Raw genomic sequence first — 56,795 nt, forward strand, 5'->3', positions numbered from 1 at the left:
CCTGCCTCAAAATAGCTGCGGTTCAGCGCGATGATCTCATCCGGATGCGACAGGTTCCACGTTTCGGGCAGCTCGCCGGCCTTCAGTCCGTGCGCCTGCAGGATCGTGCCCATGCCGCCGTCAAAAAACACCCATTCTTTTCCTAAACGTTCGGTCAGTTTCATTTCTCTTTATCTCCTGAAGTTGCAATCTGTTTTGCCGCATTCCTCGCAGCCCTTGCGATGGCAGTCCTGTTTTTCGGGCGAAAGACCGATGACCGCCGTCACCGATTTGATCGGCGCGAGCAGACAGCTTTCGGTCACGGTGAGACCGATCTTGCGCGGTGTATCGAGCAGACGGGAAAAATCACGCTGATGCTCGATGGAAAAATCGCCGTAGCCGGGACTGAAGCGCGGACGGCAGTACAGCCCCTCCTGCTCCGCCGTGCGCCGCAGCGCATCGTTCACCTCATCACAGCAGGTCTCGATCATGGCCGCCGCCACCGCCTGCAGGATAACAGCATCGCTCATGCGGACTGCCGAAGCGCGCGCGATCAGCCGATCTGCGCCGATGCCGAGTGTCGCCGCCATCAGGTATACTTCCGTGCAGCCCCTGAGGTTGCGCGCGAGATTCGCACTTGTGACGGTGAGATCGCCGATCTGCATCGTATTCTCCCCGGTGAAGGACAGCGGGAAGCGGGCGGAGATGCTTTTCGGCTGCACAGCCGCCTGAAGCTCGGCGGCACAGCGTTCCAGGCTCTCCGCTACTGCTGCGTCCGGCACCGCACCGTGATACCCCATATAGCGCAGCGCTTCTCCACGGTCAAAGGAGATCATCCGAGGATCTCCGACAGGCTGGCCTGAATACCGGCGGCAATCTCCGGCTTGTTCATCGAATAAACGTGGATGTGGTTTACGCCGTTCGCGATCAGGTCGATGATCTGCTCGGTCGCGTAGATCACGCCCGCCTGCTTCATCGCCGCCGGGTTGTCGCCAAAGCGGTCAACGATCGCCTTGAAGCGCTCGGGCAGGTAAGTACCGGACATTGAGGTGATGCGCTTGATCTGGTTGACGTTGGTTACCGGCATGATGCCTGCGATGACCGGGACCGTGATTCCCTTCTCGCGAATGCGGTACAGGAAATTATACATGATATTGTTATCAAAGAACATCTGCGTGGTCAGAAATTCGCAGCCTGCCTCGACCTTTTCCTTCAGATGCAGAATGTCCTCGGTCTTGTTCGCCGCCTCTACATGACCCTCCGGATAGCATGCGCCGCCGATGCAGAAGTCGCCCTGCGACTTGATGTCGCGCACGAGCTCGGCTGCATAATGGTAATCGCTGTGCGGAGCGCCGCCCTCCGGGATGTCGCCGCGGAGCGCAAGAATGTTTTCGATACCGTTTTCCTTGTATTTCTGAACCATCTTTGCAACATGCTCACGGGTCGAGGACACGCAGGTCAGATGAGTCAGCACGGTGACGTCATACTTCTTCCTGAGGTCAGCCGCAATATTGACCGTGTGCTCGCTCGTGCCGCCGCCTGCGCCGTAGGTTACGCTCATGAAATCCGGTCTCAGCGCCGCAATCTCCTGCGTTGCTCTGGCTACCGACTCATAGCTGCTGCTCGTCTTGGGCGGAAACACCTCAAAGGAGAGGGTGACCTTGTCCTGCTTCAAAAGTTCAGAAATTTTCATATCCTGTATCTCCTACATAATCACTCTGTTATCACCGTATAATTTTTCGGCATTATGATTTATTATAACACGCCGCCCCCTTTATTTCCATACAAAAATGCGCTATAATATATCTTAATGGAGGGAACGAATTTTGATGAGTCTGCTGGAAAACTGCAAGCTCTGTCCGCGCGCCTGCGGTGCGGACAGAACAAAAACGCGCGGCGTCTGCGGTGCAGGCGCTTCCGTCGAAGCAGCGCGCGCATCGCTGCATCTGTGGGAGGAGCCGGTCATTTCGGGAGCAAACGGCTCCGGAACGGTATTTTTCTCGCACTGCTCGCTTGGCTGCGTATTCTGTCAGAACCGTGCCATCAGCCGCCGAGAGGCCGCAGGCCGAATGATTACAGAGGAAAGTCTCGCCGCCACCTTTCTCTCGCTTCAGCGCAAAGGCGCCGCCAACATCAATCTCGTTACAGGTGCACACTATGTGCCGCAGATCATCCGCGCGCTCACGCTTGCCCGGAACGAAGGCCTTACCCTCCCTGTCGTTTACAACTCGAGCGGCTACGAATGTATCGAGACGCTGCACCTGCTCGACGGACAGATCGACATTTATCTGCCCGACTACAAGTATTACAGCAGCTACTACGCCGGCCTCTACTCACATGCACAGGATTACCGCGATTTCGCGGTTCCTGCCATCGACGAAATGGTGCGTCAGACCGGTGCGCCGCAATTTGATGAAAACGGCATGCTGACGCGCGGCACGGTCATCCGTCATCTCATGCTGCCCGGTCTCGGCGGCGACACCTCGCAGATACTGCGTGATATTGCTGTGCGCTGGGGAAACTGCGTGCTCGTCAGCCTCATGCGGCAGTACACTCCCTTTGATATGGACGAATATCCTGAGCTAGACCGGACGATCACCGCCGAAGAGTATGAAACAGCCTGCGGAGAGTTCCGTGAGCTCGGTCTTGGCGGCTTCTTTCAGCAGGACGAGTCGATCAGCGAGAGCTTTATTCCTGCCTTTGATGGCAGCGGACTGGAGGAAACAGAACAATGAAAAATGTACTCAGCATTGCAGGTACCGACCCGACGGGCGGTGCGGGCATTCAGACCGACCTCAAGACCTTCGAGGCTCACGGGGTATACGGCATGGCGGTTATTTCTGCTGTCGTCGCACAGAACACCTTTCATGTGACCGGCATGCAGGCTGTGCCGGCCGATCTCGTCGGCAGGCAGATCGACTGCGTTTTTGAGGACATCCGCCCGGATGCTGTCAAGATCGGCATGCTGTACGATAAGGAGATCATACATAAGACCGCAGAGTGTCTGCGTGCGCATCACGCGAAAAATATCGTGCTCGATCCGGTCATGATGTCATCGAGCGGTCAGGTTCTGCTGCAAAGGGACGCAGCCGACGCGCTCATAGGCGATCTGTTCCCCCTGTGCACGCTCGTCACGCCTAATCTGCACGAGGCCGCCGCCATCTGCGGCCACGAGATCACCGACCGAGACGGCATGGAGCAGGCAGCAAAGGAAATCGCTGCGAAAACCGGCGGCGCTGTGCTCGTCAAGGGCGGGCATCTTGCCGACTGTGCAGATGACCTGCTGTTTGACGGTGAAACCTGTCACTGGTTTCCCTCGCCGCGCATCGACAACCCCAACACACACGGCACCGGCTGCACGCTGTCCTCCGCGATCGCCTGCAACCTCGCCGAGGGACATTCTCTTGCGACGAGCGTCCGCCGCGCCAAGCAGTATCTCACCGCCTGCATCGCCTATGGTCTCGACCTCGGCCGCGGCTCCGGTCCGCTCCAGCACAAGGTCGACTGGGAATAATTTCAGAAAAACAGCAGTCCTCCGTTCCGGCAGCCAAACCGGCGGAGGACTGTTTTCTGTTATTCTTCAAGCTGTTCCAGCAGCAGCTTTCGAAAGCTGTCACAGACGTGCTGCGGTGTAACGATGCGCACTGCGCCATTCAGGCCGACGACCCACGCATAAAACTGCGGACTGACCGCAACGGTCACGCTCGCAAAGAAATGTGTGCTGTCGTCCGGCTGCACCATAAGCTCGGAGCCGAACCGGTCGCGCAGGATGTTGATGGCATCCTTGCGGCAGCGCAGGCGCACGATCTCCTCATGCCCGGAAAACATGCCGAACATCTTGCGCGAATACGCTGCCGGACTGAAACTGCCGCGGAAATGCTGCGCACCCTCACGTTTTTCTTCAGTCAGCTGGATGTTTTCCATCTTGTCAACGCGGTAGTTGCGGATGCGCGAGCCTTCCGGCGCAGACGGGTCGTAAGCGATGAGGTAATAGTTTTCATTGTCCCATGTCAGCGCCCACGGGCTGACGCAGTAATATGCGCCGTCATGACGGTAATTCCGGTAGATTTTATCCCGGCGTGTGAAATCGAGTGCCCAGTTGAAATACAGAAATCGAATTTTCACGCCACTCGACACCGCGCGGTGCAGGGCGTCGATATTGTAGTAGATCTTCTCATCAATGTTTTTCAGGCGGTCGCTGACATAGACCTGGCGCTGAAGCTGCCGCGCTTCTTCCCTGCTTGCAAGAGACTCAATCTTGCCGATCAACTCGCGGCTTTTCTTTTCCGTGATAAACCGTGAGCACTGGATCGCGTCTACGAGCAGCTTGAGCTCGGGGAGTTCGAACTCGCGTGAGGAAACGCTGTAGCCGCCGCCCGGACCGCGCTGGAGAAAAATATCCATGCCATAGTCCTGCAGGGCCGCCACATCTGCATAGATCGTCTTTCGGTCGGCATTAATGCCCAGCTGTTCCAGTTTGGAGACCAGCTGTTCTGCATTCAGGTGATGATTATCGTCGGTCTCTTCGAGCAGGATTCGCCGCAGGTAAAGGAGCTTCAGCTTCTGGTTCGAGCTTTTCGGCATGAAAACGCGCCTTCTTTCCGGGTGTTTTATTGGACTTATTATACCGCTGCGCGCGTGAAAAATCAATAAGTTCTCGAAATCCCGCAGGCTTTGTGCTATACTTATTTTGAAATGATATGCCCCATACAAAGGAGGTTTTCCGCATGGAGCGACCGATGTCCGAATACGCCGCCGATGCGCCGCGCATCCTGCGCGATTTTCTGACCTATATTTCGACCATCCAGGGCAAGTCCGCCAGGACCGCCCACGAATATTATCTTGATCTGCGGCTGTTCCTGCGTGTGCTCAAGCACAACAAGGGTCTCGTGCCGCGCGAGCTGCCGATCGACCGCATTGCCATCGATGATGTCGACATTGACTTTCTCAAAACCGTGACGCTGAGCGATGCCTATGATTATCTGGAATACATGTCCGGCGAGCGCCCCACGCAGCAGAACAGTCCGGATACCGAGTTCGGCCTGAGCGTAAATTCGCGCGCACGCAAGGTCTCCGCGATCCGCGCATTTTTTCGCTATCTGACCGACAAAAAGCATTTGCTCGAGACCAATCCGATGGCAAGCCTCGAGTCCCCGACTATCCGCAAAACGCTTCCGGTGTATCTGACCGCCGATGACAGCGTAAAACTGCTCGAAGCCGTGCAGGGCGAATACGCCGAGCGCGATTACTGTATTCTGACGCTGTTTCTCAACTGCGGTCTGCGCGTATCCGAGCTCGTCGGTCTCAATCTTACCGACTTTCAGCGTGATACCGTGCGCGTCACCGGCAAGGGCGGCAAGGAGCGCACGGTCTATCTGAACGAGGCCTGCGCCGACGCGATCAACCAGTATCTGCCGCACCGTCTCCGCCCGCACGACAGGGATAAAAACGCGCTGTTCATCAGCCGCAACCGCAACCGCATCAGTGTCCAGACGGTGAAATGGCTCGTCAAGAAATACGTCGGTCAGGCCGGTCTTAACACGCATAAATATTCCGCACACAAGCTGCGCCACACCGCCGCAACACTCATGTATCAGAACGGCGTTGACATCCGCACGCTCCAAACTATTCTGGGGCACACAAGCGTCAGCACGACCATGATCTATACTCATATCGAGGACAGCAGTCTGCGCGAGGCTGCGCAGAAAAATCCGCTCGCATCCGTTCGCCCTCACCGTCAGAGCGGCGGGAAGGCTGCTTCAGAACAGGAGGAAAACCATGAAGATACTTAATTTCGGTTCGCTGAACATTGATAACGTTTACACTGTCGAGGAATTTGTCCATCCGGGAGAGACCGTTACCGCAAAGAGCCACACGGTCTTTGCAGGCGGAAAGGGCCTCAACCAGTCGATCGCCGCAGCGCGTGCCGGCGCGGAGGTCATCCACGGCGGCGCGATCGGTCCTGACGGCGGCTTTCTTGCCTCTCTACTCGAAGAAGCCGGAGCGGATGCCGGTCATCTGCTCCGGCTCGACATCCCCACCGGTCACACTGTCATTGAGGTCGACGCCGGCGGACAGAACCGCATTCTCGTCTGGGGCGGCGCAAACCGCGGGCTGACGCACACGTATCTTGAGGATGTGTTCGCCTGCGGCAGCGACGGAGATATCGTCCTGCTTCAGAACGAGACCAGCCTCACCGACAGCATCATCCGCCGTGCGCACGGTCTCGGCTTCCGCGTAGTATTCAACCCCTCACCCTTCCCGGTGAATCCCGATGCGCTGCCGCTTGACGATGTGGATATGTTTATCGTCAATGAGAGCGAGGCAGCGCTTCTCGCAAACGCCGCCCCTGGCACTGCACCGGCAACCCTGCTCGAGCACCTGCATCTCCGGTTCCCCTCGGCAGATCTTGTCGTGACAGCAGGCGAACGCGGCACGATCGCCCTTCTCGGCGGCGCAGAATACGTGCAGGAGGCCTTCCCGGTCAAGACCGTGGACACGACCGGTGCAGGCGATACCTTCTGCGGCTATTTCCTCGCGGCCGCCTGCGCACACAAATCGCCGCAGGCAGCACTCTGCGAGGCCTCTGCCGCTGCCGCCCTCGCGGTTTCCCGTGCCGGCGCAGCGCCTTCCATCCCGCAGGCCGACGAAGTGCGCACCTTCCTCAAGAAGCGCATGTTCCTCCAGCAGATCGAGTGACAGCGGTGCAATAAGTCCGCTTTATTTCCCTTATTCTTCGGTATAATAAAACCATCGAAAACGAGGGGAGGCGCGCAACATGAACTGCACGCTGGAATATGTAAACGGACACATCGAGGTATATGACGCAGACGGCGCGTTCCTGTTTTCCGCCGACACCAGACAGGAAGCGGTCGAGGAACTCCAGGATGCCGCATAAATACAGAAAAAAAGGCTCCCGATTACGCTTTCGGGAGCTTTTTTATTACAGTCTGCGTTTATTTTGTACGCATTTTGTCGAATTTTTCCTTGATATGCGCTGCCGCGGCGGCAGGGTCCGCCGCCTTCATTACAGCGGAGACAACCGCAATGCCTGCGATCGGACTTTCCGACAGCACATCCATGTTGTCCGCATTCAGGCCGCCGATCGCGACGACCGGGATCGGCACAGCGCGGCAGACATCGTTCAGCACGGAAACCGGCGTTACCTTGGTGGTGACATGCGTGGTGGTCGGGAAGATCGCGCCCGTACCGAGGTAGTCAGCACCATCCTCATAGGCCGCCTTTGCCGCCTCAACCGATTTTGCCGTCGCGCCGACGATCTTGTCCGGGCCGAGCAGTTTTCGGCAAACCGCGACCGGCAGATCGCTCGCACCGACGTGAACGCCTGCGGCATCGCACGCAATCGCAACGTCTACACGGTCGTCAATGATGAGCGGGACCTGAAAGCGGTCTGTGACCGCTTTGACCTGCTGCGCGAGCTCCAGATACGCGCGGCCGCCCGTCTCCTTCTCGCGAAGCTGAATGAGCGTCGCGCCGCCCCTGCAGGCCTCCTCGACCGCGTGCAGCAGCGTTTCGGTCGTGTGATAGGTGCTGTCCGTAATGACATATAACGTGGGATCGAATTTCATTCTTCTTCTCCTTCTTCCTCTTGTTCTGTTCCTGCGATTTCCGTGACGAGCAGGCCTTCTCCGGCGCCGAGCGAAGCGAGCGTCGTGCCATCCGGGGCAAAGACTGCACTGTGGCCGATAAAATGATCCGCGCGATACTGATCCGCGCCGATGACCGTCACGCTGTTTTCAATGGCGCGCGCGCAGAGCAGCGTATTCCAGTGAAGCGGCTTGTTTTCGCCGCAGACCCAGCCTGCCGGTACAAAAAGCACTTCTGCACCGCGCTTTTTCTGCTCGGCTGCAAGCTCCGGGAAACGCAGCTCATAGCAGGTGATGATGCCGAGCCTGCCGGCCGGGGTCTCGACAGGCTCAAAGGGCTGCTCCCCTGCCCGGCACTCCTCCGACTCGCGATAGCCGAAAGCATCATAAAGGCGGTTTTTGCGGTGCGTGCCGCGCAGCCGCCCCTCATCATCAATGACGACGACCGTGTTGTACGGCAGGCCGTCGGTCTGCTCGTACATGCCGGCGCAGATCCAGAGACCCTGACCTGCTGCAAGCTCGCTGAGCGCGGTGACGAACGGGCCGTCGAGCGGCTCCGCAGCCTCCATGTTGCGCGCTGCGCGGTCGCTTCCTGCACAGAACATCGCATATTCCGGCAGGAACAGCATATCTGCGCCGGCCTCCGACGCGCTCCATGCAAGCCGTTCGATCATATACCGGTTCATCTCCTTGTTTTCGCCGGAACCGATCTGAGCAACTGCAATCCTCATTCTTCTCTCCATCCTTTGCATATATCTACCCATGCCTTGAAGCCGGAATATTTTTCAAGCTCCGGGATGGTCAGTTCAATAGCGGAATTGGACGAGCCGCAGGCCGGGAAAACCGTCTCGAAGCGTCTCAGCGATTCGTCGAGGAATACGGTCACGCCCTCGTTGACGCCGAACGGACATACGCCGCCGACCGCATGTCCGATTTCCGGCTCGACCTCCTCAAAGGCGAGCATACGCGCCTTGCAGCCGAAGCGAGCCTTGTATTTCGGGTTGTTGATCTTGGCATCGCCTGCCGCGACGATCAGGATCACGCCGTCGTTCGTGCGGAAAGACAGCGTTTTGGCAATACGCGCCGGTTCGCAGCCGACTGCCTCCGCAGCCAGCTCCACAGTCGCAGACGATACGGGAAATTCCACGATGCGGCTGTCCGCATCATATTTTTTCAGCCATGCACGGGCTTTTTCAATCGACATTAGGTCTCAGTCTCCTTTTTCCTCCGAGGGTATCGCGTCGATCATGCTCTCGCACAGGCGGCGCAGGTAATTAGCGACCTCGCTGAGCGCAAGGCACAGACGCAGGCGGTCATTCGGGTCGCTCGCGTCGTTTGTGAGCTGGCTTCGCAGCAGCTCGGGGATAAATGTGCGCATTTGTTCCTTGTCCTCGAGCAACGCAGCATAACAGGCTTCGAAATCCACATCCGTCCGGCCCGTCAGTGCCTTGACGTCGCTCAGACGCAGCGTCTGCTTGAGATGATACACGCACAGCAGCTGCATGATCTGCTCCCGGGTATACTTTTTACCCCGGACCGGTGTCATCAGTCCTTCTTTGACATAATTATTGACCATCGTCTTAGTCAGCAGCTTGTCACCCGGCGCACGCTTGCTCTCGGAGAGCGTGCGGTCGAACAGCGTGAGCACCTGATCCATATACAGATCGAGCTGCGGGACGTCAGACGGTGTGATGTCGCGGTCGGAAAATACCGCGTCTATGGTCTGTTCCAGCCGTGGCATAGGTTCCACCTCTTTACCATATAGTTTACTGTACTATTATATCCCCTTCGTACGCCGTGTGCAAGAGCCGCGGCGTACGAAAGTAGACAGATGAAGAAATTTGTGCTATACTTGTTTCGGCTCCGACAGAGTAAGGATTTTCCTCTCCGCCGGACAGAAAGGCAGGAAAGAAACGATGAATCAGTTTTTTCAGCGGAGCATAGCCGCTGCGGCTGCGGTACTCGCGCTGACGGCAGGGCTTGCCGCCGGTGCGGCAGAGACGCAGAGCAGCTCGATGCCCATTCTGATGTACCACGATCTGACTCAGGACCCGAACAAAATCTCCAGCATGACGATCACGGATGAGCGTTTCCGTCTGGACATGGAGTTTCTGGAGTCGTTTGGCTATACGCCGCTGTTCCCGAGCGAAGTCGAGGAGATCGGCGAGGGAAAGCGCAGCCTCCCCGCCCGTCCCGTGATGATCACCTTTGACGACGGCTACCTCTCCAATTATACGATCGCAGCGCCCATTCTTCAGCAGACCGGCATGAAGGCGACCGTTGCACTCATAGCAAGCCACATCAAAGACGCGGACGATACCGACACCAGCCGTCACTCGCTGAACTGGGACGAGGTAAAATCCATGTATGACAGCGGTCTGTTCCGGTTCGGCTCCCATACCTATGATCTCCACAACCCGAAGTACGGCGGTGCAAATGCGCCGGACGGCATCAACGGCATCATGCGCGAAAAGGGCGAAAGCCAGTCACAGTACACTGAGCGCGTCGGGAACGATCTCGCGCAGAGCATTTCTCTGATCAAGCAGCACACCGGTCAGACGACCGTCAATTACTTTTCCTATCCTTACGGCGCGTATGACCGCTGGATGCAGCCCATCCTGGAGAAAAACGGCATCAAAATCTCAACGCTGACCAATGCCGGCATGGCGCGTCCGACCTACGGTCTTTACAATCTGCCGCGCTACGGCATCCGCATGGACCGCACGGTTCCGATGGTGCTGCGTCAGAGGGCGACCGCCGCTCCGACGACCGTCACGGTCTCGCTGAACGGGAAAAAGACCACGCTTCAGGCTTACAGCATCGGTGATGAAAACTACGTTCGCGTGCGCGATGCGGCGCTGCTGCTGAGCGGCTGCGAATGGGATTACGCAGTTGGCTGGAGCGAGGAAAAGCAGCAGGTCACGCTTTCTCCGCGCGAGCAGTACACCCCCATCGGCACGGAAAACAAGGTGCTTTCTCCTCAAAAGCGCACTGTACAGTCGGTCACAGAGCCGACCATCGTAGAGGGACAGAGTCACATGATCGCAGCGTTCTGCATCGACAACTACAACTATTATCGTCTGCGCAGCCTCGCCTCGGTGTGCGGTTTTGACGTGGACTGGGACGAAGCAAACCAGACGGTTAAAATTGTTGCATAACGTAAAATCCCATATTTTTCGCAAAACGAGAGCATAGAATTAAGTTCTGTGCTCTTTTTTGTTCCCGGTGCATACTGTTCGAAAAAACGGCAAAAATTACATACAGACTTTCTCTTGCAATCTCTCAGAAATATGGTATCATAATAAGTGTTATATAGTATTTATCTCTACATCATTTCAAGGAGGAGTCCATATGCCTCGTGCATTTCTCAAGGCCAGAGATCCGTTTTCCTGTTATTCACACTTTGTCGGCGCCGTTCTCAGTGTATCCGGTCTGCTGATCCTGCTGCTGCGGCTGCTGTTTGATCCTGATATTTCCGGACAGCTTGCAGGAGCAGCCGTGGTGTTCTGTCTCTCGCTCATCGCGCTCTATTCCGCAAGCAGCGTATACCATTTCTCGCTGCGCGGAGAGGCTGTGCTTCGCCGCCTGAAAAAGCTCGATCACAGCATGATCTACGTTCTGATTGCCGGCAGCTACACGCCGATCATCCTGAAATTCATGCCTGCACCGCGCAGTTTTCTCTTCCTCGGTGTCATCTGGCTGATCGCACTGACCGGTATCGCGGTCAAGCTGCTCTGGATCGACGCGCCCCGCCTGATCGGTACAGCACTTTATCTGGCACTCGGCTGGGCCATCGCTTTCGATTTCGGTGTCGTACTTTCCATGCCCTCCCCCGCCATTGCGCTGCTCGCAGCTGGCGGTCTTGCCTACACGGTCGGCGGCATCATTTACATCTCGAAGCGGCCGAATTTCAGCACCCTTCTCGGCTTTCACGAGCTGTTTCACCTGTTCGTTATCGTCGGCAGCATCTGCCATTATCTGATGGTCATGCTGTATGTACTGTAATCTTTCCCCAATTTGCTGCCTACTATTGACAGACCTGCTAATAGGATATATAATCTAATTAAGATTAAATATCAATTAGAAAGTGAGGTCATATTCATGCAGACAAGAAACACCGTTCAGCGACAGATTGTTTTACAGGCGGTGCGCTCGCTGCACGACCACCCCACAGCGGACAGCGTTTATGCTGTCGTTGCAGCCGAGCATCCTTCCATCAGTAAGGCGACTGTGTACCGCAACCTCAACCAGCTCGCCCTTCAGGGCGAAATCCTGCGCGTTCCGGTGCCGACGGGCGCTGACCGCTTCGATTTCAACACGCAGGAGCATTATCATGTGCGCTGCACCGAATGCGGCAATGTCTACGATGTATTCATGCCGCCCATCACCGACCTGCTTGACCGCGTGACCGACTCCTCGGATGTCGAGCTTACCCATTATGACATTCTTTTTGAGGGCGTGTGCGCGGCCTGCCGGAATAAATAAACGTCAGAAGTCGAAAGGAGCAAACCATTATGGCTGATCTGAAAGGCACAAAAACCGAGGCGAATCTCCAGACGGCGTTCGCCGGTGAGTCCATGGCGCGCAATAAGTACACCTATTTCGCCTCCAAGGCGAAGAAGGACGGTTATGTCCAGATCGCAAAGATCTTTGAGGAGACGGCGGCAAACGAAAAGGAGCACGCAAAAATCTGGTTCAAGCTGCTCAACGGCGGTATCGATGATACGATCACGAACCTCAAGGCCGCAGCAGCCGGCGAAAACTACGAATGGACCGATATGTATGCAGCCTTTGCAAGGGAAGCGCGCGAGGAAGGCTTCGACCATATCGCAGACCTGTTCGAGATGGTCGGCGCGATCGAAAAGGAGCACGAGGCACGCTACCTCAAGCTGCTCGACAATGTAGAAAACGGTCTGGTGTTCTCGCGTGACGGCGACTGCATCTGGCAGTGCTCGAACTGCGGCCACATTGTCGTCGGCAGACAGGCGCCCGACATCTGTCCGGTCTGCGCCCATCCGCAGGCATATTTTGAGCTCAAGGCTGATAATTACTGATATCCGTTGTTACGATAAACAAAGGGGAGAAGCTTTCGCTTCTCCCCTTTTCCATTCAGTCTGCCGCGCGAACGGCGTTCTTCATGCTCTCAACGTATTCCTTTACATACGGCACACAATCCTTGCCGTACTTCGCGCACAGCTTGACGATGGCCGAGCCGACGATCGCACCGTCCGACTGAGCCGCCATTTTCGCGGCCTGCTCAGGCGTGGAAATACCGAAGCCGACTACGCACGGAATGTCCTGTGTTTCCTTAACGAGCTTTACCATCGCGCCGATGTCGGTCGTGATGCTGGAGCGCACGCCGGTAACGCCGAGCGAGGATACGCAGTACACGAAGCCGGAGGCTTCGTTCGCGATCATGCGAATGCGGTCATGCGAGGTCGGCGCGATGAGCGACACGAGATCCAGACCGTACTGACGGCAGAGCGGATCGAACTCTGCCTTTTCTTCGAACGGTACATCCGGCAGGATAAGACCGTCCATTCCGATCTCTGCTGCGGTGTTGATGAAGCGCTCCGAGCCGTAGGAATAAACCACGTTCGCATAGGTCATGAACACCATCGGAATGTCAATCTTCTGACGGATGCGGCGCACCATGTCGAAAATCTTATCCGTTGTGGTTCCGGCAGACAATGCGCGCACATTTGCCTCCTGAATGACCGGGCCCTCCGCGGTCGGATCGGAGAACGGAATACCCAGCTCGATGAGGTCTGCGCCGGCGTCCGCCATCGCGTATACGATCTGCTCGGTGACCTCGAGCGACGGGTCGCCGCAGGTCACGAACGGGATAAACGCCTTGCCGTTTGCAAAAGCAGTCTGAATCTTACTCATGGATGTTCTCTCCTCTGTAACGCGCAATCGCAGCGCAGTCCTTGTCGCCGCGGCCGGAAATGTTGATAACGATGATCTTGTCCCTTCCCATCGTCGGCGCGAGCTTCATCGCGTGCGCAACAGCGTGTGCGGACTCGATCGCCGGGATAATGCCCTCAATGCGGCTGAGATATTCGAAGGCCTCTACCGCCTCGTCATCGGTCACCGGGACGTACTCCGCTCTGCCGATGTCGTGCAGATAAGCGTGCTCCGGGCCGATGCCGGGGTAATCCAGACCGGCCGAGATGGAGTATACGGGCGCGATCTGGCCGTATTCGTCCTGGCAGAAGTAGGACTTCATGCCGTGGAAGATACCCAGACGGCCGGTCGCGATGGTCGCAGCGGTCTCCGCCGTATCAACGCCGCGTCCTGCGGCCTCACAGCCGATCAGACGAACGCCTTCATCCTCGATGAAATTATAGAATGCACCGATGGCGTTCGAGCCGCCGCCTACGCACGCGAGCACTGCGTCCGGCAGACGGCCTTCCTTCTCGAGCATCTGCTCCTTGATTTCCTTGGAAATGACCGACTGGAAGTCACGGACAATGGTCGGGAACGGATGCGGACCCATGCAGGAACCGAGGCAGTAATGCGTATCGTCGATGCGGCTCGTCCACTCGCGGAACGCTGCCGAGCAGGCATCCTTGAGCGTGCCGGTACCGGTCGTGACCGGAATGACCTCCGCACCGAGCAGGCGCATGCGGTACACGTTGAGCGCCTGACGCTCGGTGTCCTCGACGCCCATGAATACGACGCACTCCATGCCCATCAGCGCAGCGGCGGTCGCGGTCGCAACGCCGTGCTGACCGGCGCCGGTCTCCGCGATGAGACGGGTCTTGCCCATCTTCTTAGCCAGAAGCGCCTGACCGAGCACGTTGTTGATCTTATGAGCGCCGGTGTGGTTGAGATCCTCGCGCTTGAGGTAGATCTTCGCGCCGCCGAGATCGTTTGTCATATGCTCCGCGAAATACAGGCGCGAGGGACGGCCGGCATAGCTGTTCAGCAGCTCGGTCAGCTCCGCATTGAATTCCGGATCGTCCTTATAGTGGTTGTAGGCCTTTTCCAGTTCGATGACTGCGTTCATCAGCGTCTCCGGCATATACTGACCGCCGTGTACGCCAAAACGTCCCTTGCTCATTGGTGTGCTCCTTTCACAAGCGCCGCAACACGGCGCATCTTGTCGGTGTCCTTGGTGTCGTCTGTCTCTATCCCGCTCGAAAGATCGAGCGCATACGCGCCGGTCTGCGCCGCGCGCGTGATATTTTCTTCGTTAAGCCCTCCTGCGAGGAAATACGGGTGGCTGGTCTCCCCGATCAGCGACCAGTCAAAGGTCTTTCCGCTGCCGCCGTAAGCATGCTTTACATAGGTATCGAGCAGCAGATAGTCGACCGGCAGCCGGTCCGCCTCCTCAATGTCGCGATGCGTCTCGACGCGTACCGCATAAATGATGGGAGCGTTCGTCAGACGGCGCAGCTTTTTGATGTAGTGTTCATTTTCGTCGCCGTGCAGCTGAATGAGGTCGATGACCTCGTCCCTCACCAGCGCCGCGATATGCTCAGGCTCGTCGTTTACAAATACACCGACCGCTTTAATCTCCGGATCGAGATGCTCCTTCAGCCGCGCCGCGTCCAGATCGGATACATGGCGGCGGCTGTCCGCAAACACAAAGCCGATATAGTCCGGGCGGGTCTCATTTGCTGCCTCAATATCCTCGATACGAGTCAGTCCACAGAATTTCAGTTTCATTTTGCTGCCTCCCTAAGCGCATGAAGCGCCTGTTTTTTGTCTGCTGCGCGCATCAGGTACTCACCAACGAGAATCGCGTCCGCGCCCGTTCTGCGCAGCGCCGCAGCGTCCTCCGGCGAGGAAACGCCGCTCTCCGCCACAAAAACCGTGCCTTTCGGCGTGCCGTTCCGCAGCTTTGCCGCGTTTCCGAGGTCGACTGTAAAGTCCTTGAGATTTCGGTTGTTGACGCCGATGAGCCGCGCGCCTGCCTGTACCGCGGACTGCATCTCCTGCGCGTCGTGCGTTTCCACCAAAGCGCTCATGCCGAGTTTGTCACAAATGCCGATGTAATCGCGTATCGTTTCGGTGTCCAGCAGCGTGCAGATGAGCAGGACTGCATCCGCACCGAGCACCTTTGCCTGATAGATCTGGTACTCGTCCACTGTAAAATCCTTGCGGATCATCGGACGGGTGACGATCTTTCGAACCTTTTTAAAAATCTCGTCCGAGCCGAGGAACCAGTTCGGCTCGGTCAGACAGGAAACGCAGTTCGCACCGGCGTCCTCATAGCTGCGCGCGATGGCTTCAAAGTCAAATACCGGGTCGATGACGCCCTTGGACGGGCTCGCCTTTTTCACCTCACAGATAAACGCGCAGTCCTTCCCTGCCAGCGCCTTCTCGAAGCGGAAATCGCCCTTCGGCATGGCTTCCGCCTGCGCTTTTATATCCGCGAGCGGTGTTTTCGCCTGATCTGCCGCGACCCGTTTCCGGGCGAAAGCGGCCAGTTCGTCGAGAATCATGCCTTCGCCGCCTCCTGCGTTGCGGCTGCGAACTGATCGAGCTTGGCGAGTGCCGCACCGCTGTCGATAAGCTCTGCGGCCTTTTTGATGCCGTCTTCGAGCGTCAGACCGTCTAGACCAAGATACAGCGCGATGCCCGCGTTCAGCAGGATCTCTTCACGCTTTGCGCCCTGCTCTCTGCCGGAGAGAATGTCTCTGGTGATCTGTGCATTCACCCTGGGCGAGCCGCCGCGCAGATCATCCACCGTGCACAGCGACAGTCCGTATTTTTCGGGGTCGAGCTGGTACGGAGTCAGCTTGCCGTCACGGATCTCGCAGACCTTGTTATCTCCGATGAGGCTCGCCTCATCCATGCCGCCGCCGCATACGACCATGCCGCGCGTTACGCCGAGGTTGGAGAGCACCTGTGCCATCGGCATGACCAGGTTTTCGTCATATACGCCGAGCAGCTGCATGGTGGCGCGCGCCGGGTTGGACAGCGGGCCGAGAACGTTGAAGATCGTGCGCTCGCCCATGCCCTTGCGGACCGGAGCGACGTTCTTCATGGATTTGTGGTAGCCCTGTGCGAACAGGAAGCAGATTCCGGTCTCGCTCAGCACCTTTTCGTTCTGCTCCGGCGTGAGGCTGAGCACGACGCCAAGCTCCTCCAGAACGTCTGCTGCACCCGACTTGGAGGATACCGAACGGTTGCCATGCTTGGCTACCGGCACGCCGCCTGCCGCTGCAACGAATGCCGCCGTAGTCGAGATATTGAACGAGCCGACCTCGTCTCCGCCCGTGCCGACAATATCCATGACCGCGCCCTTCGGCTCGATGTGCGCACCTTTCTCACGCATGACCTCGGCGCATGCCGTGATCTCGGTGATGGTCTCGCCCTTCATGCGCAGCGCGGTCAGCAGAGTCGCCATTTCAATATCGGTCGCCGTGCCGTCCATCATTTCCTCCATCGTTGCACGGGCGATGGCGTAGTCCAGATCGCGCCCGTTGATTGCTTCGTGGATTGCAAGCTGTATCATGATATATCAACCTTTCTGCTTCAGATGTTATACATTCAGGAAATTCTTCATAATGACCGTTCCCTGCGGCGTCAGAATGGACTCCGGATGGAACTGCACGCCGTAGATCGGCATGGTTCTGTGCCGCACGGCCATAATTTCACCGCGCTCGTCGCGCGAGATGACCTTGAGGCAGTCGGGCAGGACGTCCGGTGCGGCAACGAGCGAGTGATAGCGTGCGACCTTTACCTTTTCCGGCAGGCCCGTGAACAGCGGCTCCGCCGGATCGACCGTGACCTCGCTCTGCTTGCCGTGCATGAGCTGCTGCGCGTGCTCGATACGGCCGCCGAATGCCTCGCAGATGGCCTGATGGCCGAGGCACACGCCGAGGATCGGAATACGTCCGCCGAGCTTTGTCACGACCTCCTCGCAGATGCCGGCGTCCTTCGGATAGCCGGGACCCGGCGAGAGGATGATGTGCGAAGGATTCAGATGCTCGATTTCGCTGACGGTCAGCGCGTCGTTTCGCACAACACGCATATCCGGTTCGATGGCTGCCGCCTGCTGATAGAGATTATAGGAAAAAGAGTCGTAGTTATCGATCAGGAGTATCATTATCCGTCTACCTCCGAAGCGCTTTCCAGTGCATTGATGACCGCGCGGGCCTTGTTCGCGCTTTCCATGTATTCATTATGCGGCACCGAGTCCGCCACGATGCCGCCGCCGGCCTGTACGGTGACGATACCGTTCTTTTTCGCCGCCATGCGGATGGCGATGCAGGTGTCCATGTTGCCGGCAAAATCCAGATAGCCGAGCGCACCGCCGTATACGCCGCGCGGCTCGCTCTCCTGCTCCTCAATGATCTCGCACGCGCGGATCTTGGGCGCGCCGGACAGGGTCCCTGCCGGGAGCACCGCCTCGATGGCGTCGCAGGCGTCGTACTGCTCTGCAATATCGCCCTCGACCTGCGAGCAGATGTGCATGATCCTGGAGTAGCGGTGGATCATCATATAATCCGTAACCTCGACCGTGCCGACCCTGGACACGCGGCCGAGATCGTTTCGTCCGAGGTCGACCAGCATGTTATGCTCGGAAAGCTCCTTCTCGTCGGCGAGCAGCTCCCGCTCGAGCGCCTTGTCCTCTTCCTCTGTCTTTCCGCGCGGGCGGGAACCGGCGACCGGAAAGGTAGTCAGGCGGCCGTCCTGAAGGCGTACAAGCGTTTCCGGCGAGGAGCACATGATCTCGTCCCCGTCAACGGAAAGGAACACCATGTACGGCGAGGGATTGGTGGTGCGGAGCACGCGATACGCGGAAAGCAGGCTGTCTGCATAAGGGCTCGTGAACTGCCGCGACTGAACCGCCTGAAAGATATCGCCGTTGAAGATATATTCGCGCGTCTTTTCCACGATGTCCGTGTACTGCTCTTCCGTTACGTTGCAGGTGAACTGCGGCTTTGCCGTGACCCTGAGCGGCGGCAGCGGCGTCTGATCTCCGATGAGCGCCGCCATTGCTTCAAGTGAAGCGCAGGCCTTTCCGTAGTTCTCCAGAACGTTGTCGGTCTGCATATTGACGATGAGCACGATTTTCTGCTTGAGGTGGTCGTATGCGATGACCTTGTCAAACAGCATCAGATCGAAGTCGTCCCATTCGCCGCGCTTGATCCTGAGCGTCGGTTCGGCATAGCCGAGCATCGCATACGCGAAGTAGCCGACGAAGCCGCCCGTAAACGGGGGCAGGCCTTCGATGTGCGGCGCGCGGTACCTGCTGAGCACCTCACGCAGTACGGAAAGCGGCTTGTCTGTCTCGACCGTGCGGTTCTCCGCGCCCTCGAGCGTTACCGTGCCGTTTTTGCAGGTCGCACGGAGGATGGGGTCGTAGCCGAGGAAGGAATAGCGTGCCCACTTTTCTCCGCCCTCTACGCTTTCCAGAAGAAAGAAGCGGTCAGAGCGCGTCTGAAGCCGGCGCAGAAGCGCGATTGGCGTAATCATATCAGCGTAAATCTCGCGGCAGACCGGAATAGTCGTGTATTTTTCTGCGAGCTTTACGATTTCATCACTGCTTGGAGTAATCATGGTGTCCAACCTCCACATCGAATTTTAGTCAAACAAAAAAGGCTTTCATCCTCATGATACATGACTGTATCATGGGACAAAAGCCTTGAAAACTTCTGCGGTACCACCCAGATTGACGCATAGCGTCCGCTCACCAGTGTGCCATCACACACCTTCCCCTCTAACGGCGGGATACCGTCAGCCATACTCTCCCTTCGGATTTCAGACCGCCCTCACAAGTCCATTCAGAATCGTCCTGCGATACTGTCCTTTCACCACCGGACAGCTCTCTGGGAACGCGGTTTCGTTCTTACTTACTCTTGCTCTTCGGTTTTCGTGTTTAACTGTGACCAAGTATAATACTCGGACTTTATTTTGTCAAGCGCCTTTTCGGATTTTCTTTCTCTGACGGACGGCATCCCATTTTGTCCGTGTCAGCGGAACATCGGCGGCAGACAGAGCTCGTGTCTGGGAATACGCGACCAGTCGAAGTCCTGCACGAGCTCCCGAACACTTGCCGGCTCTGCACGGTCGGTGAGATGCGCGGCGAAAGCAAGCGCTCCGATGACCTGCTCGGGCGTAAAACGTTCGCGCAGCAGGCCGAGATCGAGATCCTCGTCCCGCTTGGACAAGCGGCGTCCGTCCACGTCGCACAGCAGCGGAATGTGTACGAAGTGCGGCGGTTCAAAGCCGAACAGGCGGTACAGCCAGATCTGGCGCGGCGTGCTGGAGATGAGGTCGCTTCCGCGAACGACCTCGGTCACGCCCGACAGGCCGTCATCGACCGTCACGGCGAGCTGGTAGGCGAAAACGCCGTCCGAGCGCCGGATAATGAAATCACCGCATTCCTCCGCCAGGTTCTCGCTGTACGCGCCGAATACGCCGTCGGTAAACGAGATGATCTCGTCGGGCACGCGCACGCGCGTTGCAGGTGCACGTTTTTTCCGCTTTTCTTCGATCTCCGCAGGCGTGAGCTCCCGGCAGGTTCCGGCATACAGCACGCGGCCGTCCGAAAGATGCGGCGCACTCGCGGCGTGCAGCGCGGCCCGGGAGCAGAAGCACGGATAAAGCAGTCCCTTTTCACGCAGGATCTGCTCGTATTTTTCATAAATCGGCGCCCGCTCGGACTGATACGGCACCTCGCCGTCCCAGTCGAGACCGAGCCAGCGCAGATCGTCCATAATGAGATCCGCGTAGCTGCGCGGGCAGCGCATCGCGTCAAGATCCTCGATCCGCAGCAGGAACGCGCCGTTCTGATGCCGTGCGCTCAGCCACGCAAGCAGCGCGCACAGCACGTTTCCAAGGTGCATGCGCCCGCTCGGACTGGGCGCGAAACGTCCGACTGTCTGCATCGGCAGTCTCTCCCTTCTGTCTTTTCACTCCGACTATTCTACCACATCGCGCATATACATTGCAACAGTCCGGTATTTCTGCTATAATAGTGCGCACAAGGATTTGTCACGGGGAGGAACGGTCATGACTGTACGGAAACACCTTGCTCTTGCGCTGCTGCTGACACTCGGCCTTTCCGCGTGTGCATCGAGCGAGCCGCCGCAGGCGGAAACGCCGCCCACCCAGCAAACACAGCCCGAAGCACCCGAGCCGACGCTCGAGGAGCAGCAGCAGGCCGCCGCTGAGGAATACACCGAAAAGCTTACCCTTGAGCAGCAGACTGCGCAGCTGTTCTTTGCACGCTGTCCGGACACGGACGCCGCCGCTGAGGCCGCCGAATACAGTCCCGGCGGATACATCCTGTTTGGCCGCGATTTCGACGGCAAAACGGCGGACGAGGTGAAAAGCGACATTGCGTCCTACCAGTCGGCGGCGGCCACACCCATGCTCATCGGAGCGGACGAGGAGGGCGGCACGGTCGTGCGCGTGAGCGCGAACCCCTATCTGCGTGATACGCGCTTTTCCTCGCCGCAGAAGCTGTATGCCGAGGGCGGTCTCGACCGCATCCGCAGCGACACGGAGGAAAAGGACGCGCTCCTGCTCTCGCTCGGCATCAACGTCAATCTCGCGCCGGTGTGCGATATTTCATCCGATCCGTCGAGCTTTATCTACCCCCGCACGCTCGGTCAGGATGCCGAAACGACGAGCGATTATATCCGCACCGTTGTCGGGCAGATGAAAAGCGACGGCATCGGCATGGTGCTCAAGCATTTCCCCGGCTACGGCGGCTCTGCCGACACGCACACCGGACAGGCGCTCGATCCGCGCCCGCTGAGTGACTTTGAGAAGAACGATCTGCTGCCCTTCGAGGCCGGCATCGATGCCGGTGCGCAGGCCGTGCTCGTCAGCCACAATATCGTCGCCTGCCTTGACGCAGATTATCCGGCATCGCTCTCCCCTGCCGTACACGCTCTGCTGCGCGGCAGGCTCGGCTTTGACGGCGTGATCATGACCGATGACCTCGCCATGCAGGCGGTGACCGATTTTACAGGCGACGAAAACGCCGCCGTGCTCGCTGTCCAGGCCGGGAACGACCTGATCATCTCGTCCGATTTCGTCACGCAGTACCATGCGGTGCTCGACGCCGTAAAGAACGGCACGCTGCGCAAAAATGACATCGAACAGGCAGCACAGCGCGTTATCCTCTGGAAGATACAGCTCGGCCTGATCTCTTTCTGAAATCACCTTTTCTTCGATATGGAGGCAATATATGAACATAACCGTATATCTCGGCGCAAGCAGGGGCAATTCCCCCGCTCTTGAACAGGCGGTGCGTGCGCTTGGCGCATGGATCGGCGAGAGCGGCAACTCGCTCGTCTACGGCGGCTCAAAATCCGGTCTGATGGGCGTGCTCGCGGAGAGCACACTGCATGCAGGCGGCCGCGTCACCGGCGTCGAACCGCAGTTTTTCATCGACGCAGAGCTTCAGTACGACGCGATCGACGAGCTGATTGTCACCGAAACCATGGCGGAGCGCCGCACGAAAATGATCGAACTCGGCGATGCGTTCATCGCGATGCCCGGCGGTACGGGTACGCTCGAGGAGATTTCCGAGGTGATGAGCATGCGTGCGCTGGGTCATCTCGACGCCCCCTGCATTCTGTACAATCTGAATGGTTATTACGATGACCTCCGCTCGCTGCTGTGCCGCATGATCGACGCCGGACTTTCGACCGAAGAGCGCCAGCGCGGTATTTTCTTTGCGTCGACGCTCGACGAAATTCGCGAGCTGCTGAAATAAGATTTCGCTGTCTGTAAACTGCGTTATCCGCAGTCTAATCTCCCCTTTCTGTGCATATGCTGAAGCAAACGCATGGAAAGGGGTCTTTTATTTGCTGTTTCCTGCTCTGGCGGCGCTCGGCGGCGCATTTTTCCTCTTCGTTCTGCGCGTGCAGGGGGCGGACGGCTGCTTTCCCAGGCCGCTCTCCGCCGAGGAAGAAGCGAAGCTGCTGAAGAAAATGCGCGAGGAAGGCGATACATCCGCGCGGAATCTCCTGATCGAGCATAATCTCCGGCTTGTTTCGCATATCATCAAAAAATACTACTCCCCGGAGGCAGAACGCGACGATCTTGTTTCCATCGGAACGATCGGTCTGATCAAGGCGGTCGACACCTTTCAGGCAGAGCGCGGCATCCGTCTGACTACCTATGCCTCCAAGTGTATCCAGAACGAGCTGCTGATGCACTTCCGCCGCAAGCGCAGAACGGCCGGTGAGGTCTCTCTTTCGGATACGCTCGAGACCGACGGCGACGGCAATGCGCTTTCGCTTCAGGATACGATCAGCTGCGAGGACGAGGGTCTGAACGCTGTGGACGATCATGACCGCTACTATTCGATGTACCGTGCGCTCTTCTCCTCGCTCAGCCCGCGTGAGCGCGAGGTCATCCGGCTGCGGTACGGTCTCGGCGCTGCCGCTCCACTGCCGCAGCACGAGATCGCCCGCCGTATGAACCTGTCTCGCAGCTATATCTCCCGTATCGAAAAGCGAGCGCTCGAGAAGCTGCGCGGCGCCATCGGAGAGATGCCTCCATAAAAAGTCATGCTGTTCGGAGAAAAAGCACTTGACACCCGGCTGCGGATGCGCTATAATAATTAAGTCGCAGAGAGCGGCAAGCATTCAGCCGAATTGTGTAAAGGTAGCACGACAGACTCTGACTCTGTTTGTGAGGGTTCGAATCCTTCTTCGGCTGCCACATGGACCACTTGAAACCACAGGGTTTCGAGTGGTTTTTTATTTATCTTTGAAAAAGGACGTGAACGCCATGCGCATATCCTCGGTCATCGGACTGTATTTCAGTCCGACCGGAACCACACGCACACTCGTCACCGCTGCCGCAGAGCAGGCCGCTCAAACGCTCGGTGTCCCCTTCCGTCTCATCTCGCTGAATACCCCGGCAGAGCGTGAAACAATATTTCACTTTTCCGCTGATACGCTTGTCATCGTCGGCGCACCGACCTATGCGGGCAGGCTCCCGAACAAGATTTCGCCCGACCTGCGCCGCATCCTGCATGGCAGCGGCTCTCCTGCGGTCGCGCTCGTGACCTACGGCAACCGTGCCTATGAAAACGCTCTTGCAGAGCTGTTCCGCGTGCTGACCGACGGCGGCATGAAGCCGGCCGCCGGTGCAGTCTGTGTCTGCCAGCACTCCATCGCCCGTGCGCTTGCGGCCGGCCGCCCGAATGCAGAGGACTGCGCCGAGGTGCGCCGCTTTGCTGCCAAGGCCGCAGAACGCATTCAGAAGGACGAGATCGTTCTCTCCCCTGCCGTGCCGGGCGACGCAGACAGCAGCTATTATATCCCGACCGGCACGAGCGGGAAGCCCGCGAAATTTCTCAAGTCTGCACCGCAGACCGATTCTGAAAAATGCGACCGCTGCGGCCGCTGCGCGGCACTTTGTCCGATGGGCTCGATCAGCAGCGAAGATCCGTCTGTTGTTTCCGGTATCTGCATCAAGTGCCAGGCCTGCATCCTCGGCTGCCCGAGGGGGGCAAAATTTTTCGACGACGAACAGTTTCTGTCCCATGCGCGCATGCTTGAACAGAAGTTTGCCGGGATACATAAGGAAAACGAGTTTTATCTGTAAAAAAAGAGCGAAACCTGCTTCCGCATGGTTTCGCTCTTCCTTTATTTTCGGCCCTTGACGCGATCCCAGTACGTCTTTGCTGTCTGCTCAGTCTTATTCGGGCCGAATTCGTAATATTTCGCGCCGGAAAGCTCCGCCGGGAGATAGTCCTGTTCGACCCAGTGATTCGGATAGCTGTGCGGATACTGATAGGTCAGTCCGCGTCCGAGCTTCGCCGCGCCGCCGTAATGCGCGTCCTTGATATGCGCCGGGATGTCGCCGCTTTTGCCTGCGCGAATGTCTGCGAGCGCCGCGTCGATCGCCATGCAGGCACTGTTAGACTTGGGCGCGGTCGCCATGACGATCGCCGCCTGTGCGAGCGGAATGCGTGCCTCGGGCAGACCGAGCTGAAAGGCGCTGTCTACGCACGCCTTGACGATCGCCGCGCACTGCGGATAAGCGAGGCCGATGTCCTCGCTCGCGATGACCAGCATACGCCGCGCCGCCGAGATCATGTCTCCAGCCTCGAGCAGACGCGCGAGATAATGCACCGCTGCATCCGGGTCCGAGCCTCGAATGGATTTTTGCAGCGCGGACAGAATGTCATAATGGCTGTCGCCGTCGCGGTCGTAGCGCATGTTCGAACGCTGCGCCGCCTGCCGCGCATCCGCGAGCGTGATGCCGTTCTCCCCTGCTCCGGAGACAAGCAGCTCGACCGCGCCGAGCGCCTTGCGCACATCTCCGCCGACCGCCTGCGCGATATGTGACGCAACACCGGATTCGACCGGAATATCGCGCCCGTCAAGCGCGAGCATGAACGCCCGGTCGACCGCGCGCTGCATATCCGATGCTTCGACCGGCTTGAACTCAAACACCGTGCAGCGGCTTAAAATCGCGTTGTAAATATAGAAATACGGATTTTCCGTCGTAGATGCGATGAGCGTGATCTTGCCGGTCTCGATAAACTCCAGCAGGCTCTGCTGCTGCTTTTTATTGAAATACTGGATCTCGTCCAGATAAACGAGCGCGCCGTTCGGCGTTAGAAAGGTATCGAGCTCATCAATGATGGCCTTGATGTCTGCGATACCTGCGGTCGTCGCATTGAGATGATACAGCTTGCGGTCGGTCTGCTTCGCGATAATAGACGCGACCGTTGTCTTGCCTACGCCGGACGGGCCGTAAAAGATGAGGTTGGGAATGCTGCCGCTCTCGATGACGCGGCGCAGAAGTCCGTTTTTCCCGAGAAGATGCTGCTGTCCCACAACATCATCCAGCGTTTTCGGACGGATTTTATCGGCTAAAGGCTGATACATGGCAAATTCCCTTCAAATCATAGAATGTATATCAATTATAGCACACTCTCCTTGATTTCACAAACTTCTCTTGACTTTCTCACTTTATCATGATAAACTAATGACATCGACAAAACCGACAGCAAAGGAGCCTTCTCATGAACAAGCCTTTTCTCGATAAGCTGCGCAAGATCGACCCGTATGTGCCGGGCGAGCAGCCTAAAACCGCGAACGTCATCAAGCTCAACGCCAACGAAAACCCGTATCCGCCTGCGCCGGGCGTGACCGAGGTGCTGCGCACTTTTGATGCGGCGAAGCTCGCTGTCTATCCGGACGCAAATGCCAAAGCGCTCAAGACCGCGCTCGCGGAGCGGGAAGGCCTCAAGCCTTCGCAGATTTTCCTTGGCAACGGCTCGGACGATGTGCTCGCGCTCGCGTTCCAGTCGTTCTTCTGCTCGGGTGAGCCCATCCTCTACCCCGACATTACCTATTCGTTCTACCCGGTCTGGTGTGATCTGCTCCGCATCCCTTATGAGACCGTGCCGCTCGACGAGAACTTCTGCATCAATCTGCGCGATTATGACAAGCCGAACGGCGGCGTTATCCTGCCCAATCCGAACGCACCGACCGGCCGTGCGCTCTCGCTCGCGGAGATCGAGGATCTGCTTCAGCATAACGCCGACTGCGTAGTTATCATTGATGAAGCCTATGTCGATTTCGGCGCGGAAAGCGCGATTTCGTTGATCGAAAAGTACGAAAATCTGCTGGTTGTACAGACATCGAGCAAATCCCGTTCGCTCGCCGGCATGCGTATCGGCTATGCCTTCGGCTCGGAAACGCTCATCTCTACCCTCGAAGCGGTCAAAAATTCGTACAATTCCTATACGATGGACTCGCTTGCGCTCGCAGTCGGCGAGGCATCCATTCGCGATGAAGTGTATTTCCGTGAGACCTGCCGCAAGGTTGCTGCGACGCGCGACAGAGCCGCAGACGAGCTTCGCGCGCTCGGTTTCGAGGTCACGCCATCGCTGACCAACTTCCTGTTCGCGACCCATCCGAAAAAGGCGGCGCCCGAAATTTTCTCCGCCCTGCGCGAAAAGGGTATCTTCATCCGGTATTTCAAACTGCCGCGCATCGACAATCACCTGCGCATCACGGTCGGCACGGACGAGCAGATGGACGCGCTCATTGCTGCGCTGAAGCAAATCCTGTAATACCGTATCGACATGAAAAAGCTGAACCCGCGGAACAAAACGGGTTCAGCTTTTTGCTTTTTATTTGTCGATGAGCTTGATGATCTCGTCAATTTTCTGTTCGCGTGCCTGTTCGTCGCCGTTTTCAAAGGCGTCTCGGACGCAGCCGTTCAGATGTGCGCGAAGCACCTCCCGCTGCGCCTTGTGCACGAGCGATTCGACCGCCTGAAGCTGGGTCACGATGTCCATGCAGTAGCGGTTTTCGTCGATCATGCGCAGCACGCCCTCGAGCTGTCCGCGTGCGGTGCGCAGCAGCGGCTCGACACGCTTGCGGTCTGCCATCATTCGATGCCGACCACCTTATAGCCTGCCTCGGTGACAGCGCTCGTCAGCGCTGCATCGTCCGGAAGCTGCTCCGCTCTGACGACTGCCCTGCCGCCGTCGAGATCGACCTCGGCGGTCACGCCCGGCAGCTCCTCAAGCGCCTTTTTAACATGTGCGACGCAGTGCATGCACATCATGCCTTCCACCCTGATTGTCTTTTCCATAACATTTTCCTCCTTATTTTTCGCCGTTTCCGACGGATTAGGCTGTTCACTGTGCGGCAGAACGATCGGGTCGCCTGCCTGCTTGACGCGCTCGCCTGCCTTGAAAAAGCGCAGGCGCAGCGCATTGGATACCACGCACACCGACGAAAGGCTCATCGCGGCCGCGCCGATCATCGGGCTGAGCTTGATGCCGAACGGCACCCACAGCGCACCCGCTGCGATCGGAATGCCGATGCAGTTATAGAAGAAAGCCCAGAACAGGTTCTGACGGATGTTGCGGATGGTCTGCCGCGACAGACGGATCGCGTCCACTGCGTCCATGAGGTCGCTCTTCATCAGCACGACATCCGCAGACGAGATCGCGACATCCGTGCCCGCGCCGATGGCAATGCCGACATCGGCACGCGCGAGCGCCGGCGCATCGTTGATGCCGTCGCCGATCATTGCGACCCTGCGGCCTGCGGCCTGCTTCTCGCGCACGATGCGCTCCTTGTCCTGCGGCAGGACCTCTGCGATGACCTCGCGAACGCCAAGTTCAGAGGCGATGGTCTGCGCGGTCTTTTTATTGTCGCCGGTCAGCAGCGTGACCTCGATGCCCATGCTCTCGAGCGCCCTGACCGCCGCGCGGCTCGTCGGCTTGAGCACATCCGCTACGGCGAACGTGCCGACGACCTGACGGTTCGCCGCAAAGAACAGCGGCGTCTTGCCTGCGTCTGCCAGCTTTTCGCCCAGCTCCTGCATGGAGCGCGAGAGCGCGAGACCGTTTGCGAGCAGCATGCGCTGATTGCCGGCCATGCACGGCACGCCGTCGACTGCTGCACGGATGCCCTGTCCCTCGACCATTTCAAAATCAGTCACACGGCGCTCCTTCGCGCCCTTTTCGAGAGCGTAGCGCACGATCGCGTCCGCAAGCGGATGATCCGAGCGCTTTTCGAGCGACAGCGCGAGCGACAGCAGCTCCTCCGTTTCCACGCCCCAGGTCTGCACATCGGTCACGACCGGACGGCCTTCCGTGACCGTGCCGGTCTTGTCCATGATGGCGCTCGTGACGTTATGCAGGTTCTCAAGTGCTTCGGCAGACTGGAACAGCACGCCGTTTTTCGCGCCGACACCCGTGCCGACCATGATCGCGACCGGAGTTGCGAGGCCGAGCGCGCATGGGCAGGAAATCACGAGAACGGAGATCGCGCGGGTCAGCGCGAACGAGGGGGTCTCCCCTGCCAGCAGCCAGATGACCGCCGTCACAAGCGCGATACACATGACGACCGGCACGAAAACACCGGCGACCTTGTCCGCGAGCTTGGCGATCGGCGCCTTGGATGCACCAGCCTCCTCGACCAGACGGATGATCTGGCTGAGCGTGGTGTCGTCGCCGACGCGCGACGCGCGCATCACGAAATAGCCGCTCTTGGAAACCGTCGCGCCGATGACTGTACCGCCGACATGGCGCTCAACCGGCATGCTCTCTCCGGTGATCGCGCTCTCGTCGAGAAACGCGCTGCCTTCGGTGATCACGCCGTCCACCGGTACCGACTGACCGCCGCGAACGACCACCAGATCTCCCGTCTGCACCTGCTCGATCGGCAGCTGAATGGCCCGGCCGCCGCGGATGACTTCTGCGGTCTGCGGACGCAGATCCATCAGCGCCGCAATGGCCTCGCCGGTCTTGCGCTTGGCTCGCGCTTCGAAGAACTTGCCAAGCGTAACGAGCGTCAGGATCATGCCGGCCGACTCAAAGTAAAGGTCATGCATGAAGCTGTGCGCCGCCTCGGGCGTCGGTGCGGTGCCGATACGGACGAGCGCATAAATACCGTAGACGAGCGCCGCGCCCGAGCCGACTGCGATCAGTGCGTCCATCGTTGGTGCGCGATGCAGCAGAGTCTTAAAGCCGTTGATATAGTATTTACGGTTGATGAGGACGATGGGGATCGTCAGGACAAGCTCGGTCAGCGCGAGCGCAAACATGCCGTCCATGCCGGCGGCATACGACGGCAGCGGCAGTCCGATCATCTCTCCCATGGAAAAATACATGAGAACGATCATAAATACAGCAGAAACGATGATACGCTTTTTCATCTCGCCCAGCGCCTCATCTGCCTGTGCGCTCTGCGCCGGCGCTGACTGCTGTTTTCCATCGTCAACAGCGGCGGTATAGCCGCCGGACACAACGGCCGCAATGATTTTCCCTGCATCACAGACGGCTTCATCATATTCCACGGTCATGCTGCCCGCGAGCAGATTGACCTGGACCGTGCTGACGCCCGGAACGGCGGACACGCTTTTCTCGACATGCGCCGAGCAGGCCGCGCAGCTCATGCCGCCGACCCGGAAACGTTGCTTCATATCGGTTATCTCCTTTTTATTTCCCCGGGAAAGCAGCACAGGCAAGGCTTCGCCCTCTCACCCCTCCCCCGGGAGGGGGTATTCGTTATCTTGAGTATACGGCACGGAACGCGCGTTGTCAAGAGAAAGTTTACTCTTGCTAACTTATTTTACTCTTGACATGGACGGGCTGATTATGATATACTTCAAACAATTAATGGTAGTTAATCTGTCCGAACGGGCGAGGTAAGCGAAAGTTTATCTCGCTCTTTTTTTATGTCAATCAAAAATTTTTATACATATAAAGGAGAGCAATCAATAATGCCCAAGAACAAATTTCAAGACGTCGTTTTCACCATCATCATGGCTTCCGTCATGGTCTACGGAATGGTCGCGTACAACATCGTACTGAACACCGGTTCGCTTGAGAACTGGGTATTCGGCGCTGTTTTTCACGAGTGGCCCATCATGGTGCTCATTGCTATCGCACTCGAGCTCGTTTTCGTCGGCAGACTCGCCATGAAAGTCGCATTCCGTCTGGTCAATCCGCGTGAGGCCGGCCAGACCCAGATCATGCTCGCGATCTCTGCTGCATCCGTCTGGATCATGTGCCCCTGCATGAGCTTTTTTGCGACCCTGCTGTTCAAGGACAGCCACAATGCGCAGTTCTTCGCCATCTGGATACAGACTACCGTCATGAATTTCCCGATGGCGCTCCTGTTCCAGTTTTTCTTTGCAGGCCCGATTACGCGCCGCATCTTCGGCGCGCTGTTCCGCGAGAAAAACGCCGCTCCGGCTCCGCAGACAGAGCGCGGTTAAACCGATCTATCAAAAGGCACCCTTTCGGGTGCCTTTTCTCGTTTGCAGCGCCTTATTCTGTAATCGTGGTCCGGAATGCGAGGGTTTCGCTCTCACCCGGAGCAAGTCTGCGGATTCCCTGCTTGTTCTCGATGGCGTGATCGAGATGCGTACCGTCCGGGAGTGTGCTCCACGGCTCCAGGCAGGTAAACGGCACGTCAAAATCCTTGTACGGGCTCCAGACGGCGAAGTACGGGAAATCCCTGAATTCCATCGTCACCCGGCGGCTGTTTTTCGTGCTGCCGATGGACGCGCGGCGGACGGTCAGTCCCTCAGTCATTACCGCATCGGACGCAAAGAGCTCACGCGAAATATGCAGTCTGCCGCCATCGAGCGGCAGACGGATGCGCTCTGCGGTCAGCATAACGTCCTCGTCGGTAACAATACGCGTCAGCGCGTCCGTTCCCTCGAACTCGACGAAATAATCCGTGATTTTCTCGCCCTCCTGCCAGCACAGCGTATAGGCATCGTGGCCGCCGATTTCATAATACATCGTGCTGCCGCTGTCGTTGCGCGTGATGTGCTCCTTGATGAGCGAGCCGCGGTCGAGCGTGAAGCGAAGCGTACAGGTGAAGTCCCACGGATACATTTTTTTGGTATACTCGCTCTGCGTGAGCGTAAATTCCGCACAGGTGCCGCTCACCTGCTTCGGCTCCCACTCCAGATCACGGCCGAAGCCATGCTGCGTGATCTCAAAGGATGCGCCGTCCACCGTGTAGGTCTTGTCCTTGAGGCGGCCGACAATCGGGAACAGAACAGGCGCATGGCGCTTCCACGCCGCCGGATCGCCTCCCCAGACATATTCCGTTCCTGTCGTCTTGCTCCTGAAACTGGTCAGCTCCGCACCGAACGGGTTGATCTCCACGCGAAAGCCTTCGTTTTCGAGTACGATCATGATTTTTCCTCCTCTTTGCTCTTTTCTATGCGAAAAAGGCGCAAAGTCTGGTACTCTGCGCCTTTTCGTTTTACTTGTTGATGTATGCCTTGAGCGCCTCGGCCTTGTCGCGGTTCTCCCACTTAACGCCAAGCTCCTCGCGGCCCATGTGGCCGTAAGCGGCAAGCTGCTTGTAGATCGGCTTGCGCAGGTCAAGCTGCTCGATGATCGCAGCCGGACGCAGGTCGAATACGTGCTCGACCGCCTGCTCGATGACGCTGTCGTCAACGATACCGGTGCCGAAGGTCTCAACCATAATGGAGACCGGCTCTGCAACGCCGATCGCGTAGGCGAGCTGGATCTCGCAGCGCTTTGCCAGGCCTGCCGCAACGATATTCTTTGCAACCCAGCGGGCAGCATACGCGCCCGAGCGGTCAACCTTGGTCGGGTCCTTGCCGGAAAACGCGCCGCCGCCGTGACGGCCGATGCCGCCGTAGGTGTCGACGATGATCTTGCGGCCGGTCAGGCCGGAGTCGCCCTGCGGGCCGCCGATAACAAAACGGCCGGTCGGGTTGATGAAATACTTGGTGTTCTCGTCGAGCAGCTCGGACGGGATAACGTGCTTTACGACCTGTCCGATCATATCCTCGCGGATCTGCTGGAGCGAAACCTCCGGGCTGTGCTGGGTGGAGATGACAACGGTGTCCACGCGGACCGGGCGGTTGTCCTCATCGTACTCGACCGTAACCTGGCTCTTGCCGTCCGGACGGAGGTAGGAGAACATGCCGCTCTTGCGGACCTCGGTCAGACGCTTTGCCAGCTTATGTGCCAGAGAAATCGGCAGCGGCATAAGCTCCGGCGTCTCGTCGCAGGCATAGCCGAACATCATGCCCTGATCGCCGGCGCCGATCGCGAGGTCAGCCTCGGCAGCGCCTTCCTTGCTCTCGAGCGAGTTGTCAACGCCGAGTGCGATGTCTGCGGACTGCTCGTCAATCGCAGTCAGAACGGCGCAGGTGTCGCAGTCGAAGCCATACTTTGCACGGTCGTAGCCGATCTCGCGCACGGTGTCGCGTGCGATCTTCGGAATGTCTACATAGCAGGAGGTCGAGATCTCGCCCATGACCTGAACCATGCCGGTCGTGCAGGTGGTCTCGCAGGCGACACGCGCATACGGATCCTGCGCTAAAATCTCGTTAAGGATTGCGTCCGAAATCTGGTCGCAGATCTTGTCGGGATGGCCTTCTGTTACCGATTCAGAGGTGAAAAAATGATGTGCCATTTGTGTCATTGTCCTTTCTGTTTCTCGTGGAAGCGGAATAAAAAACGCTCCCGTTTGGGAGCGAAAAATGCGTTCTGCTCCCTCATCTTTCGTGTTTCTACGCCGGATTTGGCACCTTACAGCGCTTTCGCGCGCAGGTTGCCGGGTTTCACAGGGCCGTTCCCTCCACCGCTCTCGATAAGGTAGATTATTTACTTACGGAGTATATCTTATATAAAATTTCAGTGTTTGTCAAGGGAAAATTTCGGCATCTTCGGAAAATCTAACCGCATTGACATTTTACACGAACAAGTATATAGTAAATAAGTAGCATTTTGCCTGCTTTTTTACGCAGGTGCATCTACCCGCATTTTCACGCGCCGTGGCAGCAGCAGCTGTCCGCTGGCGCATTTATTATCATGGGAGTACGATTAGGATATGTATGTAAATGTTGGCATCGACATCGGTTCAACAACGGTCAAGATCGTCGTTGTGCGCGATGGAGAGATCATCCACAAACACTATGAACGCCATTTTTCCAAGGTGCGCGAAAAGGCTGTCGAGCTGGTTCGCGCCGCGCGCGGGCTGATCGGCGAGGATACGCCGATCCACTGCTCGATCACCGGCTCGGCCGGTCTCGGCGTTGCCAAGGCGGCGGACATCGACTTCGTTCAGGAGGTCTTTGCTACGCGCAAGGCGGTCGGCGTGCACGTGCCGGCGGCAGACGTCGTCATCGAGCTCGGCGGCGAGGACGCGAAGATCGTCTTTCTGACCGGTCAGCTGGAAGAGCGCATGAACGGTTCCTGCGCCGGCGGCACCGGCGCGTTCATCGACCAGATGGCGGTACTGCTCGACGTTACCCCGTCCGAGCTTGACCATCTCGCGCAGGGCGCGGAGCGCATCTACACCATCGCTTCGCGCTGCGGCGTGTTCGCCAAGTCGGACATCCAGCCGCTGCTCAACGAGGGCGCACGCAAGGAGGATGTCGCAGCCTCGATTTTTCAGGCAGTCGTCAACCAGACCATTGCCGGCCTCGCACAGGGCCGCGAGGTCAAGGGCGATGTGCTGTTCCTCGGCGGCCCGCTGTTCTTCTTCAAGGGCCTCCAGAAGCGCTTTCAGGAGACGCTCGGCCTGGATGATGAGCACGCGCACTTCCCTGCCCTCGCGCCGTATGCCATCGCGGCCGGCGCAGCGGAGTATGCAGGCACCACCTCTAAGACCTACACCGTGTCCTCCCTGCTCGATGCACTCGAAAAGGCCGCCGGCGCGCCGGTCGTTGCGAACTATCTGCCGCCGCTGTTCGAGTCCGAGCAGCAGTATGAGGAGTTCAAATCGCGGCACAGCTCGCATGACGTCATGACCCAGAACGTTACCGTTTACGAGGGCGACGCCTATCTCGGCATCGACTGCGGCTCGACCACGACCAAGCTCGTGCTCATCGGCGAGGACGACCAGATCCTGTTCCACCACTACCAGTCCAACAAGGGCAACCCGGCGGACGTTATCCGCGAGCAGCTGACAAAGCTCTACGAGCTGTGCGGCGACCGCGTACATATCGTCTCCTCCGCCGTCACGGGCTACGGCGAAGCGCTCATCCAGAACGCCTTCGGCGTGGATTTTGGTCTGGTCGAGACGGTCGCGCATTTCCGCGCGGCACGCCATTTTAACCCCGACGTCGATTTCATCATCGACATCGGCGGTCAGGACATCAAATGCTTCAAGATCCGCAACAAATGCATCGACAACATTTCGCTGAACGAGGCCTGCTCTTCCGGCTGCGGCTCGTTTATCGAGACGTTCGCGCGCTCGATGGGCTACTCCATCGAGGAATTCTGCAAGCTCGGCCTGTTTGCGAAGCATCCGATCGACCTCGGCTCGCGCTGCACCGTGTTTATGAACTCGTCGGTCAAGCAGGCGCAGAAGGACGGCGCCGGAATCGACGCGATCTCGGCCGGTCTGTCCGTGTCGGTCGTCAAGAACGCGCTCTACAAGGTCATCCGTGCCCATTCGCCCGATGACCTCGGCAGGCACATCGTCGTACAGGGCGGCACCTTCCTCAACGATGCCATACTGCGCTCGTTCGAGCAGGAGATCGGCCGCAACGTCACCCGTCCGGCCATCTCCGGCCTCATGGGCGCTTATGGCGCGGCGCTGCACGCCAAGGACAACCGCCGCGAGACCACGACGCTCGTCGGCACGGATGTGCTGGCAGGCTTCGAGCACAATGTCCGCTCCACGCGCTGCGGTCTGTGCGAAAACCACTGCAGCCTCACCATCAACAACTTCGGCGGCGGCCGTCGCTTCATTTCGGGCAACCGCTGCGAGCGTCCGCTCGGCGGCACGAAAAAGGCCGACCTGCCCAATCTCTATAAATGGAAGCTCGAAAAGCTCCGCAGCTACGGCGAGCCGTCCGGCAACCCGAACCCGATCGCGACCATCGGTCTGCCGTTCGGCCTCAACTACTTCGAGCTGCTGCCGTTCTGGACAAAGTTCCTGCGCACGCTCGGCTTCGAAACGGTGATTTCCGATGTCTCCACCCGCGATATGTATATGAAGGGGCAGCATTCCATTCCGTCGGATACAGTCTGCTACCCGGCCAAGCTCATGCACGGTCACATCGAAAATCTGCTTGAGAAGGGTGTGGACGCGATCTTCTACCCCTGCATGACCTACAATCTCGACGAGGGCCGCGCGTCCAACTGCTACAACTGCCCGGTCGTCGCCTACTACCCCGAGCTGCTCAAGGCCAACGTCTCCGCGCTCACGGACTTCGATTTCATGATGCCGTATTTTGAGCTTGCAGACCCTAAGCGCTTCCGCAAGCACGCAGTCAGCTATTTCTGTAAGAAATATCCGCGGCTCAAAAAGAAAAAGGTGCTCGAGGCAGCCGATGCCGCCTATCAGGCGCAGCAGGAATACTGCACTGCCGTCCGTCTGGAGGGTCAGAAGGCCATCCGCTACGCCGACGAGCACGGTCTTGACGTCGCGGTCATCGCAGGCAGGCCGTATCACGTTGACCCCGAGATCAACCACGGCATCGATCAGCTCATCTCGTCGTTCGGACTTGTCATCGTTTCCGAGGACGCGGTATGGCAGCTGACCGACGCGCCCGAGGTACACGTTCTCAATCAGTGGACCTACCACTCGCGCATGTACGGCGCGGCGAAATACGTCACCCAGAAGGAAAACGCGCAGCTCATCCAGCTTGTATCGTTCGGCTGCGGCATCGACGCGATCACGACCGATGAAATGCGCGCCATCTGCGAAAACGGCGGCAAGATCTATACACAGCTTAAAATCGATGAGATCAGCAACCTCGGCGCGGCAAAGATCCGTATCCGAAGCATGCTGGCTGCCGTAGAGGAGGGCAGAAAACTTGCAGAACACAACGCCTAAAACCTATGATTATCCGCAGTTTACCGAGGAGATGCGGCGCGATTACACCATTCTCGTGCCCAATATGCTCCCGGTCCAGCTCGGCCTCATCTGCCGTCTGATGCGCAACTACGGCTACAAGATGGAGCTGCTGCATACCGAAGGCCCGAACATTGCCGAGCAGGGCCTGCGCAACGTACATAACGACACCTGTTACCCCGCACTGCTCGTCATCGGTCAGCTGATGGACGCCATCCAGTCCGGCCGGTACGATGTGCATAAGATCGCGCTCATCCTGCCGCAGACCGGCGGCGGCTGCCGGGCATCCAACTATATCCACCTGCTTCGCAAGGCGCTCGAAAAGAACGGCTACGGCTTCATTCCGGTTATTTCTCTGAACTTTTCCGGCCTTGAGAGCAACCCCGGCTTCAAGCTGACCAAGACCATGCTCATGCAGGTCGCCTACGCCCTGCTCATCGGCGACCTTATCATGATGGTCGCGAACCAGTGCCGCCCCTATGAGGTCGTCGCCGGTTCGACCGACAAGGCCATCGAGATCTGCATGGACGCCGTTACAAAACGCTTTACCGGCGAGCGCGTCATACGCTACGGCGAGGTCAAGCATCTGTTCCAGTTCGTTCTCGATGTTTTCGGCAAGGTTCGTCTCGACAGGACGCGGAAAAAGAAGCTCGTCGGCATCGTCGGTGAGATCTACGTCAAGTTCTCTCCCCTCGGCAACAACCGTCTGGAGGAGTTCCTGCTCTCCGAAGGCTGTGAGCCCGTCCTGCCCGGCCTGATGGATTTCTGTCTGTACTGCATCTACAACTCGGTCATCGACCACGATCTGTACAGCCGCAATGCCAAAACCGCGATGATCTACAAAATGGTCTATCAGTTTGTGCTCTCCAAGCAGACTGACATCATCAAAATGATGAAGAAAGACGGCCATTTTCGTCCGCCGATGGCCTTTGACGAAGTGCGCAGGAAGTCGCACGCTATCATCGGTCAGGGCGTAAAGATGGGCGAGGGCTGGCTGCTGCCGGCGGAAATGGTCGAGCTTATCAGCGAAGGCGTTACCAATATCGTCTGCACCCAGCCGTTCGGCTGTCTGCCCAATCACATTGCCGGCAAGGGCATGATCCGCAAAATCCGCGAGGTCTACCCTCAGGCGAACATTGTCGCGGTAGACTACGATCCCGGTGCATCCAAGATCAACCAGGAGAACCGCATCAAGCTCATGCTTTCGAGCGCGGAATAAGAGGAACATCATGAAACAGCTCAAACCAAACGATATTTCCGTCATGCGCACGGCAATCGGCCTCTATGCGCAGCCATTCGGCGTCGAATCGTTCGCAGTCATGCTGAGCGAGGACAAGACCGAGCCGAAGAGCGAGGAGGAGCGCGTAACGCGCGATCTGCTCCACCGTCTCGACCAGTACGAATACGGTCTCGCGTCCGAGTTCACGCTCTCCGAGGATGAAGCAAAGTTCGTCACGGACGCACTGCGTCAGCTGATCGTGCGCGACAATCAGTCGCTTCAGTATGAAAAACGCCCGAAGTGCATTCGTGAATGCGAAAAGGAGATCCGCGCCGCGACCGTCTGCATCTCGCGTATCAGCTGAATACAAACATTTAAGGCACGCCCACGGCGTGCCTTTTAGTCTGTCGATAAAGTTTATTTTCATGCAGGAACGGCAGCCGCGCGGAAGCGCGCATTCAAAAGCGTTTGCTGCGCAAACGCATCCAAACCGGGGGCGTGTACCTCGGTTTGGATACTTTGAGAGGGAGAAAGTTTCCGCATGGGAACTTTCGGACGTCCGTGTTTTGCAAAGTCAAAACACAGATTGTCGGAAAAACGAAGTTTTTCGACAGTCTCAAAGGCACGCCCACGGCGTGCCTTTGTTATTCTCTGCTGTAACCGGTGATCCTGCTGCTGCATAGGCTGAAATGACCGCCTGGGCGGTCAAATCTACAATACTGGACTGATTCTATGCAACAAAATGCTGTTCTCACGCTGGCACAGCTCCCCGAAAACCGCTCGGCGCGTATCGCCGCGCTCCGCCTCTCAGGAGGCATGCGTCGAAGGCTGCGCGAGCTGGGTTTTATTGCCGGGACGCGCATTACCTGCCTGCACCGCGTGTCGGACGGTGCATCTGCCGCATACCTTGTCCGCGGCACGGTCATCGCCCTGCGGCGGAACGATGCAGAGCGCATCGAGGTGCTGCCATGAAGGATGCAGGCTCTGCGGTCGCGCTGATGGGTAATCCGAACGTCGGAAAGTCCACGGTCTTCAACGCGCTGACCGGCGGACGACAGCACACGGGCAACTGGAGCGGAAAGACGGTCTCGCTCGCGGAGGGGCGTATCACAGGCGAAGATATCACGCTCATCGACCTTCCGGGTACTTATTCGCTGCACGCGCGTTCACAGGAGGAAGCGCTCGCTCGCGAATTTCTGACCTGCGGCGGTGCGCAGGCCGTCATTCTTGTCGCAGACGCCGCCTGCCTCCAGCGCAGCCTTGTTCTGGTCCTGCAGGTGCTCGAGGTGCAGCCGCACGCCGTTCTCTGCCTGAATCTGATGGATGAGGCGCGAAAGAAGCATATCCGCATCGACACAGCGGTGCTTTCGCGTGAGCTTGGCATTCCGGTCGTGCCCTGTGCCGCACGGTCAAAAAAGGGGCTGAACGAGCTGAAAAACACGCTTCGAAGCGTGCTGAGCGGAACGCTTCCTCCCTGCTCCGAGCCGCCCATCCGATACCCTGCGGACATCCGGTGCGGTCTGTATGCTGAGCCGCACAAGGGACAGACGCGCGACGAGCTTGACGATATTCTGACCGCCGCCGCGGTGCTGCGCGCCGAGGAGATCACTATGACCTGCGTCACCGCACCGGACGATCCGCACGCCCGCGACCGTGCCATCGACCGTGCTGTGCTCAGCCGCCGCTTCGGCATTCCCCTCATGCTTCTGCTGCTCGCGCTCGTTTTCTGGCTGACGCTCTCCGGCGCGAACACCGTCAGCGCCATGCTTTCCGGATTTCTGCTCGGGCTCGAAGCGCCGCTCAGGCGTGTGCTCACCGCGCTCAGCCTGCCGCCCGGCGCGGTCTCCCTGCTCACCGACGGCGTGTGGCGCGTGCTCGCGACCGTCGTTTCGGTCATGCTGCCGCCTATGGCGATCTTTTTCCCGCTCTTCACCCTGCTCGAGGACGCCGGCTATCTGCCGCGCATCGCGCTTCAGCTGGATCATGCGTTCTGCCGCGCCGGCGCCTGCGGCAAGCAGAGCCTAAGCATGTGCCTGCGCACGCTGCGTGCGCAAAAAAACAGGACCGGATGAGGCTTCCGATCCTGTTGAAGACGATATTCAGATTTCCCTGCCCCGCGTGATGATCGCGTGCAGCACGAACGGGATAAACAGCGTGATGAGCGCCGCATAGCCGAGATATGCATAGCCCTGCTTGACCACTGCCATCAGACCGAACTGCGCGATAGCGAACGCGATAAAGGTGAAGATCAGAGTGAATACGGCGTTGCGCGCCAGATGTCCCTTCATGCGCTCTGCATCGTTTTTGCGGTCGCGCTCAACAGCATTGACGCAGCGCGTAACGATGCCGGAGATCATGTTGACCGCAGTCGAAATCGAACCGAGGATGATCAAGATGGAGATGATCGGGGTCAGCACGCCTGCGCCCACGCCGTTCTGCACCAGAACGAGCATCGGGACGGAAGCCGTTGCAAGATCTGCCACATAGGCAACCGCCAGCAGGCCGATGATGGAAAGCTCCATCGCTGCGAAGTTGCAGACAAACATGCCGATGGCCGCGCGGTTGATCTGCTTGACGTCCGTGACCGGCTCCATGTGCTGATACATGACCGAGACCGACGCGAGCTGGAAAAAGAAATACAGCACCGCCATCCAGAGCGCCGAACCGAACGAGCCGTTCGCTTTGGAGATGGTCGGCATCTCGCCGCCGGCCAGACGGCCGATGGCATCCGCAATCGCCGGCCACTGAGCAATGATGTTCGGCACGAGAACGAGCACCAGACCGATCAGAATGAGCACGCTTAGCGTGGATGCGCATTTGCGGACCATCGAGGTGCCGTACAGCGCGATGACAAAGATAAACGCGCCGACGATGAGCGTGCACAGCCAGTACGGCAGACCGGAGAGCGTCTGAATGGTCGAGCCGCCGGTCGCAAACGCCGCCGCAGAAGCCGTGCCGATCATGATAAGGTAGCAGATCTCATACAGATTGCTCATGATCGGGCGGGTCCTGCCGTACAGGCTGTTGGAAAAGCTGCGGTAGTCATAGGTTTTGTGCTTATAGGCATAGCGCATGCCGTACCAGAAGAACAGCGCGTACAGACCCTGCGTCAGCGCCGGAAGGATGAGGCACCAGATACCGTAATTGATGAAATACTGGTAGATCTGCGCGCCGGAGGCAAAGCCGCCGCCGAACTGCGTGGTGAATGCGACAAACGCGATGCCCATGGCAAGCGGCATCCTGCTTTTGTCAACGAGCAGTGTTTTTTTCTCGTTCATGTTTCTTTTTCCCCTTTTAGCCCTTATTTATTGAATTCAATGACCTTGCCCGGGTTGAGGATGAGTCTGTCATCAAACGCCAGCTTGATGGATTTGTAGAGCCTTATCATGCGCTCGCCGACGAACTCCTCGAGAAATTCCAGACGTCCGTTGCCGATGCCGTGCTCTCCGGAAAGCTGGCCGCCCAGCTTTTTCGACAGCGCATACAGCTCGGTCAGGCTCGCGTGCGTTGCGCTCTTCCATTCCTCGTCGCTCATCTCCGGACCGCGCAGCATTTCGGTATGGATGTTGCCGTCGCCGCAGTGGCCGCAGGGCTCGACGCGGATGCCGTGCGACAGCGCGATGCGCTTGGCCGCCTTGACATATTCCGCGATGCAGGCACGCGGAACAACGACGTCGCACTCCTCCTGCGCGACCGAGTCGGCCTTCATGCCCTCCAGGATACCGCCGCGCACCGCCCAGACGGACGCCGCACGCTCCGGGGTGTTCGCGATGCAGCAGTCGATCGCGCCGTGGGCAAGCGCCGCTTCTGCCGCGGCCTCCACCGCGCTGTCAAGCTCCTGTCTGCTCGATGCGTCGTACATGACGATCAGCACGGCCTCGCCCTGCCTGACCGGCAGCAGCTTGCCGAGATTGCGCTCGACGATGTCGATCAGCTCGCGCTCGAGGAATTCGATCGCCGTCGGGACAAACGGCAGCGCCAGCACCTCGGGCACCATGTCCGCGCACTCCTCCAGACTGCCAAACGGCATGACGAGTGTGCACGAGCAGGTCGGCGCGGGCAGCAGCTTGAGCGTAACCTGCGTCAGGATGCACAGCGTGCCCTCCGAGCCGATGACCAGATCCTTGATATCGTAGCCGGTGGTGTTTTTAACAACGTTGGACGAAAAATTCATGATGGAACCGTCCGGCAGGACCGCCTCGATGCAGCGCACGAAATCACGCGTCAGGCCGTAGCGCACGGCCTTCATGCCGCCGGCGTTCGTGATGACGTTGCCGCCGATCGAGGCGGTCTTTTCACCCGGGTCGGGCGGATAGAACAGACCCTCCGCCGCCGCAGCCGCCTGTACATCGAGCAGCAGCGCGCCCGGCTCGCAGGTGATGGTCTGGTTTTTGTGATCGACCGGAAAAATACGGTTCATGCGCATGACAGAGAGCATGATGCCGCCGTATTTGCAGGTCGCGCCGCCGGCAAGGCCGGTGCCCGCGCCGCGGCATACCACAGGGATGTTGTTCTCATAGGCGTACTTCATGATGGCGGAAACCTCGTCGCGGTTTTCGATCTCAACATAAAGCTCGGGCGGGAAAACGCCGTATTCCGGCATTTCGTCGCGGTAAAACTCGCGAGCGATCTCATCGCCGACCCACACGCGGTCCTCCGAGGTGACAGAGCGGATGTACGCAAAATCCTCCTCGGTCATTTTCTTATAGGGATACGGCACGGCTCAGTCCTCCTTTCTGTTCTGCACGAGCGCGGTCAGACGCGGTACGACCTGATACAGATCGTCCACGATACAGTAATGCGCAGTCTTGAATATCTGCGCTTCCGGGTCGCTGTTGATGGCGACGATGCATTCTGCGTCCTTCATGCAGGAGGTGAACTGAATGGCGCCCGAAACGCCGCAGGTGATGATAAGCCGCGGGCGCACCGTGCGGCCGGACAGGCCGATCTGGTGCATCTGGTCGCCGTAGCCGTTCTCGACCATCGGGCGGGTAAACGCGAGCTGACCGCCGAGCGCCTCCGCCAGACGGCGGCACATCGCAACATCCTTTTCACTGCGCACGCCGCGTCCCGCCACGACCAGAATATCCTCCTCGTCGATGGTCTTCTGCTTTTCTATGACCTCAGAGGACAGGATGCGGATGCGCGAGCGCGCCATGTCATCGGTCACGGTGCACTTTACCACACTGCCGGTCGGATTCTGCACGCGCTCTGCGCGGTCCATGACGCGGTAGCGCACGGTCGCGAACTGCGGGCGCGAGCGGCGGATGGCGATCTGCGCCATGATGTTGCCGCCGAACGCCGGGCGGATCTGAACCATATCCGTACTCGGCTCGATGTCGAGTGTCGTACAGTCCGCAGTCAGACCGGTATGGAACCGGGTGGACAAACGCGGCGCGAGTGAGCGGCCGAGCGCTGTTGCGCCGATGAGCACCGAACTTGGCTTTGTTGCCGCAATGCAGTCCGCGACCGCATCCGCGCAGCAGTCCGCACGAAAGCCCTCAAAGCCCGGATGCTCATAGACATAGACCGTGTCCACGCCGTACGGCAGCAGCTTTTTGGCGTTCTCCGCCGTGCCCTCGCCGCCGACGAGCACGCAGTTCACCTTGTAACCGACCTTGCGCGCCATTTTTCGCGCCTCACCGATCAGCTCGAATGCAACCGGATGAATATCGCCGCGCTCCTGCTCGACGTAAACCAGAAAATCGCTCCATTTGCTCTTGTCCACTGTGTTTGCGCGCTGCTCGAAGCGGATCGCGCCTTCCGGACAGCTGCGCACGCACATGCCGCACATGCGGCAGGCATCGCCCACAGCAATCCCCTTCGCCTCGATGCTGAGCGCACCGAACGGACATTTATCAATACATTTGCCGCAAAGCGTGCACTTTGCAGCGTCAAACTTCAGAAAATCCATGCTGCGCCCCCTCAAATGATCTTTTTCCCGGTCAGAATAGCGAACAGGCCGTCGGTCTTTCCGGCCGCATCGCCCTCGAGATAAACCTGCTTTTCGCGCTCGGGGGGCGCGAACATGCGAACGACAGCCGTCGGCGAGCCGATGAGGCCATAGCGGCTGAGATCTTGATCGGGCAGATCCTCAAACGTCAGCACACGCACCGGACGCGCCGCCGTTTCCTTTTTGAGCAGGTAGGACGGCAGACGCGGCACACACATATCCTTGTCGACCGTGATCAGGCACGGGTACGGAATTTCCGACTCCTGGGATACGCTGACAAGGTCCTGACGGACACGGATGGCGCTCTCGTCCGCGCCGGTGATCTCCGCGACCCATGCTGCGTGCGGCAGCGTCAGATGCTCTGCGATCGCCGGGCCGACCTGCGCGGTGTCGCCGTCCGTGGTCTGCCGGCCGCAGATGATAAGATCCGCTCCGCCCAGCACGGTGATGCCCTGCGCGAGTGCATACGAAGTCGCGAGAACGTCCGCTCCGGCAAACTTGCGGTCGGACAGAATGACCGCGTCGTCCGCTCCCATCGTGTAGGCGTCGCGCATCATTTCCTCCGTCTGCGGAGGGCCCATGGTCAGCACAGTGACCGTGCCGCCCAGTTTTTCGCGAAGCTGAAGCGCCGTCTCCAGTGCAAACAGATCATACGGATTGGTGCGGGTATCGCCCGAAAGGCGCTTCATCGCGCCGGTTTCCGGATCAATATCGACCTTTGTGCCCGCAGGGACCTGTTTCATACAAACAATAATTTTCAAAGCTGTTTCCCTTCTTCCCCTGTGGTGCCGGCTGCGCCGACATGCGCGCTTTTCCTTTTTATCAGTCAAAAGCGATTGCCTTCATTATAGCACTCTCGCCGATAGCTGTCCAGTATATTTATACCGACCTGCTTATAAAATTACCAGAGGCGAGTATCATGCCCCTTATCATCGTTCGAAACGACATTACAAAAATGAGCGTAGATGCCATCGTCAACGCGGCCAAGAAATCCCTGCTGGGTGCGCAGGGATAAAAAACTGTAAAAAGGAACTCCTTTAAAGCAAATGCCGCCCCACAGATGACCAACCCCTCCTTCGGATACGCTGCGAGCGAGCCGAAGGAGGGGTTTTCTTATGGCAGAATTGGTATCTATCGTGCGGACTGCAAGTGCGGCAAAGCAGGCACGGCGCTGAACTGCGAGGCCATCAGTGTGTCGGTTGTGCTGCCAAGGCGACCCATGGGCGGCTGCTTTTTCTCGCAGGATAATTTTCAATCCTCGTCCCAGCCGAACAGGGATTGTCCATCGGCAAGCGTGCCGATCCGCTCTATCTCCTCATCTGACAGCTCAAAATCAAACACGCTGAGATTTTCCTGCATACGCTCGCGATGCATGGTTTTCGGAATGACGCCGATGCCGCGCTGCACGAGAAACCGCAGTGCAGTCTGCGCGGCTGTTTTACCGTGCTGCGCCCCGATTTCCCTCAGCACCGGCTCCTCAAAAATACGGCGTTTCCCTTCGGTGAACGGCGACCATGCCTGCATGACAGTGCCGTTCTCGACGAGCGCGCGCCGCAGCGGTTCACGCGGATAGTAAACGTGCGCTTCGACCTGATTGACCGCCGGAATGATACCGCACGAGCGGCAGAATGCGCGGTACTCCCGCGCGTTGAAGTTGGAAATGCCGACTGCGCGCACCGTTCCCGCGCGATACGCCTCACAGAGCGCACGGTACATTTCAAGCGACGTATCATACGGCTCGTGAATGAGCAGTAGGTCGATATAATCGGTCCCGAGCGCTGACAGCGACTTTTCGATATCGTGCTTCGCATTTTCATAGCTCGCCGAAGGCTCGAACAGCTTGGTCGTCAGAAAGATCTCATGCCGTGCCAGGCCGCTTTCGCGCACCGCTGCGCCGACAATATTCTCATTTTCATACATCTGCGCGGTATCGAGCAGACGATACCCTGTTTCAAGTGCGTCCAGAATGCAGCGCTTTCCCGTTTCACCGCGCAGCGTCCATGTGCCGAAGCCGACAAGCGGCATGCGCACCCCGTTATTCAAAGCAAGATATTCCATGCTCGTCTCCTTTTACCGTTTTCCCTTATCATATCATGTTTTCCGCGTGTTTGTAAGGTGTATCATCTGCATTTTCACAGGCTGTGTCCGAAGGCTCCGAACTTTTTTCGCGTCCTGCGCATTTTTTTATTGCAATCTGCCGTCATTCGTCGTATACTGTTCATTACAGCTTTTTTAGAAAGGACTTCGTTTCATGACGTTTTATCAGGAATTACAGCTTGGTCAGGCGGGTTCAAAGAACCTTATCCGTGCCTGCGAAACGCCGCACGACCGGCTGCTGCACACGCTCATCTACCTTTTCAAGATCGCGCTTACCGTCAGCTTCTGCTTCTGCTTTGTCACGCTTTACAGCATGGCCTTCGGCAGTGCGAACAGCATCGTGGGCGTTGTCGTGCTTCTGTATCTGCTCGTGTTCCGCGCGGCCGATCTCTGCCTGCATATCGGGCAGTCCACCGCCCTGCTTGCATCATTCCTCGTACTCTCCGCGGCAGCGCCTCATCTCGCACATCTCGCAGGTCCGCTTCCCGGCTTTTTCATCAATCTCGCGTCTATCGCCTTCCTGATCCTGTTCGGCTGCCATGAGCCGCGCATGTTCAACCAGTCCACGCTCGTACTCGGCTATCTGCTGCTCTATGGCTACGATGTGAGCGGCCGCGATTTCACGCTCCGTCTGGCGGGCATCGCCTTCGGTGCGCTGCTCGTCTGCACCGTATTCCTCTGCAAGCACCGCAGCCGCAGCATTCCGCTGCGCATCCGCGATATTCCCGTCGCGTTCTCCCTGCATCATCCGCGCTCGCGCTGGCAGCTCTGCCAGATTTTCTGCGTGCCGCTCGTCGTACTGCTCGCCGAGCTGGCCGGTCTGCCCCGCGCCATGTGGGCGGGCATCGCCGCCATGTCGGTCATCCTTCCGGCCGCCGAGGATATGCACTACCGGGTGCGCCGCCGTGTGCTCGGCAATATTGCCGGCGTGCTGTGCTTCGTCATCCTGTATTTTCTGCTGCCGCCCTCCATTTACGCCTTTATCGGCGTGATCGGCGGTATCGGTGTCGGTCTGTCCGCAAAATACGGCTGGCAGGCTGTGTTCAACACCTTCGGTGCGCTCGCCATCGCAGCAGAAGCCTACGGACTCAAGGCTGCGCTTGGTCTGCGTCTGCTTCAGAACGTATTCGGCGTGCTGTTCGCACTCGTTTTCTGTCTGCTGTTCAGCCGTTTGCTCGCGCGTTTCTCTGCCCCTGCGGAAAACAACTGAGCCTTACCGCTCCTCCCTGCATCGGGATGGAGCGGTTTTTATGTCCTTTTACATTTTTTCTGTCTTTTTCCGTTTTGTTCCTTGCTGTCCGTTTGGGATAATGCTATACTGTTTTCGACAGCGGTGCATGTGCGCCGCTGCATTCCCGGATATGACAAAAAGAGGTAACCTGTATGACACTCAAAGACCTGCCCATCGGCAAGACTGCAACCATCCGCTCGGTTGGCGGCGAAGGCGCACTGCGGCAGCATTTTCTTGATATGGGTCTTATTCCCCACGGCGATGTGACGATGGTCAAGTTCGCTCCGATGGGCGACCCGATGGAGCTGCGCATCCACAGCTACGAGCTCACGCTGCGCCTGGCGGACGCAGAAAAGATCGAGATCGAAAACGTCCGCGACGCGGTTCCGCTGACGCCGCCTGAACGGCGCGCGCCCGTGCCGCATCCCGGTCTGGGCGAGGGCGGCCGCTTCCACGAAAAACAGACCGAAAATCCCCTGCCCGAAGGCACTGCACTGACCTTTGCCCTCGCCGGCAATCAGAACTGCGGCAAGACTACGCTGTTCAATCAGCTGACCGGCTCCAACCAGCACGTCGGCAATTTCCCCGGCGTCACCGTCGACCGCAAGGACGGCGGCATCCGCGGCAAATCCGGTACGCTCGTCACCGACCTGCCCGGCATCTATTCCATGTCGCCGTATTCCAGCGAAGAGCTTGTAACGCGCAGCTTTCTGCTCGATGAGCATCCGCGCGGCATCATCAATATTGTTGACGCGACCAATATCGAGCGCAACCTGTACCTTACCATGCAGCTGATGGAGCTAGACATCCCGATGGTGCTCGCACTCAATATGATGGATGAGGTACGCGAAAACGGCGGCTCCATTATGGTCAACCGCATGGAGGAAATGCTCGGCATTCCGGTCATCCCGATCTCAGCGGCGAAGAATGAGGGCATCGACGAGCTGATCGAACACGCGCTCCATGTCGCGAAATATCAGGAAAAGCCGGTCGAAATGGACTACTGCGATGCAAACGACGACGGCGGCGCGGTGCACCGCTGCCTGCACGCCATCATGCACCTGATCGAGGATCACGCTGTGCGCGCAAGTCTCCCTGTCCGTTTTGCGGCGGCAAAGCTCGCTGAGGGTGATCCGCTGATTTTGGAAAAGCTCGACCTTGACGAGAACGAGAAGGAAACGCTCGAGCATATCGTCAGGCAGATGGAGACCGAGCGCGGCCTCGACCGCGCCGCTGCTATCGCGCATATGCGCTTCGACTTCATCGATAAGGTATGCGATGAGACCGTTGTCCGCCCGCACGAGAGCCGCGAACACCTGCGCAGCGTCCGCATTGACAAGGTGCTCACCGGCAGGCACACCGCCATTCCCTGCTTCGTCGGCATCATGGGTCTCGTGTTCTTCCTCACCTTCGGTGTGATCGGCAAGCTGCTGTCCGCGCTGCTCAGCATGGGCATCAACGCCCTCGGCGGCGTTGTGGACAGTGCGCTCACCGCGTGGAACGCTCCCTATGTGCTGCGTTCGCTCGTCATGGACGGTATATGGGGCGGCGTAGGCAGTGTGCTCCAGTTCCTGCCGATCATCGTGACGCTGTTCTTCTTTCTCTCGCTGCTCGAGGACAGCGGCTACATGGCGCGTGTGGCTTTCGTCATGGACAAGCTGCTGCGCAAGATCGGTCTTTCCGGACGCAGCATCGTACCGATGCTCATCGGCTTCGGCTGTACGGTTCCGGGCGTCATGGCGAGCCGCACACTGACCTCGGAACGTGACCGCAAGATGACCATCCTGCTCACGCCGTTCATGAGCTGCTCGGCCAAGCTGCCGATCTATGCCTTTTTCTCCGCCGCATTTTTCCCGAAATACAGTGCGCTCGTCATGACCGCGCTCTACTTCGGCGGCATCCTCATGGGACTGCTGATGGCGCTGCTCCTGCGCGGCACGATGTTCCGCGGCGAGGCGGTTCCTTTTGTCATGGAGCTGCCGAATTACCGTCTGCCGGGCGCGAAGAACGTCTGCCAGCTGCTCTGGGACAAGGCGAAGGATTTCCTGCAGCGCGCGTTTACCGTCATTTTTCTGGCAACGCTCATCATCTGGTTCCTTCAGACCTTTGATCTGCGCTTTGCCATCGTATCCGATTCCTCGCAGAGCATTCTCGCGATGATCGCAGGCGTGATCGCACCGGTTTTCCGCCCGATGGGCTTCGGAGACTGGCGCATTTCGACCGCGCTCATCTCCGGCTTTATGGCCAAGGAGAGCGTCGTTTCCACGCTGACCGTACTGTTCGGCTCGACTTCTGACATTCTCGCCTGCCTCACGCCGCTCGCAGCAGCCAGCCTGCTGGTTTTCTGCCTGCTGTATACACCCTGCGTCGCAGCGATCGCCTCGATCAAACGCGAGCTTGGCGGCAAATGGGCGGTTTTCGTTGTCATCGCACAGTGCGTGATCGCATGGCTCGCCGCCTTTGTCGTTCACGGCTTCGGTACGCTGTTCGTATAAAAATACATAGCAAAAGAGCATGGAAAAAATTCCATGCTCTTTTGCTGTTTATATGGCATCGTGCGGATTTTTTCCTTCTGAGAGCCGCTGCACGACCGGAACCGTTACGCATATCGACAGGATGAACGCGCACAGGTCGCTCGCCGCCTGACACAGCTGCACGCCCGTCAGACCGAAGAAATGCGGCAGAATGAGCGCGAACGGGACGAAGAACAATCCCTGCCGCGCCGCCGCAACGATGCTTGCCCGCATCGTCATGGCAATGTTCTGAAGCAGCATATTGCTCATAACGACAAATCCGGTGATCGGGAACGAGATGCACTGCAACCGCAACGTCAGCGCACCGATGCGGATAACCTCGGCATCGTCGCCCCGGAATACCGCAATGATCTGCGGTGCAAAAGCAAAGCCGAGCACTGCGAGCGCCAGCAGGATCAGCGAGGAGGATCTGACGCAGAAGTGAAAGCCCCGCGTCACGCGGTCGTACTTATGCGCGCCGAAATTGAACCCGCAGACCGGCTGAAAACCCTGTCCGAAGCCGATCATCGCGGAGCCTGCGAACTGGCTGACGCGCGAGACGATGCTCATCGCCGCGATCGCCGCATCGCCATAGGGCCGCGCCGCTGTGTTCAGGCAGGTCACGGCAACCGATGCAAGGCCCTGCCGGCACAGGCTCGGAATTCCGCCGCGCGACAGATCAGCATAGCGCGCCGCTGACGGCGAGAACAGACGCAGCCGGATACGGATGCCGCCCGACAGGCGAACTCCGCACAGGAGCAGGCAGAAGCCGACGAGCTGGCTGAGAATGGTCGCGAGTGCCGCACCGCGGATCCCCATATGAAGTCCGAAGATGAACAGCGGATCGAGAGCCATGTTCAGCACGCCGCCGGAGACCAGCCCGATCATCGCATATACCGCATTGCCCTGCAGGCGAAGCTGATTGTTGAGCACGAGCGACGCGGTCATATACGGTGCGCCGATCAGAATAATGCACATATAGTCGAGCGCATAGGGCAGAATAGTGTCCGTTGCGCCGAGGAGATGTGCGAGCGGATGCCGCAGCAGCAGTCCCAGAGCCATAATGATGCAGCCGGCACCGAGTGCGGAGAAAAAGCCGGTCGACGCCATGCGTTCGGCCTCCTCGCGGTGCTGCGCGCCGAGCTGACGGGAAATATAGTTGCCCGAGCCCTGTCCGAAGAAAAAGCCGACCGCCTGGATAAGCGCCATGAGCGGAAACACGACACCGACCGCGCCGGTCGCGCTCGTACCGAGCCGCCCGACAAAAAAAGTGTCGGCCATGTTGTAAATAGATGTGATCAGCATGCTGATGATGGTCGGGACGGCCATTTTACAGATCAGCGGCTCGACCGGAGACTCGGTCATCTGAATATATTTGCGTCTTTGTGCATCTGTCTGCAACAGAGATACGCCTCCTTCTCTCTTTCTAAAGGCGCTCTCCCCTGTCGGTTCCGGGAGAGTTCTATGTAAATAATAATCCTCTGCATTTTGATTTGTCAAGCTGTATTCACCCGAAATTATTCATATGCAATCGTTTTCGCAATCTCATTCTGTTCGAAATGCAGGGAAATGCGAATATTCTGCCGTCGGGCGGCTCCCCGCCCCGTTCCCTCCTCGACCTCTATGCGCCGCACAAAAGCGCGGACAAGCTCTCGTGTAAGCCGCTCCGGACAGCAGCATTCATCGATCACGCTCTCCAGACGCGCTGCATCGGGCAGCTCCGTTTCTCTCATATCCAGACGCCGGCGCAGCGCAGCCGCCTGTTCTTCCAGACGATGCAGCGCGGCATAAAAGCTGTCCTCCGCAAGTCTGCCTGTCGCACGGTCCAGGTAGAGCGCCGCAATTGTATCCTCCGTGCGTGAAAGACTGCGCCGCAGGCCGTGCGCGTCCTCCCGTTCCGGAGAGCAAAGGCTGTGCATCAGTCGCTTGCGGAGCTCGGATTTCTCGCGTTCCGTCAACGCAAGATGCCTGTGCAGCACATCCAGAACCGCCGCTTCGAGCGCTTCATAATTTGTTCCGTGCCGAGTGCAGGTGCGGCGTCCGTGCTGCTTGTAGCCGCCGCAGGCAAGATCGGCGCGGCTTCCCTTCCGCCTCGTGCCGACCGTGCTCATTGCCCGTCCGCAGTCCGCGCAGAACGCGATGCCTGTAAACACATTGACGAAGCCAGCGGAGCGCGAAATGCGCCGTGAGCGGCTCTGCTGCTGCACCTGCTCAAAAACCGCCTGCGAAACGAGCGCCTCGTGGCAATGCGGTACGACAAACTGCTCCTCCGGTGCTGTCCGACGGACTTTTCCCGATTTGAAGGACGGTTTTCGTGTTTTTCCCTGAATGAGCGTGCCGAGGTACACCTCGTTTTGCAGGATACGCCGCACCGTCCCGGCCGTCCATTCGCCGCGCGGCGCACTGCCGCGATAGACCGAGGGCGGCGCTTCTCCCTGAGCATTCAGCCGCGCCGCAAGCACCGACGGAGCAGCGCCTCCGGCCGCCCCTGCAAACAGCTGACGCACCACTGCTGCTGCCGCTTGGTCCGGCACAAGCCTGCCGCGCTCCTGCGGGTCGCGGCGGTAGCCGTAAGGTGCATAATGACCGATGAAGCGGCCGTCCTTCATTTTCGTCTGTAAGGCTGCTCGGATTTTCCCGCTCGTGTCCCGGGCATACAGCTCATTGATGTAGTTGCGCATCGGAAGGAAAATATCCTCGTGCGCCGTGTCGACCGCGTCTCCCACCGCAACGACGCGCACACCGTGCTCCGGGAAATAGCGTTCCAGATAGCGTCCGGTTTCCAGATAATCCCGCCCCAGACGGGACAGATCCTTGATGAGAATGAGATTGATGCCGCGCTGCGGGATTTCGCACAGCATTTTCTGGAACTGCGGCCTGTCGAAGGTCGTCCCGGAAACACCGTCATCTGCATATTCCGCCACGACCGGCCAGCCCTGCCTCAGGGCGTAGTCGTGCAGCAGCCTGCGCTGATTGGCGATGCTCTCGCTCTCTCCGGCACGGCCGGTATCATCGCGGCTGAGACGAAGATACAGCGCCGCGCGGCAGCCTGCCTCCGCCGTCATATTTCCTCCCTGTACCGCTCAAGGATAATGCACTCGAGCGCTTCAAGCAGCAGCTTTCGTTCCCTCTGCGTCACAGTCATCCCTCCCTCACCACATCATAGCGGAAATCCCGGCAAATATGACATGAAACACGCCGCGAGTGTACCCCCTCAGCTGTCGAAATCCCCATGTTTTCTGTAAACTGGACACAGGAGCAGAAAAAAATGACACTACTCTGTCAAAAATATGCTATACTATAAATAGAGACTCTCTGAGCCGGAAACAGCACAAGTAAGGAAGTATGATAAGTATGACCAGTCTGCAAATTGCCCTGTGTGATGATAACAGCCTATCCCTTCAACTCGCACAGCTCGCTATTCAGGAATACGAACGGCAGCACCCCGACCGTCTCTGCCGCCTGCATTGCTTCAGCAGCGGTACTGCTCTGCTCTCTTTTCTGGACAAACACAAGGATTTTTGCTTCGATCTGTTCATCCTAGACGTCGTGATGCCGGAGCCCGACGGCATTCAGACCGGCCTCGAGCTGCGCGCACGCGGCGACCAGGGACGCATCGTATATCTCTCGGCAAGTCCGGATTTTGCGCTGTCCGCCTACGATGTGCATGCCTATTCCTATCTTCTGAAGCCGATCGACCGCAAAAAGCTGTTCGAAATTCTGGATAATACTCATCTTTCTCCGCGCAGGCCGCAGGCGCGTATGTTCGCCATTCATGTCGGCTCGTCTGTCCGCATGGTATCGTTTGATGAACTCATCTCGGCCGAGCTGAACAGCCGTACCATTCTCTACACGCTTGCAGACGGCAGCGTGCTCCAGACACCGACGATCCGCAGTTCCTTCAAAACCGAGGTCGCCACCCTGCTCGCGCACGAACAGTTCGTGCAGTGCAGCGTTTCCTCGGTCGTCAATCTGCGATATGTGCGCTGTCTTGAAAAAAACTGCCTGTATCTGCTCGACGGACGGCAGATTTCCATTTCCCGTCAGGCCGGCGCCGGCGTCAGGAGCAAATGGCAGAAATACTGGAGCAGCCCGTCTGAAACACATGTAGAGTTCTGATCTTCTGCCGCAGACTGAAAACACCGCAGCAACAGCATTCAGGCTGTATTATGCGGTGTTTTGTTTTACGCTCCCGGTATCTCTCGTTTAATTTGTTCCCAAAAACATGTTTTTCGATACTTATCCCGTGCTGTTCGAGTTTTCTCGACAAAATCAAATTGCGAGACCGGTCTCTATCTCTATTTTGGCGCACAAAACACACGTAAGCATGTGCATGGGGTTCGGCTGCAACGCCTGCGGCGTAACCGGCTGCCGCATCATCGACTCACCCCGTGAGCGTCTGATCGCCATCCTCACCAACAGCTTTGCACCGTGCAACGGGCGCTTTCCCCTGCTGATTTTCCTGTGCGCAGTATTCTTCGATGCCGGATCAGCCGGCGGCGCACTGCTGCTGACCGGCGTGATCGCCGGGAGCGTCCTGCTTACGCTTGCAGCCTCCCGGCTGCTCTCAGCCTTCTTTCTGCGCGGTCTGCCCTCCTCGTTCGTGCTGGAGCTTCCGCCCTACCGCGCGCCGCAGCCGGGCAGGGTGATCGTGCGCAGCGTGCTCGACCGCACGGTGTTCGTGCTCGGCCGCGCGATGATTGTTGCGGCGCCTGCCGGTGCGCTCATCTGGCTGCTCGCAAACATCACGGTCAGCGGCAGCTCCCTGTACGGCAGCATGACCGCCTTTCTCGATCCGTTTGGGCGCTTCTTCGGTCTGGACGGAGTCATTCTGGCGGCCTTTCTGCTCGGCTTCCCGGCAAACGAGCTCGTCATGCCGCTCATCGTCCTCGGTTATCTCTCCGGGGGCACACTTGCCGATGTCTCCGACCTGCTCTCTTTTCGCGCCCTTCTGCTTGCAAACGGCTGGACCGCCTGCACCGCACTTTGCACACTCCTGTTCACCATCTGCCACTGGCCGTGCTCGACGACCTGCCTTACAGTTTTCAGGGAGACCCGCTCGGTGCGATATACGCTTGCCGCCATCGCGCTCCCGACCTGCTTCGGACTTGCGCTCTGCGCACTCGTGCGGCTGCTCTGTGTGCCGCTGTAAAAAGACACCCTCCGTCATCTAAAAAGATGTTCGGAGGGTGTTTTACGTTATTCCAGTTCAAACGCACCGGTATAAAGCTGATAGTATTTGCCGTGCTCTTCGATAAGCTGCTCGTGATTGCCGCGCTCGATGATATGGCCGAGCTCGAGCACCATGATAACATCTGCGTTCTGCACGGTGGACAGGCGATGCGCGATAACGAACACCGTTCTGCCGTGCATCAGACCATCCATGCCGGCCTGAACAATCGCCTCGGTACGGGTGTCGATCGAGCTGGTCGCCTCATCGAGGATCATGACCGGAGGATCTGCGACCGCAGCACGGGCGATCGAGAGCAGCTGACGCTGACCCTGGGACAGGCTGCCGCCGTCACCGCCGATGAGTGTATCATAGCCGTCCGGCAGGCGGCGGATGAAATCGTCCGCACCGGCAAGCTGCGCCGCTGCGACGATCTCCTCATCCGTCGCATCAAGATTGCCGTAGCGGATATTATCCCGGATCGTGCCGGTAAACAGATTGGTGTCCTGAAGCACGATGCCCAGCGAACGACGGAGATCGGACTTTTTGATCTTGTTGATATTGATGCCGTCATAGCGGATTTTACCGTCTGCTATGTCATAGAAGCGGTTGATGAGGTTGGTGATTGTGGTCTTGCCCGCGCCGGTCGCGCCGACAAAGGCTACCTTCTGCCCCGGCTCGGCGTACAGCGTCACATCGTGCAGAACGATCTTATCCGGATTATAGCCGAAGTCCACATCGTAAAAGCGCACATCGCCGCGCAGCTGCGTGTAGGTCGTCGTACCATCCTCATGCGGATGCTTCCACGCCCAGATACCGGTTTTATCCGTCGTCTCGACGAGGCTGCCTTCGTGGTCGTAGCGTGCATTGACGAGCGTTACATAGCCGTTGTCGACCTCCGGTTCCTCGTCCATCAGCTCAAAGATACGCTCCGCGCCTGCGAGCGCCATGATGATCGAATTGAACTGCTGCGAAATCTGTGTCACCGGCATGGTAAACGATTTGGTCAGCTGGAGGAAGGATGCGATCACGCCGATGGTGATGCTGTCGCCGACAACACCGGACAGTGCGAGTGCGCCGCCGACTACCGCGACCAGAACATACAGCAGATTACCGATGTTGCCCATGATCGGCATCAGGATGTTCGCAAAGGTGTTTGCATTGCAGGCCGCCTGACGCAGCTCATCATTCAGCGTGTCGAACTGCTCCCTGCACTTGTCCTCGTGGCAGAACACCTTGATGACCTTCTGACCGTTTATCATCTCCTCGATATAGCCGTTGACCTTGCCGAGAGAGGTCTGCTGTGCAAGGAAGAAGCGCGCGGACCTGCCGCCGATGCTCCTGACCACGACGAGCATGACCGCGATGCCGAGCAGCACGAACAGAGTCAGCCAGACGTTCGTGACGAGCATGCCGATAAATACGGAAATAATGGTCATGGCGGACGAGAACATCTGCGGCACCGACTGACTGAGCATCTGCTGGAGCGTATCGGTATCGTTCGTGAAGTGGCTCATGAGGTCGCCATGCGTATGCGTATCAAAATAACGGATCGGCAGCGTCTGCATGTGCTCGAACATATCGTCGCGCACGCGCTTGAGTACGCCCTGCGAAATACCGACCATCAGCCAGTTATAAAGGAAGGTCGTACCGATGCCAATGAAATAGATGACCGCCATGCCCATCAGCGCATGGATAAGCTGCGTGAACACGGGAGACGCCTGCAGGAGCAGCGGCGCGACATAATCGTCGATCAGGCTCTTGAGGAACATCGAACCGGCAACATTCGCGACTGCCGACAGCGCAATGCAGATCAGAACCACGCCGAACTGAATGCTGTAGCCCTTGCCGATATATTTCATCAGACGGTTCAGCGTTTTTTTCGGATTTTTGCTGCGTTTTCCGCCCATTGGCCTGCGGCCGCCGGGACCGCGCATCTGAGGTCCTGCCATTATTCCTCACCGCCCTTTCTGTTCTGCTGGTTGTAGATTTCCTGATAAATTTGATTTTCTGCGAGCAGCTCGTCGTGCGTGCCGATCGCCTGCACCGCGCCGCCGTCAAGGATAACGATCTGGTCGGCCTCCTGCACGGAGGAAACGCGCTGCGCGATGATGATCTTGGTGGTGTTCGGGATCTCCTCTGCGAATGCCCTTCGGATGAGCGCATCGGTCTTGGTATCGACCGCGCTCGTCGAGTCATCGAGGATGAGGATCTTCGGCTTTTTCAGCAGTGCGCGCGCGATGCACAGACGCTGCTTCTGGCCGCCCGAAACGTTGCTGCCGCCCTGCTCGATGTGTGTGTCGTATTGATCCGGCATCTGCTGGATGAATTCGTCCGCCTGAGCAAGTCTGCATACACGCACAAGCTCGTCATCCGAGGCGTTTTCATTGCCCCAGCGCAGATTTTCCTTGATCGTGCCCGAGAAGAGGACGTTCTTCTGGAGGACCATTGCGACCTCGTCGCGCAGTGTCTCGATGTCGTAGTCGCGGACATCCACACCGCCGACCTTGACCGAGCCGCGCGTTACATCGTACAGGCGCGGAATGAGCTGCACCAGCGTAGACTTTGCCGAGCCGGTGCCGCCAAGGATACCGATGGTCTGGCCGGAACGGATATGCAGATTTACATCTCGCAGCGCGAGCTTGTGCTCGTCGCCCTTGTAGCTGAAATCGACCGCATCAAAGTCGATCGAGCCGTCCTTGACCTCACAGACCGGTTGCGCCGGGTTGTGCAGATCAGGCTTTTCGCTCAA

Annotated in this window: 54 protein-coding genes, 1 tRNA gene and 1 riboswitch (2 of these 56 only partly in view); of the genes, 24 read left to right on the forward strand and 31 right to left on the reverse strand. The window is 58.3% G+C overall.

The window, feature by feature from the left end; all coding sequences use genetic code 11:
* The 3 genes in view from H8S02_RS08550 to metF are tightly spaced (at most 6 nt apart) and all read right to left on the reverse strand, a layout consistent with a single transcriptional unit that may run on beyond the window.
* Positions 1-164, reverse strand: partial view of a homocysteine S-methyltransferase family protein gene (locus H8S02_RS08550; protein ID WP_186970172.1) — the 5' end (the start) only. 2,212 nt of this gene lie to the left of the window's left edge; the window shows 164 of its 2,376 coding nt (coding positions 1-164); it begins with the start codon at positions 162-164; its stop codon lies beyond the left edge, outside the window.
* Between the two features lie 6 nt (positions 165-170).
* A complete protein-coding gene (locus H8S02_RS08555) occupies positions 171-815 on the reverse strand; it encodes a vitamin B12 dependent-methionine synthase activation domain-containing protein (protein WP_186970173.1) in 645 nt (214 codons plus the stop codon).
* Positions 812-1,672, reverse strand: a complete 861-nt coding sequence (gene metF / locus H8S02_RS08560) for a methylenetetrahydrofolate reductase [NAD(P)H] (RefSeq protein ID WP_186970174.1) — start codon at positions 1,670-1,672, stop codon at positions 812-814. The genes H8S02_RS08555 and metF overlap by 4 nt, the downstream gene beginning before the upstream one ends.
* Before the next feature lie 136 nt (positions 1,673-1,808).
* On the opposite strand from metF, the gene H8S02_RS08565 reads away from it, so the two are divergent.
* Both H8S02_RS08565 and thiD read left to right on the forward strand, forming a co-directional pair.
* Complete coding sequence (locus H8S02_RS08565; RefSeq protein ID WP_186970247.1) at positions 1,809-2,714, forward strand: radical SAM protein; 906 nt, start codon at positions 1,809-1,811, stop codon at positions 2,712-2,714.
* Positions 2,711-3,493, forward strand: a complete 783-nt coding sequence (thiD, locus tag H8S02_RS08570) for a bifunctional hydroxymethylpyrimidine kinase/phosphomethylpyrimidine kinase (protein ID WP_186970175.1) — start codon at positions 2,711-2,713, stop codon at positions 3,491-3,493. Before H8S02_RS08565 ends, thiD begins: the two co-directional genes overlap by 4 nt.
* A gap of 59 nt (positions 3,494-3,552) precedes the next feature.
* Here the strand turns inward: thiD and H8S02_RS08575 are convergent, their stop codons facing one another.
* On the reverse strand, positions 3,553-4,563 hold the full coding sequence (locus H8S02_RS08575; RefSeq protein ID WP_186970176.1) for a helix-turn-helix transcriptional regulator: 1,011 nt from the start codon (positions 4,561-4,563) through the stop codon (positions 3,553-3,555).
* 143 nt (positions 4,564-4,706) lie between these two features.
* Between H8S02_RS08575 and H8S02_RS08580 the strand changes: the two genes are divergently transcribed.
* The gene (locus H8S02_RS08580) at positions 4,707-5,771 is read left to right on the forward strand and encodes a tyrosine recombinase XerC (protein WP_243166463.1); all 1,065 of its coding nucleotides are present in this window, start codon (positions 4,707-4,709) and stop codon (positions 5,769-5,771) included.
* Positions 5,758-6,678: a ribokinase gene (locus H8S02_RS08585; protein WP_186970177.1), complete on the forward strand. Its 921-nt coding sequence runs from the start codon at positions 5,758-5,760 to the stop codon at positions 6,676-6,678. The genes H8S02_RS08580 and H8S02_RS08585 overlap by 14 nt, the downstream gene beginning before the upstream one ends.
* Positions 6,679-6,935: 257 nt before the next feature.
* On the opposite strand, the gene thiE is transcribed toward H8S02_RS08585, so the two are convergent.
* From thiE to H8S02_RS08605, 4 genes are read right to left on the reverse strand one after another with little or no spacing between them, the layout of a single operon-like run.
* On the reverse strand, positions 6,936-7,568 hold the full coding sequence (gene thiE, locus H8S02_RS08590) for a thiamine phosphate synthase (protein ID WP_186970178.1): 633 nt from the start codon (positions 7,566-7,568) through the stop codon (positions 6,936-6,938).
* Positions 7,565-8,317, reverse strand: a complete 753-nt coding sequence (locus H8S02_RS08595) for a nitrilase-related carbon-nitrogen hydrolase (RefSeq protein WP_186970179.1) — start codon at positions 8,315-8,317, stop codon at positions 7,565-7,567. The genes thiE and H8S02_RS08595 overlap by 4 nt, the downstream gene beginning before the upstream one ends.
* The gene (locus tag H8S02_RS08600) at positions 8,314-8,790 is read right to left on the reverse strand and encodes a YbaK/EbsC family protein (protein ID WP_186970180.1); all 477 of its coding nucleotides are present in this window, start codon (positions 8,788-8,790) and stop codon (positions 8,314-8,316) included. The genes H8S02_RS08595 and H8S02_RS08600 overlap by 4 nt, the downstream gene beginning before the upstream one ends.
* A gap of 6 nt (positions 8,791-8,796) precedes the next feature.
* A complete protein-coding gene (locus H8S02_RS08605; protein WP_186970181.1) occupies positions 8,797-9,327 on the reverse strand; it encodes a DUF1836 domain-containing protein in 531 nt (176 codons plus the stop codon).
* Positions 9,328-9,502: 175 nt separating this feature from the next.
* Between H8S02_RS08605 and H8S02_RS08610 the strand changes: the two genes are divergently transcribed.
* From H8S02_RS08610 to rbr, 4 genes are all read left to right on the forward strand, one after another.
* On the forward strand, positions 9,503-10,744 hold the full coding sequence (locus H8S02_RS08610) for a polysaccharide deacetylase family protein (RefSeq protein ID WP_186970182.1): 1,242 nt from the start codon (positions 9,503-9,505) through the stop codon (positions 10,742-10,744).
* 193 nt (positions 10,745-10,937) lie between these two features.
* On the forward strand, positions 10,938-11,591 hold the full coding sequence (trhA, locus tag H8S02_RS08615; protein WP_186970183.1) for a PAQR family membrane homeostasis protein TrhA: 654 nt from the start codon (positions 10,938-10,940) through the stop codon (positions 11,589-11,591).
* Between the two features lie 96 nt (positions 11,592-11,687).
* Positions 11,688-12,071: a Fur family transcriptional regulator gene (locus H8S02_RS08620; protein ID WP_186970184.1), complete on the forward strand. Its 384-nt coding sequence runs from the start codon at positions 11,688-11,690 to the stop codon at positions 12,069-12,071.
* A 29-nt stretch (positions 12,072-12,100) separates the two neighbouring features.
* A complete protein-coding gene (gene rbr, locus H8S02_RS08625; RefSeq protein WP_186970185.1) occupies positions 12,101-12,640 on the forward strand; it encodes a rubrerythrin in 540 nt (179 codons plus the stop codon).
* A gap of 55 nt (positions 12,641-12,695) precedes the next feature.
* Here the strand turns inward: rbr and trpA are convergent, their stop codons facing one another.
* The 8 genes from trpA to gluQRS form a co-directional block, all read right to left on the reverse strand.
* Positions 12,696-13,475, reverse strand: coding sequence for a tryptophan synthase subunit alpha (trpA, locus tag H8S02_RS08630; RefSeq protein WP_186970186.1), 780 nt, complete (start codon positions 13,473-13,475; stop codon positions 12,696-12,698).
* Positions 13,468-14,652, reverse strand: a complete 1,185-nt coding sequence (gene trpB / locus H8S02_RS08635; RefSeq protein WP_186970187.1) for a tryptophan synthase subunit beta — start codon at positions 14,650-14,652, stop codon at positions 13,468-13,470. Before trpB ends, trpA begins: the two co-directional genes overlap by 8 nt.
* Complete coding sequence (locus tag H8S02_RS08640) at positions 14,649-15,260, reverse strand: phosphoribosylanthranilate isomerase (protein ID WP_186970188.1); 612 nt, start codon at positions 15,258-15,260, stop codon at positions 14,649-14,651. The genes trpB and H8S02_RS08640 overlap by 4 nt, the downstream gene beginning before the upstream one ends.
* Positions 15,257-16,039 carry an indole-3-glycerol phosphate synthase TrpC gene (gene trpC, locus H8S02_RS08645; RefSeq protein WP_186970189.1) on the reverse strand — a complete coding sequence of 261 codons (783 nt, stop codon included), beginning with the start codon at positions 16,037-16,039 and terminating at the stop codon, positions 15,257-15,259. Before trpC ends, H8S02_RS08640 begins: the two co-directional genes overlap by 4 nt.
* On the reverse strand, positions 16,036-17,055 hold the full coding sequence (trpD, locus tag H8S02_RS12585) for an anthranilate phosphoribosyltransferase (protein ID WP_243166464.1): 1,020 nt from the start codon (positions 17,053-17,055) through the stop codon (positions 16,036-16,038). The genes trpC and trpD overlap by 4 nt, the downstream gene beginning before the upstream one ends.
* A 27-nt stretch (positions 17,056-17,082) precedes the next feature.
* Positions 17,083-17,649, reverse strand: a complete 567-nt coding sequence (locus tag H8S02_RS12590) for an anthranilate synthase component II (RefSeq protein ID WP_243166465.1) — start codon at positions 17,647-17,649, stop codon at positions 17,083-17,085.
* Positions 17,649-19,106 carry an anthranilate synthase component I family protein gene (locus tag H8S02_RS08655; protein WP_186970190.1) on the reverse strand — a complete coding sequence of 486 codons (1,458 nt, stop codon included), beginning with the start codon at positions 19,104-19,106 and terminating at the stop codon, positions 17,649-17,651. Before H8S02_RS08655 ends, H8S02_RS12590 begins: the two co-directional genes overlap by 1 nt.
* A 413-nt stretch (positions 19,107-19,519) precedes the next feature.
* Positions 19,520-20,437: a tRNA glutamyl-Q(34) synthetase GluQRS gene (gene gluQRS / locus H8S02_RS08660; protein WP_186970191.1), complete on the reverse strand. Its 918-nt coding sequence runs from the start codon at positions 20,435-20,437 to the stop codon at positions 19,520-19,522.
* 124 nt (positions 20,438-20,561) lie between these two features.
* Here gluQRS and H8S02_RS08665 point away from each other — a divergent pair, with 124 nt between their 5' ends.
* The 5 genes from H8S02_RS08665 (at position 20,562) to H8S02_RS08685 (ending at position 24,122) form a co-directional block, all read left to right on the forward strand.
* Positions 20,562-21,716: a glycoside hydrolase family 3 N-terminal domain-containing protein gene (locus tag H8S02_RS08665; protein WP_186970192.1), complete on the forward strand. Its 1,155-nt coding sequence runs from the start codon at positions 20,562-20,564 to the stop codon at positions 21,714-21,716.
* Between the two features lie 31 nt (positions 21,717-21,747).
* Complete coding sequence (locus H8S02_RS08670) at positions 21,748-22,278, forward strand: LOG family protein (protein ID WP_186970193.1); 531 nt, start codon at positions 21,748-21,750, stop codon at positions 22,276-22,278.
* Positions 22,279-22,369: 91 nt separating this feature from the next.
* Positions 22,370-23,071: a sigma-70 family RNA polymerase sigma factor gene (locus H8S02_RS08675; protein ID WP_243030897.1), complete on the forward strand. Its 702-nt coding sequence runs from the start codon at positions 22,370-22,372 to the stop codon at positions 23,069-23,071.
* 86 nt (positions 23,072-23,157) lie between these two features.
* Positions 23,158-23,231: transfer RNA gene (locus tag H8S02_RS08680), tRNA-Gln, on the forward strand.
* 69 nt (positions 23,232-23,300) lie between these two features.
* Positions 23,301-24,122, forward strand: coding sequence for a 4Fe-4S binding protein (locus H8S02_RS08685; protein WP_186970194.1), 822 nt, complete (start codon positions 23,301-23,303; stop codon positions 24,120-24,122).
* 41 nt (positions 24,123-24,163) lie between these two features.
* Here the strand turns inward: H8S02_RS08685 and H8S02_RS08690 are convergent, their stop codons facing one another.
* Positions 24,164-25,414, reverse strand: a complete 1,251-nt coding sequence (locus H8S02_RS08690) for a replication-associated recombination protein A (protein ID WP_186970195.1) — start codon at positions 25,412-25,414, stop codon at positions 24,164-24,166.
* Between the two features lie 137 nt (positions 25,415-25,551).
* Between H8S02_RS08690 and hisC the strand changes: the two genes are divergently transcribed.
* Positions 25,552-26,607: a histidinol-phosphate transaminase gene (gene hisC, locus H8S02_RS08695; protein ID WP_186970196.1), complete on the forward strand. Its 1,056-nt coding sequence runs from the start codon at positions 25,552-25,554 to the stop codon at positions 26,605-26,607.
* Positions 26,608-26,667: 60 nt separating this feature from the next.
* On the opposite strand, the gene H8S02_RS08700 is transcribed toward hisC, so the two are convergent.
* A complete protein-coding gene (locus H8S02_RS08700) occupies positions 26,668-26,931 on the reverse strand; it encodes a metal-sensing transcriptional repressor (RefSeq protein WP_118685102.1) in 264 nt (87 codons plus the stop codon).
* Complete coding sequence (locus H8S02_RS08705; protein WP_186970197.1) at positions 26,928-29,477, reverse strand: heavy metal translocating P-type ATPase; 2,550 nt, start codon at positions 29,475-29,477, stop codon at positions 26,928-26,930. The genes H8S02_RS08700 and H8S02_RS08705 overlap by 4 nt, the downstream gene beginning before the upstream one ends.
* Positions 29,478-29,777: 300 nt before the next feature.
* Here H8S02_RS08705 and H8S02_RS08710 point away from each other — a divergent pair, with 300 nt between their 5' ends.
* Entirely contained in the window at positions 29,778-30,275 is a 498-nt protein-coding gene (locus H8S02_RS08710; protein ID WP_186970198.1) for a DUF2798 domain-containing protein, read from the forward strand.
* 52 nt (positions 30,276-30,327) lie between these two features.
* Here the strand turns inward: H8S02_RS08710 and H8S02_RS08715 are convergent, their stop codons facing one another.
* On the reverse strand, positions 30,328-31,209 hold the full coding sequence (locus H8S02_RS08715; protein ID WP_186970199.1) for an aldose 1-epimerase family protein: 882 nt from the start codon (positions 31,207-31,209) through the stop codon (positions 30,328-30,330).
* A 70-nt stretch (positions 31,210-31,279) separates the two neighbouring features.
* Entirely contained in the window at positions 31,280-32,467 is a 1,188-nt protein-coding gene (gene metK, locus H8S02_RS08720; RefSeq protein WP_243166466.1) for a methionine adenosyltransferase, read from the reverse strand.
* A 79-nt stretch (positions 32,468-32,546) separates the two neighbouring features.
* A riboswitch (SAM riboswitch) is annotated at positions 32,547-32,651 on the reverse strand.
* 233 nt (positions 32,652-32,884) lie between these two features.
* Here metK and H8S02_RS08725 point away from each other — a divergent pair.
* From H8S02_RS08725 to H8S02_RS08735, 3 genes are read left to right on the forward strand one after another with little or no spacing between them, the layout of a single operon-like run.
* Positions 32,885-35,842, forward strand: a complete 2,958-nt coding sequence (locus H8S02_RS08725) for an acyl-CoA dehydratase activase (RefSeq protein WP_186970201.1) — start codon at positions 32,885-32,887, stop codon at positions 35,840-35,842.
* Positions 35,823-37,079 carry a 2-hydroxyacyl-CoA dehydratase gene (locus tag H8S02_RS08730; protein ID WP_243166467.1) on the forward strand — a complete coding sequence of 419 codons (1,257 nt, stop codon included), beginning with the start codon at positions 35,823-35,825 and terminating at the stop codon, positions 37,077-37,079. The genes H8S02_RS08725 and H8S02_RS08730 overlap by 20 nt, the downstream gene beginning before the upstream one ends.
* 10 nt (positions 37,080-37,089) lie before the next feature.
* A complete protein-coding gene (locus H8S02_RS08735; protein WP_186970202.1) occupies positions 37,090-37,443 on the forward strand; it encodes a hypothetical protein in 354 nt (117 codons plus the stop codon).
* A gap of 59 nt (positions 37,444-37,502) precedes the next feature.
* Here H8S02_RS08735 and H8S02_RS08740 read toward each other — a convergent pair whose 3' ends face one another.
* The gene (locus H8S02_RS08740) at positions 37,503-37,760 is read right to left on the reverse strand and encodes a hypothetical protein (RefSeq protein WP_186970203.1); all 258 of its coding nucleotides are present in this window, start codon (positions 37,758-37,760) and stop codon (positions 37,503-37,505) included.
* A 51-nt stretch (positions 37,761-37,811) separates the two neighbouring features.
* Here H8S02_RS08740 and H8S02_RS08745 point away from each other — a divergent pair, with 51 nt between their 5' ends.
* Both H8S02_RS08745 and H8S02_RS08750 read left to right on the forward strand, forming a co-directional pair.
* Positions 37,812-38,051, forward strand: coding sequence for a FeoA family protein (locus tag H8S02_RS08745; RefSeq protein ID WP_186970204.1), 240 nt, complete (start codon positions 37,812-37,814; stop codon positions 38,049-38,051).
* Positions 38,048-39,151 carry a FeoB small GTPase domain-containing protein gene (locus H8S02_RS08750; protein WP_186970205.1) on the forward strand — a complete coding sequence of 368 codons (1,104 nt, stop codon included), beginning with the start codon at positions 38,048-38,050 and terminating at the stop codon, positions 39,149-39,151. The genes H8S02_RS08745 and H8S02_RS08750 overlap by 4 nt, the downstream gene beginning before the upstream one ends.
* 27 nt (positions 39,152-39,178) lie before the next feature.
* On the opposite strand, the gene H8S02_RS08755 is transcribed toward H8S02_RS08750, so the two are convergent.
* From H8S02_RS08755 to H8S02_RS08775, 5 genes are all read right to left on the reverse strand, one after another.
* On the reverse strand, positions 39,179-40,357 hold the full coding sequence (locus H8S02_RS08755; protein ID WP_186970206.1) for a YkvI family membrane protein: 1,179 nt from the start codon (positions 40,355-40,357) through the stop codon (positions 39,179-39,181).
* Positions 40,358-40,380: 23 nt separating this feature from the next.
* Entirely contained in the window at positions 40,381-41,799 is a 1,419-nt protein-coding gene (locus tag H8S02_RS08760) for an FAD-binding oxidoreductase (RefSeq protein ID WP_186970207.1), read from the reverse strand.
* A 3-nt stretch (positions 41,800-41,802) separates the two neighbouring features.
* Positions 41,803-42,993, reverse strand: a complete 1,191-nt coding sequence (locus H8S02_RS08765) for an electron transfer flavoprotein subunit alpha (RefSeq protein WP_186970208.1) — start codon at positions 42,991-42,993, stop codon at positions 41,803-41,805.
* 11 nt (positions 42,994-43,004) lie between these two features.
* The gene (locus H8S02_RS08770) at positions 43,005-43,793 is read right to left on the reverse strand and encodes an electron transfer flavoprotein subunit beta/FixA family protein (RefSeq protein WP_186970209.1); all 789 of its coding nucleotides are present in this window, start codon (positions 43,791-43,793) and stop codon (positions 43,005-43,007) included.
* A 490-nt stretch (positions 43,794-44,283) separates the two neighbouring features.
* Positions 44,284-45,090 carry an aldo/keto reductase gene (locus tag H8S02_RS08775; protein ID WP_186970210.1) on the reverse strand — a complete coding sequence of 269 codons (807 nt, stop codon included), beginning with the start codon at positions 45,088-45,090 and terminating at the stop codon, positions 44,284-44,286.
* A 193-nt stretch (positions 45,091-45,283) separates the two neighbouring features.
* Between H8S02_RS08775 and H8S02_RS08780 the strand changes: the two genes are divergently transcribed.
* A complete protein-coding gene (locus H8S02_RS08780; RefSeq protein ID WP_186970211.1) occupies positions 45,284-46,339 on the forward strand; it encodes an FUSC family protein in 1,056 nt (351 codons plus the stop codon).
* A 173-nt stretch (positions 46,340-46,512) separates the two neighbouring features.
* Positions 46,513-48,855: a ferrous iron transport protein B gene (gene feoB, locus H8S02_RS08785; RefSeq protein ID WP_186970212.1), complete on the forward strand. Its 2,343-nt coding sequence runs from the start codon at positions 46,513-46,515 to the stop codon at positions 48,853-48,855.
* 48 nt (positions 48,856-48,903) lie between these two features.
* Here feoB and H8S02_RS08790 read toward each other — a convergent pair whose 3' ends face one another.
* Positions 48,904-50,274: an MATE family efflux transporter gene (locus H8S02_RS08790; protein ID WP_407926398.1), complete on the reverse strand. Its 1,371-nt coding sequence runs from the start codon at positions 50,272-50,274 to the stop codon at positions 48,904-48,906.
* 116 nt (positions 50,275-50,390) lie between these two features.
* Positions 50,391-51,938, reverse strand: a complete 1,548-nt coding sequence (locus H8S02_RS08795) for a recombinase family protein (protein WP_186970213.1) — start codon at positions 51,936-51,938, stop codon at positions 50,391-50,393.
* Positions 51,939-52,218: 280 nt separating this feature from the next.
* On the opposite strand from H8S02_RS08795, the gene H8S02_RS08800 reads away from it, so the two are divergent.
* Complete coding sequence (locus tag H8S02_RS08800) at positions 52,219-52,992, forward strand: LytR/AlgR family response regulator transcription factor (protein WP_186970214.1); 774 nt, start codon at positions 52,219-52,221, stop codon at positions 52,990-52,992.
* 184 nt (positions 52,993-53,176) lie between these two features.
* Positions 53,177-54,025 (forward strand): nucleoside recognition domain-containing protein, encoded by an 849-nt coding sequence (locus H8S02_RS08805; RefSeq protein WP_243166469.1) that lies wholly within the window; start codon positions 53,177-53,179, stop codon positions 54,023-54,025.
* 47 nt (positions 54,026-54,072) lie between these two features.
* Here H8S02_RS08805 and H8S02_RS08810 read toward each other — a convergent pair whose 3' ends face one another.
* Positions 54,073-55,995, reverse strand: coding sequence for an ABC transporter ATP-binding protein (locus tag H8S02_RS08810; RefSeq protein ID WP_407926399.1), 1,923 nt, complete (start codon positions 55,993-55,995; stop codon positions 54,073-54,075).
* On the reverse strand, positions 55,995-56,795 hold the final stretch of the coding sequence (locus tag H8S02_RS08815) for an ABC transporter ATP-binding protein (protein WP_186970215.1). The gene runs 930 nt beyond the window's last position; only the last 801 of its 1,731 coding nucleotides appear in the window; the start codon falls outside the window, past its right edge; it ends in the stop codon at positions 55,995-55,997. The genes H8S02_RS08810 and H8S02_RS08815 overlap by 1 nt, the downstream gene beginning before the upstream one ends.

Source organism: Agathobaculum hominis (assembly GCF_014288055.1).
Classification (GTDB): domain Bacteria; phylum Bacillota; class Clostridia; order Oscillospirales; family Butyricicoccaceae; genus Agathobaculum; species Agathobaculum hominis.

Bases quoted from the DNA above. Each gene is read 5' to 3' on its own strand.
- H8S02_RS08555 (WP_186970173.1), bottom strand. From the start codon at position 815: ATGATCTCCTTTGACCGTGGAGAAGCGCTGCGCTATATGGGGTATCAC.
- metF (WP_186970174.1), bottom strand. From the start codon at position 1,672: ATGAAAATTTCTGAACTTTTGAAGCAGGACAAGGTCACCCTCTCCTTT.
- H8S02_RS08565 (WP_186970247.1), top strand. From the start codon at position 1,809: ATGAGTCTGCTGGAAAACTGCAAGCTCTGTCCGCGCGCCTGCGGTGCG.
- thiD (WP_186970175.1), top strand. From the start codon at position 2,711: ATGAAAAATGTACTCAGCATTGCAGGTACCGACCCGACGGGCGGTGCG.
- H8S02_RS08575 (WP_186970176.1), bottom strand. From the start codon at position 4,563: ATGCCGAAAAGCTCGAACCAGAAGCTGAAGCTCCTTTACCTGCGGCGA.
- H8S02_RS08580 (WP_243166463.1), top strand. From the start codon at position 4,707: ATGGAGCGACCGATGTCCGAATACGCCGCCGATGCGCCGCGCATCCTG.
- H8S02_RS08585 (WP_186970177.1), top strand. From the start codon at position 5,758: ATGAAGATACTTAATTTCGGTTCGCTGAACATTGATAACGTTTACACT.
- thiE (WP_186970178.1), bottom strand. From the start codon at position 7,568: ATGAAATTCGATCCCACGTTATATGTCATTACGGACAGCACCTATCAC.
- H8S02_RS08595 (WP_186970179.1), bottom strand. From the start codon at position 8,317: ATGAGGATTGCAGTTGCTCAGATCGGTTCCGGCGAAAACAAGGAGATG.
- H8S02_RS08600 (WP_186970180.1), bottom strand. From the start codon at position 8,790: ATGTCGATTGAAAAAGCCCGTGCATGGCTGAAAAAATATGATGCGGAC.
- H8S02_RS08605 (WP_186970181.1), bottom strand. From the start codon at position 9,327: ATGCCACGGCTGGAACAGACCATAGACGCGGTATTTTCCGACCGCGAC.
- H8S02_RS08610 (WP_186970182.1), top strand. From the start codon at position 9,503: ATGAATCAGTTTTTTCAGCGGAGCATAGCCGCTGCGGCTGCGGTACTC.
- trhA (WP_186970183.1), top strand. From the start codon at position 10,938: ATGCCTCGTGCATTTCTCAAGGCCAGAGATCCGTTTTCCTGTTATTCA.
- H8S02_RS08620 (WP_186970184.1), top strand. From the start codon at position 11,688: ATGCAGACAAGAAACACCGTTCAGCGACAGATTGTTTTACAGGCGGTG.
- rbr (WP_186970185.1), top strand. From the start codon at position 12,101: ATGGCTGATCTGAAAGGCACAAAAACCGAGGCGAATCTCCAGACGGCG.
- trpA (WP_186970186.1), bottom strand. From the start codon at position 13,475: ATGAGTAAGATTCAGACTGCTTTTGCAAACGGCAAGGCGTTTATCCCG.
- trpB (WP_186970187.1), bottom strand. From the start codon at position 14,652: ATGAGCAAGGGACGTTTTGGCGTACACGGCGGTCAGTATATGCCGGAG.
- H8S02_RS08640 (WP_186970188.1), bottom strand. From the start codon at position 15,260: ATGAAACTGAAATTCTGTGGACTGACTCGTATCGAGGATATTGAGGCA.
- trpC (WP_186970189.1), bottom strand. From the start codon at position 16,039: ATGATTCTCGACGAACTGGCCGCTTTCGCCCGGAAACGGGTCGCGGCA.
- trpD (WP_243166464.1), bottom strand. From the start codon at position 17,055: ATGATACAGCTTGCAATCCACGAAGCAATCAACGGGCGCGATCTGGAC.
- H8S02_RS12590 (WP_243166465.1), bottom strand. From the start codon at position 17,649: ATGATACTCCTGATCGATAACTACGACTCTTTTTCCTATAATCTCTAT.
- H8S02_RS08655 (WP_186970190.1), bottom strand. From the start codon at position 19,106: ATGATTACTCCAAGCAGTGATGAAATCGTAAAGCTCGCAGAAAAATAC.
- gluQRS (WP_186970191.1), bottom strand. From the start codon at position 20,437: ATGCAGACAGTCGGACGTTTCGCGCCCAGTCCGAGCGGGCGCATGCAC.
- H8S02_RS08665 (WP_186970192.1), top strand. From the start codon at position 20,562: ATGACTGTACGGAAACACCTTGCTCTTGCGCTGCTGCTGACACTCGGC.
- H8S02_RS08670 (WP_186970193.1), top strand. From the start codon at position 21,748: ATGAACATAACCGTATATCTCGGCGCAAGCAGGGGCAATTCCCCCGCT.
- H8S02_RS08685 (WP_186970194.1), top strand. From the start codon at position 23,301: ATGCGCATATCCTCGGTCATCGGACTGTATTTCAGTCCGACCGGAACC.
- H8S02_RS08690 (WP_186970195.1), bottom strand. From the start codon at position 25,414: ATGTATCAGCCTTTAGCCGATAAAATCCGTCCGAAAACGCTGGATGAT.
- hisC (WP_186970196.1), top strand. From the start codon at position 25,552: ATGAACAAGCCTTTTCTCGATAAGCTGCGCAAGATCGACCCGTATGTG.
- H8S02_RS08700 (WP_118685102.1), bottom strand. From the start codon at position 26,931: ATGATGGCAGACCGCAAGCGTGTCGAGCCGCTGCTGCGCACCGCACGC.
- H8S02_RS08705 (WP_186970197.1), bottom strand. From the start codon at position 29,477: ATGAAGCAACGTTTCCGGGTCGGCGGCATGAGCTGCGCGGCCTGCTCG.
- H8S02_RS08710 (WP_186970198.1), top strand. From the start codon at position 29,778: ATGCCCAAGAACAAATTTCAAGACGTCGTTTTCACCATCATCATGGCT.
- H8S02_RS08715 (WP_186970199.1), bottom strand. From the start codon at position 31,209: ATGATCGTACTCGAAAACGAAGGCTTTCGCGTGGAGATCAACCCGTTC.
- metK (WP_243166466.1), bottom strand. From the start codon at position 32,467: ATGGCACATCATTTTTTCACCTCTGAATCGGTAACAGAAGGCCATCCC.
- H8S02_RS08725 (WP_186970201.1), top strand. From the start codon at position 32,885: ATGTATGTAAATGTTGGCATCGACATCGGTTCAACAACGGTCAAGATC.
- H8S02_RS08735 (WP_186970202.1), top strand. From the start codon at position 37,090: ATGAAACAGCTCAAACCAAACGATATTTCCGTCATGCGCACGGCAATC.
- H8S02_RS08740 (WP_186970203.1), bottom strand. From the start codon at position 37,760: ATGCAGCAGCAGGATCACCGGTTACAGCAGAGAATAACAAAGGCACGC.
- H8S02_RS08745 (WP_186970204.1), top strand. From the start codon at position 37,812: ATGCAACAAAATGCTGTTCTCACGCTGGCACAGCTCCCCGAAAACCGC.
- H8S02_RS08750 (WP_186970205.1), top strand. From the start codon at position 38,048: ATGAAGGATGCAGGCTCTGCGGTCGCGCTGATGGGTAATCCGAACGTC.
- H8S02_RS08755 (WP_186970206.1), bottom strand. From the start codon at position 40,357: ATGAACGAGAAAAAAACACTGCTCGTTGACAAAAGCAGGATGCCGCTT.
- H8S02_RS08765 (WP_186970208.1), bottom strand. From the start codon at position 42,993: ATGGATTTTCTGAAGTTTGACGCTGCAAAGTGCACGCTTTGCGGCAAA.
- H8S02_RS08775 (WP_186970210.1), bottom strand. From the start codon at position 45,090: ATGGAATATCTTGCTTTGAATAACGGGGTGCGCATGCCGCTTGTCGGC.
- H8S02_RS08780 (WP_186970211.1), top strand. From the start codon at position 45,284: ATGACGTTTTATCAGGAATTACAGCTTGGTCAGGCGGGTTCAAAGAAC.
- feoB (WP_186970212.1), top strand. From the start codon at position 46,513: ATGACACTCAAAGACCTGCCCATCGGCAAGACTGCAACCATCCGCTCG.
- H8S02_RS08795 (WP_186970213.1), bottom strand. From the start codon at position 51,938: ATGACGGCGGAGGCAGGCTGCCGCGCGGCGCTGTATCTTCGTCTCAGC.
- H8S02_RS08800 (WP_186970214.1), top strand. From the start codon at position 52,219: ATGATAAGTATGACCAGTCTGCAAATTGCCCTGTGTGATGATAACAGC.
- H8S02_RS08810 (WP_407926399.1), bottom strand. From the start codon at position 55,995: ATGGCAGGACCTCAGATGCGCGGTCCCGGCGGCCGCAGGCCAATGGGC.